Origin of the sequence: Streptomyces sp. 3214.6, from assembly GCF_900129855.1 — a bacterium.
GTDB classification, from domain to species: Bacteria; Actinomycetota; Actinomycetes; order Streptomycetales; family Streptomycetaceae; genus Streptomyces; species Streptomyces soliscabiei.
On the sequence record NZ_LT670819.1, the window covers coordinates 1,544,589 to 1,600,503 of the forward strand.

General features: G+C 71.3%; 51 protein-coding genes and 3 pseudogenes (2 of these 54 only partly in view). 27 read left to right on the forward strand and 27 right to left on the reverse strand.

Annotated features, from left to right (window positions below):
- Positions 1 to 1,903, reverse strand: partial view of a Xaa-Pro dipeptidyl-peptidase gene (locus B5557_RS06910; protein WP_079658287.1) — the 5' portion only. It extends 47 nt beyond the left edge of the window; 1,903 of the gene's 1,950 nt are visible here — the first part of the coding sequence; it begins with the start codon at positions 1,901 to 1,903; its stop codon lies off the left edge, out of view.
- 222 nt (positions 1,904 to 2,125) lie between these two features.
- Between B5557_RS06910 and B5557_RS06915 the strand changes: the two genes are divergently transcribed.
- Positions 2,126 to 3,619: a M1 family metallopeptidase gene (locus tag B5557_RS06915; protein WP_079658288.1), complete on the forward strand. Its 1,494-nt coding sequence runs from the start codon at positions 2,126 to 2,128 to the stop codon at positions 3,617 to 3,619.
- Positions 3,620 to 3,645: 26 nt separating this feature from the next.
- On the opposite strand, the gene B5557_RS06920 is transcribed toward B5557_RS06915, so the two are convergent.
- Both B5557_RS06920 and B5557_RS44890 read right to left on the reverse strand, forming a co-directional pair.
- Positions 3,646 to 4,566, reverse strand: a complete 921-nt coding sequence (locus tag B5557_RS06920; protein ID WP_079664635.1) for an adenosine kinase — start codon at positions 4,564 to 4,566, stop codon at positions 3,646 to 3,648.
- Positions 4,567 to 4,571: 5 nt separating this feature from the next.
- Positions 4,572 to 4,690 (reverse strand): annotated as a pseudogene (locus B5557_RS44890) (Appr-1-p processing protein); the annotation flags it as partial.
- 216 nt (positions 4,691 to 4,906) lie between these two features.
- Between B5557_RS44890 and B5557_RS06925 the strand changes: the two are divergent.
- Positions 4,907 to 5,623: a MerR family transcriptional regulator gene (locus B5557_RS06925; protein WP_079664636.1), complete on the forward strand. Its 717-nt coding sequence runs from the start codon at positions 4,907 to 4,909 to the stop codon at positions 5,621 to 5,623.
- Positions 5,624 to 5,662: 39 nt separating this feature from the next.
- On the opposite strand, the gene B5557_RS06930 is transcribed toward B5557_RS06925, so the two are convergent.
- From B5557_RS06930 to B5557_RS06940, 3 genes are read right to left on the reverse strand one after another with little or no spacing between them, the layout of a single operon-like run.
- Positions 5,663 to 7,840, reverse strand: coding sequence for a 3-hydroxyacyl-CoA dehydrogenase NAD-binding domain-containing protein (locus B5557_RS06930; protein ID WP_079658289.1), 2,178 nt, complete (start codon positions 7,838 to 7,840; stop codon positions 5,663 to 5,665).
- A 40-nt stretch (positions 7,841 to 7,880) separates the two neighbouring features.
- Positions 7,881 to 9,095, reverse strand: a complete 1,215-nt coding sequence (locus tag B5557_RS06935; protein WP_079658290.1) for an acetyl-CoA C-acetyltransferase — start codon at positions 9,093 to 9,095, stop codon at positions 7,881 to 7,883.
- A gap of 39 nt (positions 9,096 to 9,134) precedes the next feature.
- Positions 9,135 to 10,367 carry a CaiB/BaiF CoA transferase family protein gene (locus tag B5557_RS06940; RefSeq protein WP_079658291.1) on the reverse strand — a complete coding sequence of 411 codons (1,233 nt, stop codon included), beginning with the start codon at positions 10,365 to 10,367 and terminating at the stop codon, positions 9,135 to 9,137.
- Between the two features lie 183 nt (positions 10,368 to 10,550).
- On the opposite strand from B5557_RS06940, the gene B5557_RS06945 reads away from it, so the two are divergent.
- A complete protein-coding gene (locus B5557_RS06945) occupies positions 10,551 to 11,723 on the forward strand; it encodes a saccharopine dehydrogenase family protein (RefSeq protein ID WP_079658292.1) in 1,173 nt (390 codons plus the stop codon).
- Between the two features lie 7 nt (positions 11,724 to 11,730).
- Here B5557_RS06945 and mmpA read toward each other — a convergent pair whose 3' ends face one another.
- From mmpA to B5557_RS06960, 4 genes are all read right to left on the reverse strand, one after another.
- Positions 11,731 to 11,877, reverse strand: coding sequence for a morphogenic membrane protein MmpA (mmpA, locus tag B5557_RS44175; RefSeq protein ID WP_099935490.1), 147 nt, complete (start codon positions 11,875 to 11,877; stop codon positions 11,731 to 11,733).
- Between the two features lie 131 nt (positions 11,878 to 12,008).
- Positions 12,009 to 12,704, reverse strand: a complete 696-nt coding sequence (locus B5557_RS06950; RefSeq protein ID WP_079658293.1) for an endonuclease V — start codon at positions 12,702 to 12,704, stop codon at positions 12,009 to 12,011.
- Between the two features lie 64 nt (positions 12,705 to 12,768).
- Complete coding sequence (locus tag B5557_RS06955) at positions 12,769 to 13,098, reverse strand: plasmid stabilization protein (RefSeq protein WP_079658294.1); 330 nt, start codon at positions 13,096 to 13,098, stop codon at positions 12,769 to 12,771.
- A gap of 51 nt (positions 13,099 to 13,149) precedes the next feature.
- The gene (locus B5557_RS06960; RefSeq protein WP_079658295.1) at positions 13,150 to 14,259 is read right to left on the reverse strand and encodes a WD40/YVTN/BNR-like repeat-containing protein; all 1,110 of its coding nucleotides are present in this window, start codon (positions 14,257 to 14,259) and stop codon (positions 13,150 to 13,152) included.
- Positions 14,260 to 14,483: 224 nt separating this feature from the next.
- Here B5557_RS06960 and B5557_RS06965 point away from each other — a divergent pair, with 224 nt between their 5' ends.
- The 4 genes from B5557_RS06965 to B5557_RS06980 all read left to right on the forward strand — a co-directional run bounded on the left by B5557_RS06965 (position 14,484) and on the right by B5557_RS06980 (position 19,322).
- The gene (locus B5557_RS06965) at positions 14,484 to 14,900 is read left to right on the forward strand and encodes an SsgA family sporulation/cell division regulator (RefSeq protein ID WP_079658296.1); all 417 of its coding nucleotides are present in this window, start codon (positions 14,484 to 14,486) and stop codon (positions 14,898 to 14,900) included.
- 283 nt (positions 14,901 to 15,183) lie between these two features.
- Entirely contained in the window at positions 15,184 to 16,806 is a 1,623-nt protein-coding gene (locus tag B5557_RS06970; RefSeq protein WP_079658297.1) for an ABC-F family ATP-binding cassette domain-containing protein, read from the forward strand.
- A 548-nt stretch (positions 16,807 to 17,354) separates the two neighbouring features.
- Positions 17,355 to 18,131, forward strand: coding sequence for a dimethylargininase (gene ddaH, locus B5557_RS06975; protein ID WP_079658298.1), 777 nt, complete (start codon positions 17,355 to 17,357; stop codon positions 18,129 to 18,131).
- Positions 18,132 to 18,347: 216 nt separating this feature from the next.
- Positions 18,348 to 19,322, forward strand: a complete 975-nt coding sequence (locus tag B5557_RS06980) for an acyl-ACP desaturase (RefSeq protein WP_079658299.1) — start codon at positions 18,348 to 18,350, stop codon at positions 19,320 to 19,322.
- Positions 19,323 to 19,456: 134 nt separating this feature from the next.
- Here B5557_RS06980 and B5557_RS06985 read toward each other — a convergent pair whose 3' ends face one another.
- Both B5557_RS06985 and B5557_RS06990 read right to left on the reverse strand, forming a co-directional pair.
- A complete protein-coding gene (locus B5557_RS06985; RefSeq protein ID WP_079658300.1) occupies positions 19,457 to 19,981 on the reverse strand; it encodes a hypothetical protein in 525 nt (174 codons plus the stop codon).
- A gap of 318 nt (positions 19,982 to 20,299) precedes the next feature.
- The gene (locus B5557_RS06990) at positions 20,300 to 20,545 is read right to left on the reverse strand and encodes a WhiB family transcriptional regulator (RefSeq protein ID WP_173877647.1); all 246 of its coding nucleotides are present in this window, start codon (positions 20,543 to 20,545) and stop codon (positions 20,300 to 20,302) included.
- Positions 20,546 to 20,750: 205 nt separating this feature from the next.
- On the opposite strand from B5557_RS06990, the gene B5557_RS06995 reads away from it, so the two are divergent.
- Entirely contained in the window at positions 20,751 to 21,542 is a 792-nt protein-coding gene (locus B5557_RS06995) for a VOC family protein (protein ID WP_079664637.1), read from the forward strand.
- A 43-nt stretch (positions 21,543 to 21,585) separates the two neighbouring features.
- Here the strand turns inward: B5557_RS06995 and B5557_RS07000 are convergent, their stop codons facing one another.
- Together B5557_RS07000 and B5557_RS07005 are read right to left on the reverse strand one after the other, a co-directional pair.
- A complete protein-coding gene (locus tag B5557_RS07000) occupies positions 21,586 to 22,611 on the reverse strand; it encodes a LacI family DNA-binding transcriptional regulator (RefSeq protein WP_079658302.1) in 1,026 nt (341 codons plus the stop codon).
- Between the two features lie 80 nt (positions 22,612 to 22,691).
- Positions 22,692 to 23,717 carry a multicopper oxidase domain-containing protein gene (locus B5557_RS07005; protein ID WP_079658303.1) on the reverse strand — a complete coding sequence of 342 codons (1,026 nt, stop codon included), beginning with the start codon at positions 23,715 to 23,717 and terminating at the stop codon, positions 22,692 to 22,694.
- Between the two features lie 198 nt (positions 23,718 to 23,915).
- On the opposite strand from B5557_RS07005, the gene B5557_RS07010 reads away from it, so the two are divergent.
- Together B5557_RS07010 and B5557_RS07015 are read left to right on the forward strand one after the other, a co-directional pair.
- A complete protein-coding gene (locus tag B5557_RS07010) occupies positions 23,916 to 26,393 on the forward strand; it encodes a ThuA domain-containing protein (RefSeq protein WP_079658304.1) in 2,478 nt (825 codons plus the stop codon).
- Between the two features lie 71 nt (positions 26,394 to 26,464).
- Complete coding sequence (locus B5557_RS07015; protein WP_079664638.1) at positions 26,465 to 28,621, forward strand: OmpL47-type beta-barrel domain-containing protein; 2,157 nt, start codon at positions 26,465 to 26,467, stop codon at positions 28,619 to 28,621.
- Here B5557_RS07015 and ligD read toward each other — a convergent pair.
- Positions 28,608 to 29,666 carry a non-homologous end-joining DNA ligase gene (ligD, locus tag B5557_RS07020; RefSeq protein ID WP_079658305.1) on the reverse strand — a complete coding sequence of 353 codons (1,059 nt, stop codon included), beginning with the start codon at positions 29,664 to 29,666 and terminating at the stop codon, positions 28,608 to 28,610. The two genes, B5557_RS07015 and ligD, sit on opposite strands and share 14 nt — an antisense overlap.
- Before the next feature lie 121 nt (positions 29,667 to 29,787).
- Between ligD and B5557_RS07025 the strand changes: the two genes are divergently transcribed.
- Positions 29,788 to 30,864 carry an ATP-dependent DNA ligase gene (locus tag B5557_RS07025; RefSeq protein WP_079658306.1) on the forward strand — a complete coding sequence of 359 codons (1,077 nt, stop codon included), beginning with the start codon at positions 29,788 to 29,790 and terminating at the stop codon, positions 30,862 to 30,864.
- A gap of 10 nt (positions 30,865 to 30,874) precedes the next feature.
- Here B5557_RS07025 and B5557_RS07030 read toward each other — a convergent pair whose 3' ends face one another.
- Positions 30,875 to 32,065 carry a zinc-dependent alcohol dehydrogenase gene (locus tag B5557_RS07030; protein ID WP_079658307.1) on the reverse strand — a complete coding sequence of 397 codons (1,191 nt, stop codon included), beginning with the start codon at positions 32,063 to 32,065 and terminating at the stop codon, positions 30,875 to 30,877.
- Positions 32,066 to 32,242: 177 nt separating this feature from the next.
- On the opposite strand from B5557_RS07030, the gene B5557_RS07035 reads away from it, so the two are divergent.
- On the forward strand, positions 32,243 to 33,259 hold the full coding sequence (locus tag B5557_RS07035) for a DUF3048 domain-containing protein (RefSeq protein ID WP_079658308.1): 1,017 nt from the start codon (positions 32,243 to 32,245) through the stop codon (positions 33,257 to 33,259).
- A 3-nt stretch (positions 33,260 to 33,262) separates the two neighbouring features.
- Here the strand turns inward: B5557_RS07035 and B5557_RS07040 are convergent, their stop codons facing one another.
- Entirely contained in the window at positions 33,263 to 33,727 is a 465-nt protein-coding gene (locus B5557_RS07040; RefSeq protein WP_079658309.1) for a MarR family winged helix-turn-helix transcriptional regulator, read from the reverse strand.
- Positions 33,728 to 33,903: 176 nt separating this feature from the next.
- Here B5557_RS07040 and B5557_RS45665 point away from each other — a divergent pair, with 176 nt between their 5' ends.
- Genes B5557_RS45665 through pcaDC form a run of 5 tightly spaced genes read left to right on the forward strand, consistent with a single transcriptional unit; the run spans position 33,904 to position 37,896 of the window.
- Positions 33,904 to 34,038: a hypothetical protein gene (locus tag B5557_RS45665; protein ID WP_269460207.1), complete on the forward strand. Its 135-nt coding sequence runs from the start codon at positions 33,904 to 33,906 to the stop codon at positions 34,036 to 34,038.
- Positions 34,035 to 34,808, forward strand: coding sequence for a protocatechuate 3,4-dioxygenase subunit beta (pcaH, locus tag B5557_RS07045; protein ID WP_079658310.1), 774 nt, complete (start codon positions 34,035 to 34,037; stop codon positions 34,806 to 34,808). The genes B5557_RS45665 and pcaH overlap by 4 nt, the downstream gene beginning before the upstream one ends.
- Before the next feature lie 6 nt (positions 34,809 to 34,814).
- Complete coding sequence (gene pcaG / locus B5557_RS07050; RefSeq protein ID WP_079658311.1) at positions 34,815 to 35,420, forward strand: protocatechuate 3,4-dioxygenase subunit alpha; 606 nt, start codon at positions 34,815 to 34,817, stop codon at positions 35,418 to 35,420.
- Positions 35,417 to 36,775 (forward strand): 3-carboxy-cis,cis-muconate cycloisomerase, encoded by a 1,359-nt coding sequence (pcaB, locus tag B5557_RS07055; protein WP_099935493.1) that lies wholly within the window; start codon positions 35,417 to 35,419, stop codon positions 36,773 to 36,775. The genes pcaG and pcaB overlap by 4 nt, the downstream gene beginning before the upstream one ends.
- The gene (gene pcaDC / locus B5557_RS07060) at positions 36,772 to 37,896 is read left to right on the forward strand and encodes a bifunctional 3-oxoadipate enol-lactonase/4-carboxymuconolactone decarboxylase PcaDC (RefSeq protein WP_079658312.1); all 1,125 of its coding nucleotides are present in this window, start codon (positions 36,772 to 36,774) and stop codon (positions 37,894 to 37,896) included. The genes pcaB and pcaDC overlap by 4 nt, the downstream gene beginning before the upstream one ends.
- A gap of 37 nt (positions 37,897 to 37,933) precedes the next feature.
- Here the strand turns inward: pcaDC and B5557_RS07065 are convergent.
- A pseudogene (locus B5557_RS07065) lies at positions 37,934 to 40,648 on the reverse strand (ATP-binding protein).
- 299 nt (positions 40,649 to 40,947) lie between these two features.
- Between B5557_RS07065 and B5557_RS07070 the strand changes: the two are divergent.
- Positions 40,948 to 41,982 (forward strand): DUF2510 domain-containing protein, encoded by a 1,035-nt coding sequence (locus B5557_RS07070; RefSeq protein WP_079658313.1) that lies wholly within the window; start codon positions 40,948 to 40,950, stop codon positions 41,980 to 41,982.
- 181 nt (positions 41,983 to 42,163) lie between these two features.
- Here B5557_RS07070 and B5557_RS07075 read toward each other — a convergent pair whose 3' ends face one another.
- Complete coding sequence (locus B5557_RS07075) at positions 42,164 to 42,790, reverse strand: TetR/AcrR family transcriptional regulator (protein WP_079658314.1); 627 nt, start codon at positions 42,788 to 42,790, stop codon at positions 42,164 to 42,166.
- 217 nt (positions 42,791 to 43,007) lie between these two features.
- Here B5557_RS07075 and B5557_RS07080 point away from each other — a divergent pair, with 217 nt between their 5' ends.
- Both B5557_RS07080 and B5557_RS07085 read left to right on the forward strand, forming a co-directional pair.
- Positions 43,008 to 43,814 (forward strand): phosphatase PAP2 family protein, encoded by an 807-nt coding sequence (locus B5557_RS07080; RefSeq protein ID WP_079658315.1) that lies wholly within the window; start codon positions 43,008 to 43,010, stop codon positions 43,812 to 43,814.
- Positions 43,811 to 44,785 (forward strand): DMT family transporter, encoded by a 975-nt coding sequence (locus B5557_RS07085; protein ID WP_079658316.1) that lies wholly within the window; start codon positions 43,811 to 43,813, stop codon positions 44,783 to 44,785. Before B5557_RS07080 ends, B5557_RS07085 begins: the two co-directional genes overlap by 4 nt.
- 6 nt (positions 44,786 to 44,791) lie before the next feature.
- Here B5557_RS07085 and B5557_RS07090 read toward each other — a convergent pair whose 3' ends face one another.
- Both B5557_RS07090 and B5557_RS07095 read right to left on the reverse strand, forming a co-directional pair.
- Positions 44,792 to 45,487 (reverse strand): LURP-one-related/scramblase family protein, encoded by a 696-nt coding sequence (locus B5557_RS07090; RefSeq protein WP_079658317.1) that lies wholly within the window; start codon positions 45,485 to 45,487, stop codon positions 44,792 to 44,794.
- Between the two features lie 78 nt (positions 45,488 to 45,565).
- Positions 45,566 to 47,620 (reverse strand): phosphocholine-specific phospholipase C, encoded by a 2,055-nt coding sequence (locus B5557_RS07095; RefSeq protein WP_079658318.1) that lies wholly within the window; start codon positions 47,618 to 47,620, stop codon positions 45,566 to 45,568.
- Positions 47,621 to 47,957: 337 nt separating this feature from the next.
- Between B5557_RS07095 and B5557_RS07100 the strand changes: the two genes are divergently transcribed.
- From B5557_RS07100 to B5557_RS07115, 5 genes are all read left to right on the forward strand, one after another.
- On the forward strand, positions 47,958 to 48,365 hold the full coding sequence (locus B5557_RS07100) for a PPOX class F420-dependent oxidoreductase (RefSeq protein WP_079658319.1): 408 nt from the start codon (positions 47,958 to 47,960) through the stop codon (positions 48,363 to 48,365).
- A 464-nt stretch (positions 48,366 to 48,829) separates the two neighbouring features.
- Positions 48,830 to 49,030: a hypothetical protein gene (locus tag B5557_RS44450; protein ID WP_180291482.1), complete on the forward strand. Its 201-nt coding sequence runs from the start codon at positions 48,830 to 48,832 to the stop codon at positions 49,028 to 49,030.
- Positions 49,031 to 49,091: 61 nt separating this feature from the next.
- Positions 49,092 to 49,250, forward strand: coding sequence for a hypothetical protein (locus tag B5557_RS44455; RefSeq protein ID WP_180291483.1), 159 nt, complete (start codon positions 49,092 to 49,094; stop codon positions 49,248 to 49,250).
- Positions 49,251 to 49,298: 48 nt separating this feature from the next.
- Complete coding sequence (locus tag B5557_RS07110; protein WP_079658320.1) at positions 49,299 to 50,183, forward strand: SDR family oxidoreductase; 885 nt, start codon at positions 49,299 to 49,301, stop codon at positions 50,181 to 50,183.
- 256 nt (positions 50,184 to 50,439) lie between these two features.
- The gene (locus B5557_RS07115) at positions 50,440 to 51,081 is read left to right on the forward strand and encodes a hypothetical protein (RefSeq protein ID WP_197697291.1); all 642 of its coding nucleotides are present in this window, start codon (positions 50,440 to 50,442) and stop codon (positions 51,079 to 51,081) included.
- A 12-nt stretch (positions 51,082 to 51,093) separates the two neighbouring features.
- On the opposite strand, the gene B5557_RS07120 is transcribed toward B5557_RS07115, so the two are convergent.
- The 4 genes from B5557_RS07120 to B5557_RS07135 all read right to left on the reverse strand — a co-directional run bounded on the left by B5557_RS07120 (position 51,094) and on the right by B5557_RS07135 (position 53,875).
- Positions 51,094 to 51,936 carry an alpha/beta hydrolase gene (locus B5557_RS07120; protein WP_231976536.1) on the reverse strand — a complete coding sequence of 281 codons (843 nt, stop codon included), beginning with the start codon at positions 51,934 to 51,936 and terminating at the stop codon, positions 51,094 to 51,096.
- A 130-nt stretch (positions 51,937 to 52,066) separates the two neighbouring features.
- Entirely contained in the window at positions 52,067 to 53,086 is a 1,020-nt protein-coding gene (locus tag B5557_RS07125; RefSeq protein ID WP_079658321.1) for a zinc-dependent alcohol dehydrogenase, read from the reverse strand.
- Between the two features lie 74 nt (positions 53,087 to 53,160).
- Complete coding sequence (locus B5557_RS07130; protein WP_079658322.1) at positions 53,161 to 53,484, reverse strand: putative quinol monooxygenase; 324 nt, start codon at positions 53,482 to 53,484, stop codon at positions 53,161 to 53,163.
- Positions 53,485 to 53,608: 124 nt separating this feature from the next.
- Positions 53,609 to 53,875 (reverse strand): beta-lactamase family protein, encoded by a 267-nt coding sequence (locus tag B5557_RS07135; protein WP_231976285.1) that lies wholly within the window; start codon positions 53,873 to 53,875, stop codon positions 53,609 to 53,611.
- A 51-nt stretch (positions 53,876 to 53,926) separates the two neighbouring features.
- On the opposite strand from B5557_RS07135, the gene B5557_RS07140 reads away from it, so the two are divergent.
- Complete coding sequence (locus B5557_RS07140; protein WP_079658323.1) at positions 53,927 to 54,508, forward strand: TetR/AcrR family transcriptional regulator; 582 nt, start codon at positions 53,927 to 53,929, stop codon at positions 54,506 to 54,508.
- Positions 54,509 to 54,529: 21 nt separating this feature from the next.
- On the opposite strand, the gene B5557_RS07145 is transcribed toward B5557_RS07140, so the two are convergent.
- Together B5557_RS07145 and B5557_RS07150 are read right to left on the reverse strand one after the other, a co-directional pair.
- Complete coding sequence (locus B5557_RS07145; protein ID WP_079658324.1) at positions 54,530 to 55,006, reverse strand: tautomerase family protein; 477 nt, start codon at positions 55,004 to 55,006, stop codon at positions 54,530 to 54,532.
- Between the two features lie 250 nt (positions 55,007 to 55,256).
- Positions 55,257 to 55,463: pseudogene (locus B5557_RS07150) on the reverse strand (XdhC family protein); the annotation flags it as partial.
- Between the two features lie 203 nt (positions 55,464 to 55,666).
- On the opposite strand from B5557_RS07150, the gene B5557_RS07160 reads away from it, so the two are divergent.
- Positions 55,667 to 55,915 carry the beginning of a TetR/AcrR family transcriptional regulator gene (locus tag B5557_RS07160; RefSeq protein ID WP_079658326.1) on the forward strand. The gene runs 327 nt beyond the window's last position, so 249 of the gene's 576 nt are visible here — the first part of the coding sequence; its start codon is at positions 55,667 to 55,669; its stop codon lies off the right edge, out of view.

The window sequence follows — 55,915 nt, forward strand, 5'->3', positions numbered from 1 at the left end:
CACCGGCGTCGGGCGTGACCGCTGTGGCCGCCGCCGCGGACGTGGCTCGGGCGAAGGCGTCGGCACCTCCTACGAACGGGACCCGCGCCGAGGTGCGGGACAGGTCCAGGGTGAGGGTCGGAGTGTCGGCGGGCGGGTCGATGAGGTCCTTGTCGGTGCCCGCGACGATCAGCGCCAGTCGGTGACCGGCCGGGACGACATGGTCGGTGGCGGCCAGGTCGAGGGTGATCGTGTAGGCCTTGCCCGGGGTGAGCGGGACGCCCTTGCCGGGGTTCGCGGAGGTGCCGAGGTCGGCCCAGCCGCGGCTGACGACCGTGTAGTCGACGTCGGCCGTGTTCGCCCTGGTCTGCTTGAAGCAGGCGCTGTCGCCCGCTGTGCTCGCACCCCAGCAGGTGCGGTCGGTGAGGGTGGTGATGCCCTCGCCGCTCGCCGCGTAGTCACGGATCGTGTCGGGGCCGAGGTCGACGAGGACGGCCGTGAGGTGGGCGGTCGCGGTCGTCGGCGTGGCGGTGACGGTGACCTTCGAGGAGCCGGACAACCGCAGGTCGCGGGTGAGGGGACCGGTGCTGAAGCCGGCCTTGTCGGGGGTCGGGGTGTCGATCCGTGCGGCCCAGTCGGTCTCGCTCAGCCGCGGGTCGTCGGTGAAGGCCGCGATGCCGGTGCCCTTGCGCAGCCCGAGCGTGCCGACGCCGGGCCGGGCCGCGGTGGCCGGGTGCAGGGTCGCGGTCCGGGTGCCGCGCGGCGGCCAGACGGCGGAGGTGACCCACTGGTCGGGGTGGCGCTCGATGTCGGCCATGGGCTCGCGGTCGACGCCGTTGTCGTAGCCGAGGAGTTCGTGGTCGAACCAGCGGTGAAGGGTGTCCACCCAGGCGGAGCGGCGGAAGTCGAACGGGTCGACATGGCCGGTCTGGGAGAGCCAGATCTTGCGCTCGACGCCGTTCTTCGCGAGGGCGTCCCACCACTGGCCGAAGTGCTTGGTGCGGACGTTGAGGTCCTGCATGCCATGGACGAGGAAGACGCTCGCCTTCACCTTGCGCGCGTCCTTGACGTAGTCGCGTTCGGTCCACAGCGATGTCCAGTCGCCGGTGCGCGGAGCCCCGTCGACGATCTTCTGCTGGACCGCGGCGCACTTGGCCCGGGCGTCGGGGCTGTCGACGTAGTTCGAGAGCCAGTCGGGGCCCGAGTCGTAGAGCGGGGCGCCCTGGGCGAAGTAGTAGTCGTACCAGGAGGATATGGCGCTGATCGGGACGATGGTCTTGAGGCCTCGCACGCCGGTGGCGGCGACGCCGTTGGCTATGGTGCCGTCCCAGCTCTTGCCGATCATGCCGGTTCTGCCGTTGGTCCAGCCCGCCTGGGCGGTCGTGGCGCCGGTGCGGGTGGTGTAGGCCTTGGCCCGCCCGTTCAGCCAGTCGACGACGGCCTTCGCGGACTGGATGTCGGAGCGCCCGCCGACGTCCACGCAGCCGTCGGAGCGGTTGGTGCCGGCGAGGTCGACGCCGACGAAGGCGTAGCCGCGCGGCACGAAGTAGTTGTCGTAGAACAGCGGCATCTGGACGACGTTGCCGGCCGTGTCGTACGTCTTGAGCTGGCTCTCGTTGCCGCGGCCGCAGCAGGAGTAGTAGGGGCTGGCGTCCATGATGACGGGCACCTTGCGCCCCTGCGCGGCGAGTTCGCGGGGGCGGACGATGTCGACGGCGACGCGGTCCGTCCTTCCGTCGCCGTCGCCGTCGAGTCCGGTGTCGACCCAGACGGCCTCGCGGATGGCGTGCTCGTAGGAGTAGACGGGCCTGCTCTCGCGCGGGGCGCCCTGGGCGGTGGCCGGGGTCAGGAAGGCGGCCACCAGAAGGGTGATGGCGGCAGTGGCGAGCGGTCTCCAGACCGTGAAGCGCATGCGTGTCGACATGCGCCGGACGGTACCCCGGTCAACTCCTGTGCAGAAGAGGGCAGATGGGGAGACGGGCGGGCTCCGACGGTGGGTCGCCGATGGCCGAAACACGCGGGTGAAGGCGGGCGCTGATGACGGCCGAATGGCGATCGTGTGACAGGGGTGGCGGTGGACACCTTCTGGGCACAGGGACTGAATAGGCTTCGAACAGCCTTTATACCCCCACGACTTGGAGCTTTCGTGCACCGCAGACTCATCGCGCCGGGCGCACTCGCTGCCGCGTCCGTACTGCTGGCGATCCCGGCATCAGCCGCGGGCTACTCCCCCGGCGCGTCGGGCATCGGCGACCCGTACTACCCGGCCTACGGCAACGGCGGATACGACGTCTCGCACTACGACCTGCGGCTGACGTACCAGCCGGCGACGGACGAGCTGCAGGGCACGGCGACGATTCTCGCAAAGACCACGCAGGACCTGTCGAGCTTCGACCTGGACTTCCTGCTGGACGTCCAGGAGGTCCGGGTCAACGGCGCCGCGGCCGCCTTCACCACCTCCGGCGAGCACGAGTTGGTGGTCACGCCGAAGCAGCCACTGGCCAAGGGCACGTCGGCCACGGTCGTCGTCCGCTACCGCGGGGTGCCGTCGACGAAGAGCGCGTACGGCTTCTCCACCTGGCACCGCACGCCCGACGGCGCGGTCGCCGCGGACGAGCCCGAGTCGGCGTGGTGGTGGTTCCCGAGCAACGACCATCCGCTCGACAAGGCGACCTACGACGTGTCGGTGGCCGTGCCGGACGGCACCCAGGCCATCTCCAACGGCACGCTCCAGTCGACGACTTCACGCCTCGGCTGGACCCGCTACAACTGGCGCCAGAACAAGCCGCAGGCGACCTATCTGGCCACGCTGGCGCTGGGGAGGTTCGACGTCACGACGAGCACGTCCGAGGGCGGCGTGCCGGTGATCAACGCCTACAGCAAGGACCTCGGGGACAACGACGGGGCGGCACGGGCGAGCGTGGAGCGCACCGGTGAGATCGTCGACTGGCTGAGCGGCTACTTCGGGCCGTACCCGTTCAGCACGGCCGGCGGGTACGTCCCCAACACCACCACCTCGTTCGCGCTGGAGACGCAGAGCCGCGTCTACTACAGCCCCAAGCAGTTCGCGAACGGCTCCAACACGTCCGTGGTGGTGCACGAGTTGGCGCACCAGTGGTACGGGGACTCGGTGTCCCTCAAGGGCTGGAAGGACATCTGGCTCAACGAGGGCTTCGCCCGGTACGCGCAGTGGATGTGGTCCGAGCACGAGGGCGAGGGCACGGCGCAGGAACTCGCGGACTACGTGTACGCCTCGCACCCGGCCGACGACGCGTTCTGGACGGTGAAGCCGGGCGACCCGGGCGCGGCGAACCAGTTCGACATCGCCGTGTACGACCGGGGCGCGCTGGCCGTGCAGGCGCTGCGCAACGAGGTCGGCGACGACGCGTTCTTCGCGATCCTGAAGGGCTGGCCGCAAAAGTACGCGTACGGCAACGCGACGATCGCCGACTTCCAGGCGTACGCCGAGCAGGTCTCCGGCAAGCGGCTGGGCGCGCTGCTGGACACCTGGCTCCTCCAGCCGACGAAGCCGGCGGCGCCCGCGGCGCGGACCGCGTCGATCGCGAAGTCGCCGGCCACGCCCGTGCGGCCGAAGTCCTGGAAGAAGATCGCGGCGACGAACTCCGTGCACGAGAACTGAGCGCGCGGGGCGCCCACCGGCCCGCGCTACCGGGGGACCGCCGCCAGGAGCTCGTCACGCGAGACGGCGGCACTTCCGGTGGCCGGGACGGTGCACGCGTACGCGCCGGCCGTCACACCGAACCGGGCGCATCTCAGGGGCGGTTCGCCGCTGAGGCGGCCGTAGAGGAACGCGGACGCGAAGGCGTCTCCCGCGCCGTTGGAGTCGACCACCGGCGCGGGAGGGGCGACGGCCGGTATATGGGTCAGCTCGCCCTCGGACAGCAGGTACGCGCCCTCGGCGCCGGCGGTGACGACGACCGCCTCGGCGCGGCCCCGTGCGGCGATCCGTCGCATCGTGGCCGCGGGGTCGGTGAGGGCGGCGGCCGAGAGGAAGACCACGTCCGCGGCGAAGGCGAAGGCCTCGTGGTACGGGTTCTCGCCGTCCCAGTTGTGCAGGTCGGTGGAGATGCGGGCGCCCGCCGCGCGCAGGAGCGGCAGGGCGTCGGCGCAGCCGGAGGTGATCGCCACATGCACGTGCCGGCTCGCCGTGGCCAGCGCCCGCAGAGTGTCCTGCGGGAAGCGGTCCTCCGGTCGCCCGCGGCTGGTGTCGTACAGCGACAGCCGTCGCCCGTCCGGGCTCACCAGGTTGACCGCGCGCTTGGTGCCGGCCGGCTGCGGGACGGCGGTCAGGGCGATGCCGTGCTTGTCGTGCAGGGCGCGGACCAGGTCGCCCTCCGGATCGTCGCCCAGGAAGTCGAGGTGGTGGGTGCGCAGGCCGAGCGCGGCGAGGCCCAGCGCGACGAAGTCGCCGGTCTGTCCGGCGCGGGTGCGGATCCCGCTGTCGATCATGTAGCTGTCGGCGTACGGGAGCGGCAGCTCCGGTACGTGGACGATGGTGTCCACCCCCGCCCCACCCAGGACCAGGACGTCGATGTCCCTGTCCTCGCCCTCCCTGTCGGCGCCCATCCGCACTACCCCTCCCCGTGGTCGTACTCCGTCACCGCGACGCCCCGCCGCACCAGCCGCCCGGAGACGAGCGGTTCAACCCGCACCACTTACCTCCGGCCAGGCCGCAGCCTAGCCGGGGCATCCCGCTCCGCTGGGTGGGACGGGTCCTTCTCGCCGTAGAGCTCCGGACATACCGGAGCCTGCCCAGGACCGAGCCCCCGGTGCCACTGACAGTGGGCCGGGCCTGCTCCTTCGTGGTTCGGGTGAGCTGGGACGGCTCCTGGTCCGGTGCCTGGGACAGCCCTGCTGCGGACCGCGCGGGTTTCACAGCACCGGTGGCACAGTGATACTGCTGCACATGACGATCGAGACCGAGGAGCCGGACCTCACGGTCGACGAACTGGCCGCCCGGGCGGGGATCACGGTGCGGACGGTGCGCTTCTACAGTGCCAAGGGGCTCCTGCCCCCGCCCGTCATCGGTCCGCGTCGGGTGGGCCACTACGGTCCCGGCCATCTCGCGCGGCTCGCGCTGATCGAGGAGCTGCAACAGCAGGGCCTGACGCTGGCGGCGATCGAGCGCTACCTTGACCGGCTGCCGCCCGGTCTCGACGCCCACGACCTCGCCGTGCACCGGGCCGTGGTCGCCTCCTGGGCGCCGGACGCCGTGGAGAGGTTGAGCCGGGAGGAGCTCGCGCGGAAGGCGGGGCGGGCGCTCGGCGAGGAGGACGTGGAGCGGCTCGTCGCGATGGGCGTGGTACGGGGTGACCAGGACGCGTACGGGGTTGACCTCGGGCTGCTGAGGCTGGGCGTCCGCCTGCTCGACGTACCGCTGTCGCAGGAGGCGATCCTCGCGGCCCGCACCGTCCTCCTCGACCATGCGCGCGCCGCGGCCCACGAGCTGTCGCGGCTGCTGCGTGAGGAGGTGCCGGAGCGTGACGCGCAGGCGGTGCGGTCGCTGTCGGCGCACATGCAGCCCCTGGTGGTCCAGGCTCTGCTGACGGCCTTCCAGCGGTCGCTCACGTCGGAGCTGCGGGAGTGGCTCGGGGAGCCGCCCACGGACGGCTCCCCTCGATGAGCCCTGACGGGCCCTGACGAGCCCTGCCGAGCCCGTCGCTCAGCGCGCGTCGGTGAAGGTCTCCCCTCGTTCCGCCTTCGCCACCAGCAGCGCGGGCGGCGCGAAGCGGTCGCCGTAGCGTTCGGCGAGCTCATGCGCGCGTGCCACGAACCCGGGCAGCCCGCCCTGGTAGCCGTTGATGTACTGCAGCACTCCGCCGGTCCAGCCGGGGAAGCCGATGCCGAAGAGGGAGCCGATGTTGGCGTCCGCGACGGACGTCAGCACGCCCTCTTCGAGGAGCTTGACCGTGTCGAGGGCCTCGGAGAAGAGCATGCGCTCCTGCATGTCCTCGAACGGGATCTCGCCGCCCGCGCGCGTGAAGTGCTCGCGCAGCCCCGGCCAGAGGGCGCCGCGCCTGCCGTCCTCCCCGTACTCGTAGAAGCCCGCTCCCCCGCCACGGCCGGTGCGGCCGAACTCGTCGACCATGCGGTCGATGACGGTCTCGGCGGGGTGCCCGGGCCACGTGCCGCCCGCCTCCACAAGGGCCCGCTTCGACTCGGCCCGGATCTTCTGCGGCAGGGTGAGCGTCAGGTCGTCCACCAGGGCGAGCACCTTGCCCGGGTAGCCCGCCTGGGCCGCCGCCTGTTCGACGGAGGCGGGCTCGATGCCCTCGCCGACCATGGCGACGCCCTCGTTGATGAAGTGGCCGATCACCCGTGAGGTGAAGAAGCCGCGCGAGTCGTTGACGACGATCGGCGTCTTCCTGATCTGCCGGACCAGGTCGAAGGCGCGCGCGAGCGCCTCGTCGCCGGTGCGCTCGCCCTTGATGATCTCGACGAGGGGCATCTTGTCGACGGGCGAGAAGAAGTGCAGGCCGATGAAGTCGCTCTGCCGCTCGACGCCTTCGGCGAGGACGGTGATGGGGAGGGTGGAGGTGTTGGAGCACAGCAGGGCGTCGGGGGCGACGATCTGCTCGATCTCCTGGAACACCTTGTGCTTCAACGCGGTGTCCTCGAACACGGCTTCGATGACCGCGTCGCAGCCGGCCAGGTCGGCCGGGTCCGCGGTGGGAGTGATGCGGGCGAGCAGCGCGTCCGCCTCCTCCCGCGTGCTGCGGCCCCGGGAGACGGCCTTGGCGCACAGCTTCTCGGAGTAGCCCTTGCCGCGGGCGGCGGCCTCGGCGGAGACGTCCTTCAGGACGACGCCGATGCCCGCGCGGGCGCACGAGTAGGCGATGCCGGCGCCCATCATCCCGGCGCCCAGGACGGCCACCCTGCGGACCGGGCGGGGCTCGATGCCCTGGGGGCGGCTGACGCCGGAGTTGACGGCCTGGAGGTCGAAGAAGAACGCCTGGATCATGTTCTTCGACGTCTGTCCGGCGGCCAGTTCGACGAAGTAGCGGGCCTCGATGACCTGCGCGGTCTCGAAGTCGACCTGGGCGCCCTCGACGGCCGCGGCGAGGATGTTGCGCGGGGCCGGGTAGGGGGCGCCGTTGGTCTCCTTGCGCAGGGAGGCCGGGAAGGCGGGCAGGTTGGCGGCGAACCGAGGGTTGGCGGGAGTGCCGCCGGGGATGCGATAGCCGGGCCTGTCCCAGGGCTGCTGCGACTCGGGGTTGGCGTCGATGAAGGCGCGGGCCTTGGCGAGGAGCTCGTCGGGGGTGGTGGCGACCTCGTGGATCAGGCCATGCTCCAGGGCGCGCCGCGGGCTGTACTGGGTGCCCTTGAGGAGGACCTTGAGGAGGGCGTCGGCGATGCCCAGGAGGCGGACGGTGCGCACGACGCCGCCGCCTCCGGGGAGCAGGCCGAGGGTCACCTCGGGGCAGCCGATCTTCGAGCCGGGGGTGTCGAGCGCGACCCGGTGGTGGCAGGCGAGCGCGAGCTCGTACCCGCCGCCGAGGGCCGCGCCGTTGAGGGCGGCGACGACCGGCTTGCCGAGGGTCTCGATGCGGCGGAGGTTGCGCTTGATCTCCAGTCCGCCGTCGAAGAGCTCCTGGGCGGTCTCGGGCGTCACGCGGATCAGATCGCGCAGGTCGCCGCCGGCGAAGAAGGTTTTCTTGGCGGAGGTGAAGATGATGCCGCGGATGGAGTCCTGCTCGGCCTCCAGTCGGTCGGTGACGACCGCGAGCGACTCGCGGAACGCCTGGTTCATGGTGTTCGCGGACTGGTCGGGGTCGTCGAGGACGAGGGTGACGAGGCCGGTGCGGTCCTGTTCCCAGCGGATGACGGTGCTCTGTGTCATGACGGGGTCTCCGTAGAAGTCTCTGGCTGCGCTGGGGTGGTCAGACGCGCTCGACGACGGTGGCGATGCCCATGCCGCCGCCCACGCACAGGGTGGCGAGGCCGTAGCGCTTGTCCTGGCGCTCCAGTTCGTCGACGAGCGAGCCGAGGATCATCGCGCCGGTGGCGCCGAGCGGGTGGCCGAGCGCGATGGCGCCGCCGTTGACGTTGATCTTGTCCAGGGTCAGGCCCATGTCCCGCGCGAAACGCAGGACGACCGCCGCGAACGCCTCGTTGATCTCGACGAGGTCGATGTCGTCGATGGTCAGGCCGGCCTTCGCGAGGGCCTTGCGGGTGGCGGGGGCGGGCCCGGTGAGCATGATGGTCGGCTCGGAGCCGGAGACGGCTGCGGAGACGATCCGCGCGCGCGGGGTGAGCCCGTACCGCTCGCCGACCTCCTTCGAGCCGATCGCGACCAGGGAGGCGCCGTCGACGATGCCGGAGGAGTTGCCCGCGTGGTGGACGTGGTCGATCTTCTCCACCCAGTGGTACCTCTGCAGGGCCACGGCGTCGAAGCCGCCCAGCTCGCCGATGTCCGCGAAGGACGGCTTCAGCCGGGCGAGGGAGTCGGCGGTGGTGCCGGGGCGCGGGTGCTCGTCGTGGTCGAGGACGACGAGGCCCGCGCGGTCCTTCACCGGGACGACGGACCGGTCGAAGCGGCCCTCCTTCCAGGCCGTCGCCGCCCGCTCCTGGGAGAGCGCCGCGTACTCGTCGACGTCGCGCCGGGAGAAGCCCTCGATCGTGGCGATCAGGTCGGCACCGATGCCCTGCGGCACGAAGTTGACGGCCAGGTTGGTCATCGGGTCGTTGAACCAGGCGCCGCCGTCCGATGCCATCGGCACCCGGGACATCGACTCCACGCCGCCCGCGAGGACCAGGTCCTCCCAGCCGGAACGGACCTTCATGGCGGCCAGGTTGACGGCTTCCAGACCTGAGGCACAGAAGCGGTTCTCCTGCACGCCCGCCACCGTGTCCGGCAGGCCGGCCGCGAGCGCGGCGATGCGGGCGATGTCGGAGCCCTGGTCGCCGACGGGCCCCACGACACCGAGCACGATGTCGTCGATCGCGGCCGGGTCGAGGCCGGGGAAACGGCCGCGGAGTTCGTGGATGAGACCGACGACGAGGTCGATGGGCTTCGTTCCGTGCAGGGCGCCGTCCGCCTTGCCGCGTCCGCGCGGGGTGCGGATCGCGTCGTACACGTACGCTTCGGTGCTCACTGGCAGGCCTTTCGGGAGGGTGGGCCGAGCGGGGCGGGGTCAGTCGCCCTGGTGCGGGAAGTCCTTCGCGGGGGTCTTCGCGAGGGTCTCTTCAGCGCTCACGGGGGTTACAGGGGTCACAGAGGTCACGGAGGTCTTCTCAAGGTCCGTCACGAGCCCCGGTATGTCCCAGTCACGGGCGACCGCGTGGGTGTCGGCGCCCGGTTGCGCGGGTCCGGTCCGGACGGCGGTGGGCGTCGCGGAGAAGCGGGGTGCGGGGGCCGGCTGGGTGATGCCGCCGTGGTCGGTGAAGGTGCCGCGGGCCGCGAGGTGCGGGTGGTGTGGGGCCTCGCGCAGCGACAGCACGGGCGCCACGCACGCGTCGGAGCCCTCGAAGAGAGCCGTCCACTCCTCCCGGGTGCGGGTCCTGAAGCGGGCGGCGACGGCCTCGCGCAGCTCTCCCCAGCGGGTCCAGTCCTTGCGGGCCTCGCGGAAGTCCCCGAGGCCCAGGAGGTCCACGAACTCGTCGTAGAACTGCGGTTCCAGGGCGCCGACGGCCATGTACCCACCGTCGGCGGTCTCGTAGGTGCCGTAGTACGGGCAGCCGCCGTCGAGGAGGTTGGCGGCACGCCGGTCCTGCCAGCCACCGGCGGCGAGCATGCCGTGGATCATCGCGGACAGGTGGGCGGAGCCGTCGACGATGGCCGCGTCGACGACCTGGCCGGTGCCGTGCACGTGCGCGTGGTGCAGCGCGGCGAGGATGCCCACGACGAGGTAGAGGGAGCCGCCGGCGAAGTCGCCGAGCAGGTTGGCGGGGGGCGGCGGCGGCCGGTCGGGGGCGCCGATCATGCCGAGGGCGCCGGTGAGGGCCAGATAGGTGACGTCGTGGCCCGCGCGGTGGGCCAGGGGGCCTTCCTGGCCCCAGCCGGTCATCCGGCCGTAGACCAGCCGGGGGTTGCGGGCGTGGCAGTCCTCGGGTCCGACGCCCAGCCGCTCGGCCACGCCGGGCCGGTTGCCCTCGATGAGCACGTCGGCGCGGGCGGCGAGGTCGAGCACGCGCACGGGGCCGTCGGGCGCCTTGAGGTCGACGACGACCGAGCGCTTGTTGCGGTTGGTGACGTCATGGGCGGGGTCGATGGCGAGAGACATCCCACCGGGGCGGTCCACGCGGACGACGTCGGCGCCGAGGTCGGCCAGGAGCATGCCCGCGAAAGGGCCGGGGCCGATCGAGGCGAGTTCCACCACGCGCACCCCGGCCAGCGGGCCGTGGCCGTCCGTCCGTCCCGTCGTCATCCAGCCCCCTTGCTGTGACACAACTGATGTAACACCAGCGATGCTAAGAACACGTTCCAGTGGACACAAGAGGAGAGCGAGCAAGCGCTTAGCCGGTTTGGGGACACCTGCCGTCGACCTCCGTACCCCTCACGCTAGCCTCGGCCACCGACAGCGGCGCGGGCTGCACGGCAAAGGGGTGTCATGAGCAGGCTGAAAAGGTCGGACCGTCCGTACGACATCGTGCTCTTCGGGGCCACGGGCTTCGCGGGAACGCTCACCGCGGAGTACCTCGCCGCCCATGCGCCGGCGGGACTGCGCTGGGCGATCGCCGGCCGCGACGCGGAGAAGCTGGAGCGGCTGCGCGAACGGCTCGGCGTGGACGTCGGGGTGGTGCGCGCCGACGTCACGGACCCGACGTCGCTGCGCGCCCTCGCGGAGCACGCGCGCGTGGTGGCCACGACCGTCGGCCCCTATGTGACGCACGGCGAGGAACTCGTCGCCGCCTGCGCGGACACCGGCGCCGACTATCTCGACCTCAGCGGGGAGCCGGAGTTCGTCGACCTGATGTATGTCCGGCACGACGCACGCGCGCGGGAGACGGGCGCGCGCCTGATCCACGCGTGCGGCTTCGACTCCGTCCCGCACGACCTGGGCGTGTACTTCACCGTCCGGCAGCTCCCGGAGGGCGTGCCGCTGACCGTGGACGGCTTCGTGACGGCCGACGCCACCTTCTCGGGCGGCACCTTCGCCTCCGCGCTGGGCCAGTTCGCGCGCGGCCGGCAGATGGTGGCCGCCGCGCGGGAGCGGGGGCGGCACGAACCGCGGCTGCTGGGCCGCCGGGCCGCCGCACCGGTGGGCGTGCCCCGGTTCGCCCCGGAGGCCGGCGCCTGGGCGCTGCCGCTGCCGACCGTCGACCCGCAGATCGTGCTCCGATCGGCGCGGGCGCTGCCGCGCTACGGGCCCGACTTCCGCTACCGGCACTACGCGGCCGTACGACGGCTGCCGGTCGCCGTGGGAGCGGTGGCGGCGGTCGGGACGCTCGTCGCGGCGGCCCAACTGCCGCCCGCCCGACGCTGGCTGTCGGACCGGCTGAAGCCCGGGGAGGGGCCGAGCGCGCAGAAGCGGGCCAAGAGCTGGTTCTCCGTGCGGTTCGTCGGCGAGGGCGGCGGCCGACGGGTGTGCACCGAGGTCGCGGGCGGCGACCCCGGCTACGACGAGACGGCGAAGATGCTCGCCGAGGCGGCGCTGTCCCTGGCCTGCGACGACCTCCCGCCGACGGCGGGGCAGGTCACGACGGCGGTGGCGATGGGCGACGCACTGACCGAGCGGCTGACCCGGGCGGGCATCAGGTTCCGGGTGGCGGCGCGGCGCTGAACGCGCCCTACAGGGGCCACTGCACCAGCGTGTAGATCATCCCGACGATCCAGCCCAGCCCGGCCAGGACGGCGAGGATCAGCGCGGCGTTCACGGCACGCTCGACAGGACGGCCTGGGTCGGCGAGGGGCTTGGGAGCACGGTGCGTCGTCATGCGGGCCAGCCTGCCGAGCGCGGGGCGGGGCGCACATCCGTACAGGTACTCAGACGACGTACTGAGACAACGTACTCAGACGACGTACTCAGACGACGTACTCAGGAGACGTACTCAGAAGATGAGGTGGGTCAGGCGCGGGTCGTCGCCTCCTGGAGCGCCCGCCGGCAGAGGGAGTCCGCCCGGCGGGTCGTCTCCGGGAGGCGGAACTCCGGGGTGAGGGCGAGCGTGTGCGCGCACGCGACGTCCAGGGTGACGCGGTGGCCGATGGACACGAAGACCGGCTTCACGCCCGCCCGGGTGCGCAGCGCCCGCCCCACTTCGTCGTCGCCCGCCAGCAGCGGGGACGCCGCACCGCGAGGGGCTCCCGGGTCGTCGTAGGTGAAGGTGAACGGGTTCTTGGCGACGCCGATCGTGGGCAGGCCGGTGAGGACCCCGAGGTGGCTGGCGAGGCCGAAGCGGCGCGGGTGGGCCAGGCCGTAGCCGTCGCAGACGACCAGCCCCGGCGGGCGGGGCAGGGCGTCGAGGGCGGCGAGCACGGTGGGGATCTCGCGGAAGGCGAGCAGTCCGGGCACGTACGGGAAGGAGATCCGCCCCACGGCCGTGGCCTCGGCGACGACTTCGAGGCCGGCCGCGTCGAGGACGACGGCCGCCGCCGCGACGACGTCCCGCTCGTCGTCGTAGGCCACGTCGACCCCCGTGACGTACCCCGTCCCGGGCGGCGGACCCGGCTCGTCGAGCACCACCCGCGCGCGCAGTTCGTCCTGGACGGCGCGGGCCTCTTCCTCGGTCGCGGGCCAGCCCGCGGGAATGTCTACGGTCGTCATGGTGAGGACGAGAGTACGGCTCCCGGGGTCCGGCCCGCGATCATGTTCCGAAGCGGCTGCCGACTCAGCTCTTGCCGCCGAGCGCACGCTGCAGCTGACTCTTGTTCATGTCCGAGCGGCCCTTGACTCCGCGCCGCTTGGCCTCCTCGTAGAGCTGGTCGTAGGTGGGCCCCTGGGAGCCCTTGCCGGACCGCTGGCCGCCGCGCCTGCCGGACGACATGTCCTGCGTGGAGGTGCGGCTCGCGGTCTTCGACTCGCCGGACCGGGCGCGCTCCTTGTTGACCGTCCGGGCGGCGATCTCCTCCGCACGGCCGGTGCTCTCGCCCCGGTCCTGCGCGCTCTTCTTGATGTGCTCGTACTGGCGCTCCCGCTTGGGGCTGGAACCGCGTGGCATGGGCGCTCACTCCTTTCGTGTTCGCGCCCACCGGGTACCCCGAAAAGCCGCTCAGCCCTCCAGGCGGGCCACGCGCCCCTGTTCGCCGGCGGCCCAGCAGCCGAGGTCGGGGGTGCAGTCCACGGTGTCGTACGAGCCCGTGTCGAGGGTGCGCCAGGTGCGGCCGGCGTCGGTGGTCAGGTCGGTGCCGGTGGGGCCGACCGCGAGGGCGGCGGTGCGGCTGTGCGGGAGCCAGGCGACGCCCGAGCGGTAGGCGGGCGGGGGTGTGGCGGCGGGCCGCCAGGTGCGCCCGGCGTCGCCGGTCGTGGCGGCGGCGAGCGGGGAGGGCTGGTCCGCGCGGTAGTCGCCGCCGACGGCGAGGCCGTGGGTGCGGTCGCGGAAGGCGAGGGCGAAGACCCCTCGCGCGGGATCCCCCGCGGGGATTGGGGTGTCGGTGGCCGTCCAGGTCCTCCCCCGGTCGGACGAGTGCAGCACCCGCGCGCGTGCGGCCCCGCCGGTCGCCAGCCAGACGTCGTGGGTCCCCGAGGCGACCAGGCACTGGCCACTGGCGGCGAAGCCCGCCTCGCCGTCCTGGGCGGCCGGCATGCCCTCGTTCGGCAGCACCTTCCAGGAGCGGCCGCCGTCGCCGGTCGACAGGATGCGGAACTTTCCGTCGACCGGGTCGCTCATGGCGAGGCCGTGTCGGCGGTCGAAGAAGGTCATGCAGTCGTAGAAGGCGCGGGCGTCGGTGTTGCGGAAGGACTCCGTCCAGGTCGTCCCGCCGTCCTCGGTGCGGTAGACGCGTGAGGCCTCGCCCTCGCCGATGGCGAGCACCACGGCGCGGCGCGCGTCGAACGCCTCGATGTCCCGGAACTGCAGGTCGGCCGCGCCGGGCGGTGAGACGTCGCGCCAGCTCTCGCCGCCGTCGGTGGTGCGCAGGACGGTGCCCTGGGTGCCGGCGACCCACGCGGTGCGGCGGTCGACCGCCGCGAGGCCACGGAACCGTACGGCGGTGGTGCCGGTGTCCTTGAGGTCCCAGCGCGGGGCCGGCGGGCCCGGTGTGTGCGCCTGGGCGGGCAGGGCGGTCAGGACGGCGAGCGCCGCCCCGCAGACCGCCGCGGCCGCGCGGCCGCCCCTGCGTGCTGTCCGTACCGTGCGTCGCGTGTTCCCCAAGCGCCTCATGGCGGGCGAAGCTAGCCCACGGCTTTCGGTGCCGTCCAGATGCCCGCGATCACCTCAACCGCCTTGTGCGGCACGGGAGGAGAGGTGAGTCACTCCCGTGCATGAAATGCGGTGACCGAGGTCACTCGAAATCGGTGTGCACGGATCGGCCGGTTCCGGCGTCTCTTCCAGTGTCCGGACGCACCGCCCGGAAGTTCGTCCCGCCATCACGAGGGAGCAAGGCGATGTCCACCGTCATCGAGCAGCCCGTAGAGGCCCGTCTGGTCGCCGCTGCGCCCCGGATGCCGAGCATCCCCGCCACGCTGCGCTACGACCGGCACGACCCCTTCGCCGTGCGCATGACCTTCCCCGCCCCGGCCACCCTGGAGGGCGTCGAGGTCTGCTGGACGTTCGCCCGCGACCTGCTCGCCGCCGGCCTGCACGAGGCCGAGGGCCACGGCGATGTCCGGGTCCGCCCCTACGGGTACGACCGTACGGTCCTGGAGTTCCACGCGCCCGAGGGCACCGCCGTCGTGCACGTCCACTCGGCGGAGATCCGCCGCTTCCTGCAGGCCACGAGCGAACTGGTGCCCACCGGCACGGAGTACCGGCAGCTCGACCTCGACCACGACCTGGCGGAGCTGATGCGGGACGCCTGCTGAGGCGGTTTTAATCCTTTGACAGTCCTCCCGGGCCCTCCTACGGTGTTCAACGGTTCTGTTGCCGCCGATTGGAGAAGGACGTTGCTCGTCTGAGGTCTTGAGACACCGCGCCACACGTCTTGCGTGTGGATGCCGCGTGCGACCTCGGCCTGTGAGCCGTCCCTGCGGAACGGGAACTTCTCCCTACTTCCTACTTCCGCGCTCCCCGCTGCTGCGGTGGTCGCCGCCTTCCGGTGTCTCGACACGCGTTGCCCTGACCGCATACGCAACCGCGAGGACCGCTTTGACTCATTCCATCACCTGTTCCTCCCTCGCCTTCTCCTGGGCGGACGGCACCCCCGTCTTCGAGGGACTCGACGTCGCCTTCGGCCCCGGCCGGACCGGACTGGTCGGCGTCAACGGCTCCGGCAAGTCGACCCTGCTGAAGCTGATCGTCGGAGAACTCGCCCCCGCCGACGGCACCGTGCGTCTCACCGGCGAGGTCGGCCACCTCCCGCAGAACGTCGCCCTGGACACGGCGCTCAAGGTCGACGAAGCGCTCGGCATCGCCGCACAGCGGGCCGCCCTGCACGCCATCGAGGCCGGCGACGTGTCCGAGGCCCACTTCGAGACCGTCGGCGACGACTGGGACGTCGAGGAGCGTGCCCTGGCCACCCTCGGCGAGCTCGGGCTCGGCCATGTCGACCTGGACCGCACCATCGGCGAGGTGTCGGGCGGCGAGTCCGTCCTGCTGCGGCTGGCCGCCCTGCTGCTGCGCCGCCCCGACGTCCTGCTGCTGGACGAGCCGACCAACAACCTCGACCTGTACGCGCGGCGCCGCCTGTACGCGGCCGTCGCGTCCTGGCCGGGCGTACTGGTCGTGGTCAGCCACGACCGGGAGTTGCTGGACCTCGTCGACCAGATCGCCGACCTGCGATCCGGGGAGGTCACCTGGTACGGCGGCAACTTCTCCGCCTACGAGGAGGCCCTGGCCACCGAGCAGGAGGCCGCCGAGCGGATGGTGCGCGTCGCGGAGGCCGACCTGAAGAAACAGAAACGCGAACTGGTCGACGCCCAGGTGAAGTTGGCCCGCCGCAAGCGGTACGGACAGAAGATGTTCGACCAGAAACGCGAACCGAAGATCGTCATGGGGGCGCGCAAGCGCGCGGCGCAGGAGTCCGCGGGCAAGCACCGGATCATGCACGAGGAGAGGCTCGCCGAGGCCAGGGAGCGGCTCGACGACGCGGTGGACGCCGTCCGGGACGACGACGAGATCCGCGTCGACCTGCCGTACACGGCCGTCCCGCCCGGCCGGGACGTCCTCACGCTCATGGACCTGCGGCTCGCGTACGGCGCGCGTGTGGCGGGCGGGTTCGACCTGCGCGGCCCCGAGCGGGTGGCGCTGGTCGGGCGCAACGGCGCGGGCAAGACGACGCTGCTGCGCACGATCGCCGGGGAACTGGCGCCCCAGGCGGGCGAGGCGCACGCGCACGTGCCGCTGCGTTTTCTGCCGCAGCGCCTGGACGTCCTCGACGGCGAGCTCACGGTCGCCGAGAACGTGGCCCGGTTCGCGCCGGGCGCCACCAACAACCGGGTCCGCGCCCGGCTGGCCCGCTTCCTGTTCCGGGGCGCCCGCGCCGACCAGAAGGCGGCCACGCTGTCCGGCGGTGAGCGTTTCCGGGCGACCCTGGCGGCCCTGATGCTGGCCGAGCCGGCGCCACAGCTGCTGATGCTGGACGAGCCGACCAACAACCTCGACATGGCCAGCGTCCGCCAGCTCACCACGGCCCTGGAGTCGTACGAGGGCGCCCTGATCGTGGCCTCCCACGATCTGCCGTTCCTGGAGTCCATCGGCATCACCCGCTGGCTGCTCCTGGACGGAGAACTACGAGAAACAACAGCACAAGAACTGGCAAACCCAACGTAGGCCCCGGATCTCTGCACAGAGGGGAGCAGAACAGGTCTGCGCCCGGCCCGCGGCCCAGAACTGGGGGGGAGGGCACGAAACAGGCTCGGCCCGGGCCTGGGGCCGGGGTCCGGCCCGGGTCTGCGGCCGGGGTCCGGCCCGCCGCTCGCCCCAGGCCTAGGCCCGAGGCGCGGCCCGGCACTCGGCCCAGGACCGGGGCAGGGCCCGGCATTCGGCCCAGGCCTGGTGACACGGCACGGCCAGACCCTCGGAAGCTCCCTGCTCGGCTCTCAGAGCGGGGCGCAGCCCAGGACTTGGACCGGGCGCGGAGCAGGACGCAGCCTCCCTCCCAGGCCGGGGCGGGGCGGGGCGCGGCCCCGGGGCTCGGGATGAGGGTCGGCGGGGGGCCGGGTGGGGTTGTTTTGGGGGTGGGGTGGGTTTCGGGGCGGGCATATTGTTACTGCGGGGTTTTGTCCTCGTGGTCCGGCGCTGCATGATGGCTGACCGGCGTCGTCCCTAAGACGCCGGTAGGGCCTGCCCTACGCCGCCGCCGATTCGGAGACCTGGACGTGCCCAGCAAGAAGGCCCTCATCCGCCGCCCCAGCCCGCGCCTCGCCGAAGGCCTGGTGACGCATGTCGAGCGGGAGAAGGTCGACGTGGAGCTCGCCCTGGAGCAGTGGGAGGCGTACGCCGAGGCGCTGCGGACGCACGGCTGGGAGACCGTCGAGGTCGACCCGGCCGACGACTGCCCGGACTCCGTGTTCGTCGAGGACACGGTGGTGATGTACAAGAACGTCGCCCTGATCGCGCGCCCGGGCGCCGAGTCCCGGCGCGAGGAGACCATCGGGGTCGAGGAGGCCGTGGCGCGCCTCGGCTGCTCGGTGAACTGGATCTGGGAGCCGGGCACCCTGGACGGCGGTGACGTCCTCAAGGTCGGCGACACGATCTACGTCGGCCGGGGCGGAAGGACCAACGCGGCCGGCGTCCAGCAGGTGCGGGCCGCCTTCGAACCGCTCGGGGCGCGGGTCGTGGCTGTACCGGTGAGCAAGGTGCTGCACCTGAAGTCGGCGGTCACGGCGCTGCCCGACGGCACGGTGATCGGGCACATCCCCAAGGTGGACCGGCCTTCGCTGTTCCCGCGTTTCCTGTCGGTGCCCGAGGAGGCCGGCTCGCACGTGGTACTTCTCGGCGGCCCGCACGTGCTGATGGCGGCCAGCGCGCCGAAGACGGCGGACCTGCTCGCCGATCTGGGTCACGAGCCCGTCGTGGTCGACATCAGCGAGTACGAGAAACTCGAGGGCTGTGTGACGTGCCTCTCGGTGCGGCTGCGCGACCTGTACGCCTGAACGGGTGAACGGATCATCTTTTCAGCCCTGGGACCTGCGGATCCCGGGGCTGTCCGGCCTACCCCGAATCACCCGGCGAAACACGGCTGATCAGCGATCTTTACAGCATCCTTAGCCTACGGCTTCGTAACCTACGGGTTCGTAGCCTACGATCCCGTAAGTTCCGGCCTCGCTCGCCGGATTGTTCCACTCCGCTTCACGTCCCCTGGAGTACCCGTGACGATCACCTCCCCTCACCTCGGCAGCCCCGCCGTCTGGACCGACGCCAAGCTGCTGTACGCGCTGGAGGAAGTGGTCGAGACCGAGCTCAACCGGCACCTGAAGGTCACCAAGGACTGGATGCCGCACGAGTACGTGCCGTGGTCCGACGGCCGCAACTTCCCCGGCTTCTTCGAGGACGGCGAAGCCTGGGACAAGGAGCAGTCGAAGGTCACGGAGATCGGCCGGATCGCGCTGGTCGTGAACCTCCTGACCGAGGACAACCTGCCCAGCTACCACCACGAGATCGCCTCGCTCTTCGGCCGGGACGGCGCCTGGGGCACCTGGGTGCACCGCTGGACGGCCGAGGAGGGCCGCCACGGCATCGTGATGCGCGACTACCTGCTCGCCTCGCGCGCCGTGGACCCGGACAAGCTGGAGCAGTTCCGCATGGCCCACATGAGCGAGGGCTTCGAGTCGGACAACCGGCACTCGATGCTGCACTCGGTGGCCTACGTCGCCTTCCAGGAGCTCGCGACCCGCGTCTCGCACCGCAACACCGGCCACCAGTCCGGCGACCCGGTCTGCGACCGCATGCTGGCGCGCATCGCGACCGACGAGAACCTGCACATGGTCTTCTACCGGAACCTGCTGAAGGCCGCCTTCGAGCTCGCCCCCGACCTCACCATGCAGGCGGTGCGGGATGTCATCGTGAACTTCCGCATGCCCGGCCACGGTATGCCCGGCTTCGAGCGGTTCGCCGCGCAGATGGCCATCGGCGAGGTCTACAACATGCGCATCCACCACGACGACGTCATCCAGCCCGTGCTGCGCTTCCTGAAGGTCATGGACATCGACGGCCTCGGCCCCGAGGGGCAGCGGGCGCAGGAGGAGATCGGCATGTACATGGGCGGTCTGGACGCGGAGGCTCTGAAGTTCGACGAGAAGCTGGCCGCACGCAAGGCCCGCATGGCGGCCCGCGCCGCGGGCTGACCGCCCTCGCGTCCCACCGGTCCCACGAACGGCTCGCGCAGGAAACCGATTCCCGGCGCGGGCCGTTCGGGCTGTCCGGACGCAGAGGCATCGTCGCGGCCTGGTGGCGACCGGCCAACGTGTTGGGGAAGCGGTCAGGCCGCGCGGCAGAGCACCGCCCGTCTGTCGGCCGCCGTGGCCCGGGCCACGGCGGCCGGGACGGGACGGGCGGCGCGGACGGTGGCCGCGACCTGCGAGCGGTGCCGCGTGAAGACGACGAGGCGCAGCATCGCGAACCGCGCGACACCGGCGAGTGCGGAGGCGGACAGGTAGACGACCTGTTCGAGCACCGCGCCGGGCGCCGCCACCAATTGCTGCAGGACAAGCATCGCCACGCAGGTCACCGCATACGCGGCCGCCGCGGACCCGGCCGACTGCGCATGCTGGCGCCAGGTCGCGCGACCGCCCGCGCCGAAGGTGAAGCGGGCGTGCAGCTCGGTGGCGAGCAGCGTGGATCCCGCCGTGACCAGGGCGTTGGCCAGCACCCAGGGAAGCCATGAAGCGAGGGCCGCCACGGCGAAGCTGGAGGCGAGCCCCACTCCGCCGCCGCAGAGCACGAAGCGGGCGAAGGCGGTGGAGGCTGCGGGCGTCGCCGACTGCCGATTCCGCGCTGTCCGCATGATCCACCCCCCTTGATCGCTCACTTCGCCGACCGTGCGCGCCTCGTCCTGCGAGGCCCCCGCCCCATCGTTTCCCATGATGGAAAAGCTACGTTGCATTCACACAACCGGCAACGCATTAATTGCGCACGATTGACATACATGCAGCCCAGAGAAGGGAAATCGTTGCAATGGATACGCATCTAACGCAACGGACCAAGCTTGGGTCGTTGCAATGGATTGAAGATGAACGCTACCGCGCAGAACGACGGCCCCCGGATCCTAACCGCACCCCCGCGACGCGGTCTCTCGGATTTCGGGGTCAGCGCGACGTACGGGTCAGTGTGCCGTGCGCCTGATCTGCAGGCGTTCCTTCTCGGACAGTCCGCCCCAGACGCCGAAGCGTTCGTCGTTGGCCAGGGCGTAGTCGAGGCAGGCGGTCCGCATCTCGCACATGCCGCAGATGCGCTTCGCCTCCCGCACGGAACTGCCGGGCTCGGGGAAGAAGAAGTCCGCCCCGGTCTGCGCGCACAGCGCTTCCCGCTGCCAGGCGAGGTCGGGTGTGGGAATCGTGTCGGTGTACATGGCGAGAATCGTGCCCCGCGGCGACAAACGTTCCATCAACGCCGCATATACGCGCCGCGGCACGACCCCGGCCGCCCCGATGATGTCCCGGCGACGACCACGACGCACGGCGGCGCGCGGAACGCTCGCACCACGCGCGCGATTGTCAGTGGGCGGTGCCAGACTCGGCAGTGCAGAGAACGGGACCCCTTCGAGGAGGGCAATGATGCTCACCACCCGTTTCGTCAACGGCGCTCCCAACTGGATCGACGTCGGCACGTCCGACATCGACGGCGCCACCTCCTTCTACGGCGCGCTCTTCGGCTGGCGATTCCAGTCGGCAGGGCCCGACGCCGGCGGCTACGGCTTCTTCCAGCTGGACGGCAAGACCGTGGCGGGCGGCGTGCAGACAACGCCCGAGCAGGGCCCGCCGTCGTGGACGGTGTACTTCCAGACACCGGACGCGGAGTCCACGGCCAAGGCCGCCGAACAGGCCCACGGCAGGGTGTTCTTCCCGCCGATGGACGTGATGGGCCAGGGCACGATGGCGGTCCTCGCCGACCAGGCCGGCGTGCCGTTCGGCCTCTGGCAGCCGGCGCTGACCAAGGGCGTGGACGTGGCGAACGAGCCCGGCTCCCTGTGCTGGGTCGAGCTGTACACGCCGGACATCGCCGCGGCGGCCGCCTTCTACAACACGACACTGGGTCTGGAGACCTCGGCCGTCCCCTTCCCGGGCGGCACGTACACCTGCGTCAACCCCGCCGGCGCCGGGGAGGAGGCGATGTTCGGCGGCATCGTCCCGCTGTCCGACGATCCGACGGAGGCCGAGTCGGCGCCGTACTGGCTGCCGTACTTCGAGGTCACCGATGTGGACGCGGTCGTCGCCAAGGCGCAGGAACGGGGCGCCAGGACGCGGATGCCCGCCACGGACGTCCAGGGCGTGGGCCGTATCGCCAAACTCGCCGACCCGTACGGCGCACGCTTCGCGGTGATCAAGAGCGTGCCGCAGGAGACGTGAGGCGGCGGGGCGTCCTCGCCGTGCTCGTGAGGGACTGGCCGGGCTACGCCGAAGTGCGGCGCACCACCGTGGTCGGCAGGATCACGCCGCCCGGTTCGTCGTCGGCGGTGTGCCGGTCGAGGCGGCGCAGCAGAAGGCGGGCCATGATCCGGCCCATCTCCTCGATGTCCTGACGGACCGTCGTCAGTGGCGGGTCGGTCTGTTCGGCGACGGGCAGCATGTCGTCGAAGCCGACCACCGCGACGTCCTCCGGCACGCGCCGTCCGCTCTCTCGCAGGACGCGCAGGGCGCCCGCGGCGGTGAGGTCGTTGGCTGCGAACACGGCGTCGACGTCGGGGCAGCGGTCGAGGAGTTCGCGCATGGCCCGCTCGCCGCCGCCGGGGGTGAAGTCGCCCTCGACGACGAGCCGCGGATCGGTGTCGCCCATGACCTCCCGGTATCCGTCGAGCCGGTCCGCCGCGGACGTCTGGTCGAGGGGCCCGGTGAGGTGTGCGATACGGGTGCGGCCGAGGGCGGCCAGCAGGCGTACGGCCTCGCGGGCGCCGCCGCGGTTGTCGCTGTCGACGTACACGACGTCCCGTGTGCCGTCGCTCCAGCCGGGTCGGCCACCGAACACGGTCGGGACGCCGGCGCCCTGGATCAGGCCGGGGAGCGGGTCGGCGAGGTGCAGGGAGAAGACCAGCGCCCCGTCGACATGATGGCCGGCGAGGTAGCGGGCGACCCGCGCGTGGTCGTCGCGGCCTTCGGTGAGCAGCAGCACGAGCTGGTTGTCGTGGGCCGTCAACTCCTTGCTGATGCCGCGGAGTTGAAGCGCGAAGAAGGGGTCTGCGAAGACCCGGGTCTCCGGTTCGGCGATGACGACGGCAACGGCGTCGTGCCGTTTCGTCACCAGGCTGCGCGCGGCCTGGTTGGGGACGTACCCGAGTTCCTCCACAGCCCGCCGGACCCGCTCGACGAGCGGCTCCCGGACGCCGTCCCCCCCGTTGACGACTCGTGACACGGTCGCCCGGGAGACCCCGGCCCGCGCGGCCACGGCCTCCAGAGTGGGACGCGACGCTGTCTCGGTCACTTCGGAGCTCCTCCTGGCCGGCTGCCGATCAGGATAGCTCCGGAACCCGAGCACGGTGAGAGCGCTCTCGCCGCCGGTCCTCAGTGCTGGTGCGTCTCGGGAGTCCTGTCCGTGTCGCCCGACTCCCCCGCCGCGCGCGGCTCATGCGGCTCGTGGGGCTCGTGCGGCTCGTACCCGGGGATCGTGCCGTCGGGCTTCTTCACCAGGAACAGTCCGACCATGCCCATGTCGGAGTGGCTCTGCACATGGCAGTGGTACATCCACGCCCCGGCGCCCACCCCCTCCCCCGCGAGTACCTGGAAGCCGAAGGAGTCGGCCGGGCCCACGATCTTGTTGTCGATGACCTGGCTGGGGTCGTCGGGCCCGGTGAGCATGCCGGTGCGGTTGTCGGCCCATCGGTGACCGTGCATATGGAAGGTGTGGTAGTACTCGCCGTGCGTGATCATCACGAACTCGACCCGGTCGCCCACCGTCGCCTCGAAGTCGGGGCCCTGGTGGCCCGAGTGGGCGGGCCTGTTGTTGATCGTCATGTCGTTGAAGACGATCGTGTGGGTCACGTCGGGCAGGACGTCACCCTTGCGCCGGACGATCACCGGCCCGTACAGGCCCTTGCGGATGCCGCCCGTGCCGTGTTCCGTTCCGACGACGTGGTCGTGGTAGTGCCAGTAGCCCGCGCTGCCCGCCCGCCAGGTGCCGTCGGCGCGGCGGCCGGGGGCGTGGGTGCGCCAGGTGTAGGTGCGGGTGCCGCCGGGTTCGACGTCACTCCCGTTCAACTTCGTTCCGTCGCTGGACACTTCGTAGTCCAGCCCGTGGACGTGCAGACTCGCCGCCACATCCAGGGTGTTCTCGAACTCGATGTGGACGGTGTCGCCCTCGTTGAGTTCGATGAGCGGCCCCGGGATGGTCGCCCTGCCCTTCTCGAAGCCGTAGCCGAACTGCCCGTCGGGCAGCTTCTCGGCGTACAGCTTGAGATGTCTGACCGCTCCCCCCGGCGGTGCGAGCGTCGCCGGCTGATCGGCGCTCACCGCCTCCGGGCCCAGGGACAACGATGTCGCGACGGCGGCGCCGCCCAGCAGCACCCGGCGGTTGAACCCTCGTCTGTCCATGCCGAACTCCCCACCCTGGTACGGAATTTGCGACGATGAAGAAGGCATGCCTGTGATGAACCTGTGAGACGGTACCGGTCGTTCCGCTGTTTCTCCACACCCAGGACAAAGTTCGTGCCATTGCGGTCATAGGTATTGGCGAGTCATGCAAAGGGGTCTAGCTTCCTTGGCGCTGTCGCTGTGACCGAGGAGGTGCCCATGCACTTACGAGGGTTGAGTACCAAAAGACGAATCCGAGTGACGACCGTGGCGTGCGGGACGCTCGTCGCCGGCCTGCTGTCCGCGCCCGCCGCGGACGCGCGCCCGGCCCCGGATCCACCCCTGACAACGATGTCCGTGAAGTCGCCGCCGGGCGGCGCGAACGTACGTGTGCTGATCTTCCACGGGTCGGCCGCGGCCGGGGACGAGTCCCCGGTCGTGAACGCCGGGATCGAGGCCATCGAGCGGATCGGTCTGTCCGGACCGGCGGGCCAGCGGTTCGCGGTCGAGGCCACCGACGACGCCTCGGTGTTCACCGACGGTACGGAACTGGGCCGTTACAACGCGGTCGTGTTCCTGACCGGCGGCGGTGACGTCCTCGACCCGGAGCAGGAGGCGGGTCTGGAGGCCTATATGGAGGCCGGCGGCGGGTTCGTCGGCCTCCACGACGCGGCCCGCGCCGAGCCGTACTCGAACTGGTTCACCGGTCTGATCGGCGCCCGCCCGGCCGCGTCGAGTCCGACGGCCGTGCAGCGTGCGACCGTTGAGGTCGGTGACCGACGGCATCCGGCCACCAAGGAGCTGCCCCTGGAGTGGAAACGCCCGGACCTGTGGCCGAACTGGGTGAAGAACCCGTCCGGCGACGTGCACACCGTGGCCCGGGTGCGCGAGTCGACGTACCAGCCGGGCGCGAGCGCCAACGGCGCGGACCACGCCGTCAGTTGGTGCCGGGACTACGACGGCGGCCGCTCCTTCTACACGGGCATGGGCGGCACCGTGTCGTCGTACGACGAGGTCGACTTCCGTGCGCATCTGCGCGGCGCGCTGCTGTGGACGACCCGGCTGGTGCAGGCGGACTGCAAGGCGACCATCTCCGGGAACTACAAGGCGGAGCGGCTGACCCAGCCCAACCAGCCCGGGCGCAATGACCAGATCGGCGAACCGCACGGCCTGGTCACCGCGCCCGACGGCCGGGTCCTCTACATCGGGCGGGGCGGCGCCGACTCCTCCCAGCCCGTGATCACCGACTGGAACAATCCGAACGTCGGCAAGGGCAAGGGGCAGATCCACGTCTACGACCCGGCGACCAAGAAGGTCACCCTGGCCGGGGAGTTGACGGTTTTCGGCAACAAGGGCGGCGGCGACGAGCTCATCAAGGTCGAGGAAGGGCTCCTCGGCATCGAGCTCGACCCGCGGTTCGAGCAGAACGGCTGGGTGTACCTGCACTACACGCCCCATTCGGGCGTCAACCGTGAGACCCGGATGGCCGAGCGGCGCGTCTCCCGTTTCACGCTCGACCCCGCCACGAACCGGCTCGACCTGAACAGCGAGAAGGTGCTGCTCAAGTGGCCGGTGCAGGTGCACAGTTGCTGTCACGCCGGGGGCGGGATGTCCTGGGACTCGAAGGGCAACCTGTACATCGCCACCGGTGACAACAACTCCAGTGGTTTCAGCGACGGTTACTCCGGAAACAACCCGCAACCGAACTTCAGGGGTGTTTCCTTCGCCGACGCGCGCCGCACCGCCGGAAACACCAACAACCTCAACGGCAAGATCCTGCGCATTCACCCGGAGGCCGACGGCACGTACACGCTTCCGGCGGGGAACCTCTTCACGGGCCGGGAGACCGCCGAGGGCGGCGGCAAGACGCGCGGCGAGATCTATGTGATGGGCGTCCGCAACCCCGCGCGGATCTTCGTCGACCGCACGACCGACATCCTGTACGCGGGCTGGGTCGGTCCGGACGCGAGCGACCCGTCGACGACGTGGGGGCCGGCGAAGTACGACACGTTCGCCGTCATCACCCAGGCGGGCAACCGGGGTTGGCCGTACTGCATGGGCAACAAGCAGCCCTACCGGGACCGCAACCTGCCCGATCCCTCGCAGCCGCTGGGCTGGTACGACTGCGACCACCCGAAGAACGAGTCGCCGAACAACGACGGCCTGGTCAACCTGCCGCCGGTCACCGGGAACAACATCTGGTACTCGCCCCAGGGCGGCGCACCCGACTACCCGCGCGACGCGAGCGGCGTCCCCTCGTACCGCAAGGACCAGGCGACCTACCGGCTGCCATGGCTCAAGGGCGGCGGGCAGGCCGCGATGAACGGCCCCGTCTACCGTTACGACGTCACGAGCGCGAGTGCGGCCAAATGGCCCGCGTACTGGGACGGCAAGTGGTTCGTCGGCGACTTCTACGACGCCGACCAGCCGCGCAACGCGGTGGTCATGGACCCGAAGACGCAAGGGTCGGGCGGTCTGCCGGTGCACTCGGAGTCACTGAAGAAGATCGTGCCCGTCGGCAACGACGGCATCAAGAACCTCATGGACTGGAAGTTCGGTCCGGACGGCGCCCTGTATGTCCTCGACTACGGCCGCGGCTTCTTCACCTCGGACGCCAAGTCGGCGCTGTGGCGGGTCACTTACACCGGAGGCGGTCCGACGCCGGCCGTCCACGAGCTGGCGAGGGGGGCGCAGTGACACGGCGAGCACGGCGAACACGGCGAACACGGCAACGTAGAATCTGGCCGGTCCTGTTGGCGGCCGTACTGATGATGCTCGGACTGCAGGCGGCGCCGACGACGGCGGCGGCGGCGGCACAGTCCGAACCGGCGGCTGCCGCCCAGGTGCTCACCTGGACCGCGGGCGACGGCATCACCGCGTACGTGTCGGCGCCGACCACGGCGGTGGCGGGTCAGGCGACCATCGTCTTCGAGAACAGCGCGGCCACCGGCAACACCACCGGCATGCCCCACACGTTGACGTTCGTCACCAGCGATCCCGAGTTCAACAACGACGTCACGCTGAACATCCTGGCCAACCCGAACGACGACATGGGCGGCCGCCACACCGCCGAGGTCACCCTGACCCCGGGCCGCTACTTCTACCACTGCACGATCCCCGGCCACGGCCAGATGCAGGGCATCCTCGTGGTCACCGAGGGCGGCGGCGAGGACACGACCGCGCCCGAGACGGCGGCACAGGTCACCGGCACACAGAACGCGCAGGGCGAGTACGTCGGCTCTGCGAGTGTCGCGATCGGCGCGACGGACGACGGCGGGTCCGGGGTCGACAGCATTCAGTACGCCGTCGACGATCTGGCCGGCTGGATCCCGTACACCGCCCCGGTCGTCGTCGACCAGGTCGGCGCCCACCGGGTCCGCTACCGGGCGTTCGACAAGGCGGGCAACGTCTCGGCCGAGAAGAGCGTCGCGTTCACGGTCGTCGCCCGGCCCTCCGACGACACGGCGCCACCGGACACCTCCGCGACGGTGACCGGTGAGCAGAACGCCGACGGGACGTACGTCGACATGGCGACCGTCACCGTGTCCGCCTCCGACACCGGTTCCGGGGTCAACACCATCGAGTACGCGGTGAACTCCGGTGCCTGGCAGCGCTATACGGCGCCCGTGATGGTGCACCAGACGGGCGCCCACACGGTGCGCTACCGGGCCACCGACAAGGCGGGCAACGTGTCCGCCGAGAGGGACGTCCGGTTCACGGTGGTCGCGGCGACCCCGCAGGACACCACGCCCCCGGTGACCGGCGTGACCGTCGACGGCACGAAGAACTCCGACGGGGCGTATGTCGGCAACGCCAAGGTGACCGTGAGCGCGACGGACGCGGGCGGCTCGGGTGTCGACCGGATCGAGTATTCGCTCGACAGCGGACCGTACCTCGCCTACGGCACACCGGTGACCGTCGACCGGGCCGGTCCGCACACCCTCGCCTACCGGGCCATCGACAAAGCCGGCAACACCTCCACCGCGCGCACGGTGACCTTCACGGTGGTGTCCAGTCACGTCCCGGCCCCCAACTGCCCCGAGTACGACGAGCGGTTGACGGTCATCGTCGGCACGGTCGACTCCGGGGTGCCGAACCGGCTGACCGACAGCCGGTGCCGCATCAACGAGTTGATCGAGGACGAGAAGGAGTGGACGTCCCACGCGCTGTTCCTCAAGCACGTGAAGACGGTCCTGGACAAACTGTTCGCCGACGGGGTCGTCGACGGCCGCGAGTACGACGCGATCCAACAGGCGGCCCGCGAGTCCGGGATCGGCACGCCCGGCCAAACCGAGGGCTACCGCACCATCCTCGACGGAACCGCGGAGTCTTTCTCGCGATGGCAGCAGGTGGGCGGCGGTTCGTTCGCGCTGAACGCCGACGGGTCGATCACCTCCGGCACGACGCGGGACGGACTCGGCATGCTGTGGTTCCCGCAGCGCAAGTACGGCGACTTCTCGCTGAAGCTGCAGTGGCGCGACGACGCGCCCGGCACGGGCAACGCCAACTCCGGTGTGTTCGTGCGCTTCCCGTGGGTCCATGACCACCCCGAGGAGCCGCGGCCGGAGTGGGTCGCCATCAAGTACGGCCACGAGGTGCAGGTGTTCGACCGGCCCGACGGCGACATGTACAAGACGGGCTCGGTGTACGGCTTCGACCGGGTGGGACTCGCCGGGGCCGGCGTCACGCAGAAGGGCACCTGGAACGACTACGAGATCCGGGTGGTCGACCAGCACTACTCGGTATTCCGCAACGGCGTGCTCATCAACGAGTTCGACAACATCGGCGGCCAGGAGTTCTCCCCGCCCCGCTCGGACGACCCGGGCACGGACGGGCGGCGGTTCGCGTCCGGCTACATCGGGCTCCAGGTGCACAGCACGACGGACGTCGTCTCCTACCGGGACGTCCGGATCAAGGAGTTGTAGCGTCCGGAGGAGGCGCCTCGGCCTCGGCCGGGGACGCCTCCTTCTTCGCCCGGCTCGGCTGCACCCGCTTCGGCTCCCCCGGCATCTTCGGGTACTCCGGCGGATACGGCAGATCGCCCAGCCCGTGGTCGTGTTCGTCACGGCGGGCGAGTTCGAGCAGGGCCTCCAGCGAGAAGCGGTGATCGTCCATGTCCGTGTGCACGTCGCCGAGTTCGGCGAAGCGCGCGGGCATGGTCGCGATGTCGAAGTCCCGCGGGTGCGCGATCCCGACCTCGTCCCAGCTCAGGGGCGCCGACACAGGGGCGTGCGGGAGGGGTCGCACGGAATAGGCGGAGGCGATCGTGCGGTCCCTGGCCGTCTGGTTGTAGTCCACGAAGATGCGTTCGCCGCGCTCCTCCTTCCACCACTTGATGGTCACGTGGTCCGGCATCCGCCGTTCCAGCTCCCGGCCCACGGCGATGGCGGCGCGCCGGACCTGGGTGAAGGTCCATCTCGGCTCGATCGGCACGAAGACATGCAGGCCGCGGCCGCCGGAGGTCTTGGGAAAACCGCGCAGGCCGCCGAACTCGTCGAGAACGGCGCGCAGTTCGTGGGCGGCGCGGACGGCGTCGTCGAAGTCGGTGCCGGGCTGCGGGTCGAGGTCGATGCGCAGCTCGTCGGGGTGGTCGACGTCGGTGCGGCGGACGGGCCAGGGGTGGAAGGTGAGGGTGCCGTACTGGGCCGCCCACAGGACGGCCGCCTCCTCCGTCGGGCACATCTCGTCGGCGCTGCGCCCGCTCGGGAAGGTGATGTGGGCGGTCGGGATCCAGTCGGGCATGTTCTTCGGCGCCCGCTTCTGGAAGAAGGACTCGCCGGTCACACCCTCCGGGTAGCGCTCCAGGGTGGTGGGGCGGTTGCGCAGGGCGCCCAGGATGCCGGGGGCGACCGCCTGGTAGTAGCGGGCGAGGTCCAGCTTGGTGAAGCCGCGCTCCGGGAAGAACACCTTGTCCGGACTGGACAGCCGTACTGTCCGCCCGGCCACTTCCAGCTCCACCGCATCGCCCATGCGAGCCACGGTAGACATACCTCCGAGACCTCGCATCAGCTCGGATCGGCTTGCCTCGGCCATCGGGCGGCATCGGGTCGCACACCGGGCGCCGCACGCGAGAGGCGCGCAGAATCGGAGCATGGATCTGCCGGTGATGCCACCCGTGAAGCCGATGCTCGCCAAGTCGGTGACGGCGATTCCGCCGGGCATGCAGTACGAGGCGAAGTGGGACGGCTTCCGGGCGATCGCGTTCCGCGACGGGGACGAGGTCGAGCTGGGCAGCCGTACCGGGAAACCGCTTACCAGGTATTTCCCCGAGCTGGTGGAGGCGCTGCGGGAGCGGGTGCCGGAGCGCTGTGTGCTGGACGGGGAGATCGTGATCGCGCGGGAGGGCCGACTCGACTTCGACGCGCTCACGGAGCGCATCCACCCGGCGGACTCCCGGGTGCGCACGCTGGCCGAGCGGACCCCGGCGTCCTTCGTCGCGTTCGACCTTCTGGCGCTGGCCGACAAGGCGCTGCTCGACGTGCCCCTGAGCGACCGGCGGGACCTGCTGACCAGGGCGCTGGCCGGGGTCACCCCACCCGTGCACGTGGCGCCGGCGACGACCGACGTCGAGGTGGCCCGGCAGTGGTTCGAGGAGTACGAGGGCGCGGGCCTGGACGGCGTGATCGCGAAACCGCTCACCCTGCGTTACCTCCAGGACGAGCGTGCCATGTTCAAGGTCAAGCACGAGCGCACCGCGGACGTCGTGGTCGCCGGATACCGCTTCCACAAGAGCGGGCCGATCGTGGGCTCGCTGCTGTTGGGCCTGTACGACGACCGGGGCGCGCTGCAGCACGTGGGCGTGTCCGCCGCGTTCCCGATGAAACGCCGGGCGGAGCTGGTCGAGGAGCTGGAGCCGCTGCGCATGGAGGACGCGGCGGGCCATCCGTGGGCGGCCTGGTCGCAGGAGGCCGCGCACGAGACGGCCCGGCTGCCGGGGGCGCCGAGCCGCTGGTCGGGCAAGAAGGACCTGTCCTGGGTGCCGCTGCGGCCCGAACGGGTGGCCGAGGTGGCGTACGACCACATGGAGAACGGGGCACGGTTCCGGCACACGGCCCGCTTCCGTCGCTGGCGTCCGGACCGCACCCCGCAGAGTTGCACGTACGCGCAGTTGGAGGAACCGGTGCGCTACGACCTGTCGGAAATCCTGGGGCCGCCGCCGAAGAGCTGAGCCGAGCGGCTCACGGCGTCATCAGGACCTTCACCGCGCCGTCCTGCTTGCGCTGGAACATCTCGTACGCGTGCGGGGCGTCCTCGAGCGGCAGGCGGTGGGTGGCGAAGTCGTCGACGCCGAGGGGGTCCTCGTCGGTGAGGTACGGCAGGATGTCGTCGCTCCAGCGGCGCACATTGGCCTGGCCCATGCGGATCTGGAGCTGCTTGTCGAACAGGGTGAGCATCGGCAGCGGGTCGGCCGTGCCGCCGTAGACGCCGACCAGGGAGAGGGTCCCGCCGCGACGCACCAGCTCGATGGCGGTGTGCAGGGCGGCCAGGCGGTCGACGCTGAAGCGTTCCGCAAGCGGTCCGCTCAGTTTCCGCGGCAGCAGGGCGGAGGCGTTCTGGATCATGCGAGCGGCCGCGCTGCCGTGCGCCTCGGTGCCGACGGCGTCGATCACGGCGTCGGGGCCGCGGCCGTCGGTCTCGTCGCGGATCGCGGTGACCAGTTCCTTCTCGCTGTCGAAGCTCCTCAGGTCGTACGTCTCGATGCCCCGCGCGCGGGCCCGGCGCAGCCGGTCGCCCACCAGGTCGATGCCGAAGACCCGGCCCGCGCCGCGCACCTGGGCAACCCGGCAGGCCATGTCGCCGATGGGGCCGAGGCCGAACACGGCGACGCTGCCGCCCTGCGGGACGTCCGCGTAGGCGACCGCCTGCCAGGCGGTGGGCAGGACGTCGGAGAGGTAGACGTAACGGTCGTCGGGCGGCCCCTCCGGCACCTTGATGGGCCCGAACTGGGCCTGTGGCACGCGCAGATACTCGGCCTGGGCGCCGGGCACCGCGCCGTAGAGGCGGGTATAGCCGAACAGGGCGGCGCCCATGCCCTCGCCGGTGACCTGGGTGGTCTCGCACTGGGTGGGCAGCGCGTTCAGACACATCCAGCAGTTGCCGCAGGCGATCTGGAACGGCACCACCACCCGGTCGCCGGCCTTGAGGTCGGGCACCCCGGCGCCGACCGCCTCGACGATGCCCAAGGGCTCGTGGCCGAGGATGTCGCCCGGGGTCATGAACGGGGTGAGCACCTCGTACAGGTGCAGATCGGAGCCGCACAGGCCGCTGGACGTGATGCGGATGACGGCGTCCGTCGGCTCCTGGATCGTCGGGTCGGGCACGGTGTCCACCCGTACGTCGCGCTTGCCCTGCCAGGTCACTGCCCTCATCGTGCCGCGCTCCCTCCGCCGACCGGTCCGTCCCGGCGGGTCCGGGGGCCCCGGGTCCTGGCTGCGGCCCGGGTACCCGCGCGCCCGGTCCCGAACCGCCGTGGCGGCCGGTCACGGTCACGGATGGCCACTGTCGAACGGATGAGCGCACAATCAAGTCACGGAACTGGGGTGCCCATGACGGACACAAGTCGTTCGAGACGCACGGGGCGGCGCGCGGGGCGCGTCCGGCCGTCGGCTGCCGTCGCGCTGTCGGCAGCGGCGCTGGCCGCCGCCCTGACGGTCTCGCTCGCCGCGGGCTGCACCTCCTCCCACGAGACCTCCCGGCCCGACGACGGCCGGAGCGCGTCGCAGAGCCCCGGTCCGACCGGCCCCGGCACCGGCTCGGTGCTCGCCGTGAAGATCGACAACGCGCCGGAAGCCCGACCGCAGACCGGCCTCGACGCGGCGGACGTCGTGTACGCCGAGCAGGTCGAGGGCGGGCTGAGCCGGCTGATGGCCGTGTACGCGACGAGGCTGCCGGCCGCCGTCGGCCCGGTGCGCAGCGCCCGCGAGTCCGATCTGGAGCTGCTGCGCCAGTTCGACCGGCCGGTGCTGGCGTTCTCCGGGGCGCAGGGCAAGCTGCTGCCGCTGATCGACCGGGCGCCGCTGGACGCCGTCACACCCGAGAAGGCGTCCGGCGCCTACTACCGCGGCACGGACCGGGCCGCTCCGCACAACCTGTACCTGCGGCCGAGCCGGCTGCTGCCCGCCGCGCCGGGCGCCGCCGCGCTGACCACGGGCTTCCGTCACGGCGCCGCGCCCGCCGGCGGCAGGGCGGAGCGCTCACAGACCGTGCGCTACCCGGCGGCTGGCTTCACCTTCACCTGGTCCGCGAGCCGGGCACGCTGGCTGGTCTCGATGGACGGCACACCGAGTGTGACGGCCACCGGGCAGCCGGTGGCGCCGGCCACGGTGGTGGTGCAGTACGTGACGGTGCGCGCGTCGCGTTTCCACGACTTCCTCGGCAACAACACGCCGTACACCGAGACGGTGGGGGCGGGCAAGGCCGAGGTGCTGCGCGACGGACGCGTCTTCGACGTGAACTGGAAGCGGGCGACGGCCACGGACGGCACGGACTTCACCGCCGACGACGGAAAGCCCGTCGCTTTCGCCGAGGGCCAGGTGTGGGTCGTGTTCGTGAAGGCGCCGTAGCCGTCAGTTCTGGGCGGTCACGGGCTCCGCCGGGTTGCGCAGCCCTTCCGCCGCGTCCGAGACCCTGCGGATGACGTCGAAGAACTGGGCCTGTTCCTCGGCGGAGAGCGGCGCGAGGAAGACCTGGTTCATCCGGGCCGTGCGCACGGCCAGCTTGCGGTGGGTGCGCAGGCCGTCATCGGTGAGGCGGAGCAGGAAACGGCGGCCGTCCCGCGGGTCGCGCACCTTGTCCAGCAGCCCACGGCGGCCGAGCCTGCTGATGACCTCGGCGATGGTCGACCGGTCGAGACCGACCCGCTCCCCCACGGTGCGCTGGTCCAGTCCCGGCTCGGCGACGAGCGCGTTCAGGACCGCGAACTGCGGCGATGTGGTGTCCTCGGAGACCATCGTGTTCCACAGGAGGTAGTGCGCCTGCTGCAGCCGCCGGGCCAGATGCCCGGGGTGGGTCGTGAGGTCCAACGCGGCCATGTGCACTCCCACTGTCCGAATTAGTCGGTGCACTGAACAATACCCGGCGTCCAGTGCGGCTCGCGAGCGCTCGGCGCCCAACGATACCTTGACTGTTCCGCGTGCCGATGGCAGCGTGATGCATCTCGGTGAAATACTCAGTGCGCTGATTAATTCGTAGAGAAGAGGCCGCACGGATGGACAAGGTGGTCGCCACGGCCCCGAAGGCGGTGGCCGACGTCGGCAACGCCCACACCTCCGCCCTCTGCATCGGCGTGGGCCAGGGCCTCGCCCTCGTCCTCGAACGACAGGAAACCCAGGAAACGCCATGACTCTCACTCAAGCCGACATCGACCAGGAGATCGCGGCCGAGCACGCCGCGTACGAGAAGCGACGCGCCGACGGTGCGCCCGTCGAGCACCAGCCGCGCCGCGACTACGCGCCGTACCGTTCCTCCGTCCTGCGCCACCCCAAGCAGCCGCCCGTCGCGATCGACGTCAGCAAGGACCCGGAGCTGGTGGAGCTGGCCTCCCCCGCCTTCGGCGAGCGGGACATCACCGAGATCGACAACGACCTCACCCGGCAGCACAACGGCGAGCCGATCGGTGAACGGATCACGGTTTCCGGCCGGTTGCTGGACCGCGACGGACGTCCGGTCCGCGGCCAGCTGGTCGAGATCTGGCAGGCCAACTCGGCCGGCCGCTATGCGCACCAGCGCGAGCAGCACGACGCCCCGCTGGACCCGAACTTCACGGGAGTCGGCCGCACACTGACCGACGACAGCGGTTTCTACCGTTTCACCACCGTCCAGCCGGGCCCCTACCCCTGGCGTCAGCACGTCAACGCCTGGCGGCCGGCCCACATCCACTTCTCGCTGTTCGGCACGGCGTTCACCCAGCGGCTCGTGACGCAGATGTACTTCCCGAGCGACCCGCTGTTCCCGTACGACCCGATCATCCAGTCGGTGACGGACGACGCCGCCCGGCAGCGGCTGATCGCGACGTACGACCACAACCTGTCGGTGCCCGAGTTCTCGATGGGCTACCACTGGGACATCGTGCTCGACGGGCCGCACGCCACCTGGATCGAAGAAGGGCGCTGACCAGCGATGACGAAGATCGACACGAGCCGTCCGGAGACCGTGCTGCCCACGCCGTCGCACACGGTGGGCCCCTTCTACGGTCATGCGCTGCCGTTCCCCGGCGGCGGAGACATCGCCCCGGTCGGCCACCCGGACACCATCGCGCTGCAGGGATATGTGTACGACGGCGAGGGCAACCCGTTGCCGGACGCGTTTGTGGAGCTGTGGGGCGCGGACCCCGAGGGCAACCTCCCCCAGGTCGACGGCTCGATGCGGCGGGATGCGTCGAGCGGCGGTTTCCTGGGCCGCAACGGCGTCGAGTTCACCGGCTGGGGACGCGTCCAGACGGAGGCGGGCGGCCACTGGTCGGCGCGGACGCTGCGGCCGGGCGCGCGCGGGCGCAGCGCCCCGTACCTGAGTGTGTGCGTGTTCGCGCGCGGGCTGCTGGTGCACCTGTTCACCCGGATCTACCTGCCCGGCGACGACGCGGCGCTCGCCGCCGATCCGCTGCTGAAGCAGCTGGACCCGGCGCGCCGCGCCACACTGATCGCCCAGGACGGCCCGCTGGGCACCTACCGTTTCGACATCCGCCTTCAGGGCGAGGGCGAAACGGTCTTCCTGGAGTTCCAGTGACCCCTGCGCACACCGACGGTCTGTCCGAGGCCGGTCTGTCCGAGGCCGGTCTGCTCTCCCCGGGGTGGACCGGCTCCGCCGCCGCCTCCGCGACCGGTGACAACGCGTTTCTGCGGGCGTTGCTCGACGCGGAGGCCGCGCTGACCCGCGCCCAGGAGACGCTGGGGCTGGCCCCGGAAGGGGCCGGCGCGGCGGTCACCTCGGCGGCCGGCACCGGCGACTTCGATGTGCGGTCCCTCGCCGAGCGGGCCCGAGGCGGCGGGAACCCGGTGATCCCGCTGGTCGCCGATCTGACGAAGGCGGTCGGCACGCGGTACGGCCCGTACGTCCACCGGGGCGCGACCAGCCAGGACATCATGGACACGGCGATGATGCTGGTGGCGGTGCGCACGCTCGGCCTCGTCCTGACCGACCTCGACCGCAGCCGGCGCGCGCTGGCCAGGCTCGCCGCCGAGCACCGGGACACGCCGATGCCGGGCCGGACGCTCACCCAGCACGCCGTACCGACGACGTTCGGTCTGAAGGCGGCCGGCTGGCGGTCGCTGGTGCTCGACGCACGCGACCGCGTGACCGCCGTACGGGACACGCTGCCCGCCCAACTCGGCGGCGCGGCAGGCACCTTGGCGGCCTTCACGGCGTACGGCGCGCAGGACGCGACCGCCCTGCCCGCGGTGTACGCCCGTGAACTCGGGCTGCGGGCACCGCAGTTGCCGTGGCACACCCTGCGGACGCCGATCGCCGACCTCGCCGCCTGTCTGGCCTTCACGGCGGGCGCCCTGGGGAAGGTCGCGACGGACGTCCTCTGCCTCGCCCGCACCGAGATCGCCGAGGTGGCGGAGGGCAGCGGGGGCGGTTCCTCGGCCATGCCGCACAAGGCCAACCCGGTACGGTCCACGCTGATCGCGGCCGCCGCCCGGCGCGCCCCGCAGCTCGCGGCCACGTTGCAGGGGTCTTTGGCGGCGGAGGACGAGCGGCCCGCCGGGGCCTGGCACGCCGAGTGGGAGCCCCTGCGGGATCTGCTGCGGCTGGCCGGCGGGGCCGCCCGGGACGCGGCCGAGCTGACGGAGGGCCTGCGGGTGAACGCGGACGCGATGCGCGCGAACCTCGACCTCACCCACGGGCTGATCGTCTCCGAGCGGCTGTCCGCCGAGCTGTCGGCCGTGCTCGGCCGGGCCCGCGCCAAGGAACTCCTCACGGAACTCGCCCGCCGTGCCTACGCCGAGGATCGTCCCCTGGTCGAACTCCTCGCCGAGGAACCCGACTTGAAGGACGTCGCGCTCGACGACCTCACCGACCCCGCCCGCTATACCGGCTCCGCCGGAGCCCTCACCGACCGCGCCCTGGAGCGACGTTGACACAGAAACTGCTCAACCACCGTGCCGAGGGCCCGACTTCCGCGCCCCCGCTGCTGCTCGGCCCCTCGCTGGGCACCTCGTACGCCCTGTGGGACAAGGTGGCGCCGGAGCTGTCCGTCACGCATCGGGTGGTCCGCTGGGACCTGCCGGGGCACGGAGGTTCGGCGGCCGACCTGATCGGTCCCGGGGCCACCGTCGGCGATCTCGCCGAACTGGTGCTGGCGCTCGCCGACTCCCTCGGCCTGGAGCGGTTCGCGTACGCGGGCGTCTCCCTGGGCGGCGCGGTGGGTCTGCACCTGGCGCTGCACCACCCCGAACGCCTCTCGTCGCTGGCGATGATCTGCTCCTCGGCCCACTTCAACGGGTCGAAGCCGTGGGAGGAGCGAGCCGCGCTGGTGCGCAGGGAGGGTCTGGCGGGGCTCGCCGAGAACGCGAACGCCCGTTGGTTCACACCGGGGTTCACCGTGCCGGAGCTGATCGCCGACCACCGTGACGCGGACCCGGAGGCCTACGCCGCGTGCTGTGACGCGCTGAGCACGTTCGACCTGCGCGAGCGGCTGCCGGAGATCGCCGTACGGACGCTGCTGATCGCCGGACGCCATGATCCGGCGACGCCGCCCGCGCATCTGCGGGAGATCGCGGACGCGGTGCCGGGTGCGGCGCTGGTCGAGCTGCCGGGGGCCTCGCATCTCGCGCCCGCCCAGTGTCCCGAGGCCGTGCTGACCGCGCTGCGGGCACATCTCGACGGCGGGGCGAAGCGGGGCATGCAGGTGCGGCGAGAGGTGCTCGGGGACGCGCATGTGGACCGGGCGCAGGCCGGGCAGGACGCGTTCACCGCGCGCTACCAGGACTTCATCTCGCGCTATGCCTGGGGTGAGATCTGGACCGACCCGACGCTCAGCCGCCGCGAGCGCAGCATGATCACACTGACCGCGCTGGTGGCGCACGGCCACTACGACGAGTTGGCCATGCACGTGCGAGCGGCCCGGCGCAACGGGCTCACGCCGGACGAGATCGGCGCGGTCCTGCTGCAGACGGCCGTCTACTGCGGGGTCCCGGCGGCGAACTCGGCCTTCGCGACGGCCCAGCGGGTGCTCGCGGAGGAGCACGGGACCGGCTGAGACGCATCCGGCCGCAGCGCCGTGGAGCGTCCGGGAGCTACCTCCGGGTCTGTCCGGGGACGAGGCCCACCTGCGGCGCGCCCAGCCTCTTCAGGGCCAGCTGTGCCTTCTCCGCCAGGCCGTCGGCGCCGCAGGAACGGGCCAGGGTCAGGCCCCGGCCGAGTTCGGACGCGGAGCGCGACAGGATGCCGTACTCGATGCGGGCGGCGGCGTGTTCGTACTGGCAGGGCGAGGACTCCAGATAGGTGACCGCCTGCTGGGCGAGGCGGACCGCGCGCTGGCCGGTCTCCAGGGCGGCGGCTCAGCGCAGGGCCTCGCCGATCGCGGTGTCGGTGCCGAAGCGTTCGGCCTGCCGGCGGGCCTCGATGACGAGCCGGTTCGCGCGGTCCGGGTCCTCGCCGGCCAGGGCCCGGGCGAGGTCGACGGCCCAGGGGCTCATCACCGGGTTGAGGTGGCCGCGGGCGGTGGCGGCCTTCTCGGCGGCCTCCAGCTCGTTGATGCCGTCCTTGACCCGGCCGACGGCCAGCAGCAGCCGGCCGCGCACGGTCCGCGGGTCGGGCAGCACGATCGTCGACGGGTACGGCGGGGCGAAGCCGTACTGTTCGGCGGTCTCCCAGGCCTCGGCGACATGGCCGCGGACCAGCAGCGTGTCGACGAGGTTGCAGGTCGCCGACCAGTACAGGGGCAGGCCGCGGCCGACGCGTTCGGCGAGGCGCAGCGATTCCCTGAGGGACTCCTCGGCCTCTTTCAGCCGGCCCCGGCGGCGCAGTCCCACACCGAGGTAGGCGTGCGCCAGGGCGAGGTGGCCGCCGCTCCAGCCGACGGAGACGTAGGCGCGCAGGGCCTCGTTGAGGAGGGCGTCGGCGCGGTCGAGCCGGTCGGTGTAGGCGTAGGAGCCGGCCAGCATCATCAGCAGTTCGATGCCCCACTCCTGGTCGGTCCAGCCGAGACCGGGGGCGAGGCGGCCGTTGACGAGGGCGCGGTCGCAGAACTCGACGACCTCCATGGCGTTCTCGCCGTGGATCGCCGCGTCGAAGCCGCGCAGGATGAGCAGGGCGCGCTCGGCGTTGTCCCGGCCGGTACAGGCCGCGACGAGCGAGGCGAGTTTCTCCGAGCCGCGCGGTGAGGCCGCCTCGCCGGCGTGCACGCCCTCCCACATGAGCTGCACGGCCTGCAGTCGCAGCCGGGCGGGTCCGGGGGCGTGCCGGGCGGCCTCCGCCTCGACCGTGCGGACACCCTCCTCCAGCTGGTCGTTGTGCACGAGCGCCTGGGAGAGGCGGCAGACGGCGTCGACGCGCTCGGCGCCGTCGAGGCCGGGCATGCCGAGTGCCGTGCGCAGGTGTTCGATGGTCCTGGCGGGTGCGGTGAGGAAGGTCGCGGAGCCCAGTTCGTAGAGCACGTGCGCGTGGACGTCGGGGGCGGGCGGTTCCCGCAGAGCCCGTTCCAGACAGCGGCGGGCGGCGTCCGGGGCGCCGACGGCGAGGTGCTCGCGGGCGGCCTCGCGCAGCTGCTCGACGAGTTCCTCGTCGCCCTCCGCGTGGACCTGGAGGAGGTGCCGGGAGGCGGCCGCTAAGCCGTTGCCCGCGTCGGCGACGACCTGGGCGGCGATGCCGTGCATCGCGGTGCGCAGGCCGGTGGGGATGGAGTCGTAGACGGCGGAGGCGATCAGCGGGTGGACGAACTCCAGGTCGCCGTCGTCGGCGGGGACGGCGCCCGGGGCGGGTTCGGTGAGGATGCGGGCGTTGCGCAGCAGTTCGGCGCAGCGCACCGCGTCGTCCCGGCCGAGGCCGGCGAGCCGGGCCGCCTGGGCGACGGAGATGTCGGCGCCGAGGATCGCGGCGGCCATGGCGAACTTGGTGGCGTCGACGCCCAGTTTCTCCAGGCGGTCGACGAGGCCGCCGCCGCGGGCCGCGCGGTTCAGGGGGCGCAGTTCGGCGGCCGAGGACTCGCTCGGCTCCAGTTCGCTGTCGCGGACCTTGGCGAGGAGTTCGACGGTCTCGTAGGGGTTGCCGTCGGTGACGGCCCACACCTCGCGGCAGAACGCGGCGTCGGCGTGCGCGCCGAGGGTGGCGCGGGTGAGGCCGGCGACCGCGGCCGGCGTCAGGGCGCTGAGGCTGGTGACGGCGCGGCCGGCGGCCTCGCCGATGGCATCGAGGTGGCGGGCGGCGTCGCCCTTGACCTCGTCGGGCCGACGGGCCACGACGACCAGGACGGAGAGCTCGTCGAGGCGTTCGACGAGCGCGGCGAGCCAGCGCAGGGTCTCCTGGTCGGCCCAGTGCGCGTCGTCGACGAGGACCACCAGCGGGTAGTCCCGCCTGGCGAGCCGGGTCACGGCGGCGACGAGGCCGTCGCACACGCCCTGCGGGTCGGCGTGGCCGTCGCCGGGTTCCGCTATGCCGAGGGCGGGGCCCGCGATGTCGTACCAGTCGCCGAGGTACTCGCGGACCTCCTCCGGGTGCAGGGACAGCAGCGTGGGCTGCAGCAGCTGCCGTACCACGTTGAAGGGGACGGACTTCAGGGTCTCGCCGCCGCGGGCCGACCACACCATGCAGCCGTGGTCCTCGGCGATGCGACGTGTCTCGGCCAGCAGAGCGGTCTTGCCGAATCCCGCCTCGCCCCGGAGCACCAGCAGGTGACCCGACGAGGACTGGCGGGCGCAGAGTGTCTCCACCGCCTGCGCGATCGCGGCGACTTCCCTCTCGCGCTCCCAGAGGGAAGTCGAGGCGGCCGCCGCCGGCCTGACCTCCGTCATCCCGCTACCTCCCCAAGTCGCCCGAACGACGTACAGACCTCGAGCGTAACCGTCCGGGGGCCCGCGCGGAGGGCGGTCGGCGCAGGTCCCGCCTCGACGAGTGACAAGGGGCGGCCCTCGACGCCCCGGCGGGCCTGCGGGAGTGGCCTCCTTGCGTCAACGGCGGGTGACGCGCGCCGAATTGACGTCGAATTCACGCCAAGCGGGCGGTCGGCACACCGGCGCGGCGACCGGAGCCGATTTCCGCCGAGTACCCGCCCTCTCATCCGGCTTTCACCGACGCCTCATACGGTGGGGGCATGACGCAGGTGACTCCTCCCGGCTGGTATCCCGATCCGGGGCAGACAAGTGACGGTCCCGCCACCGAACGCTGGTGGGACGGCAAAACATGGACGGACCAGACCCGCGCCGTGGGCTCGGCCGCCGTATGGGGTCCGCCGGCGCAGACCTCGACCGACGGAACATATTCGGCACAACCGGGGCATCCCGGCTATCCGACCTATCCAGGCTATTCGGGTTATCCCGGGCAGCCCGGCGCCCCCGCGGGCGCGGGACAGCGGCGCGGGCTGCGGACGGGCATAGCCGTCGCGGCGGCCGTCGCGGTCCTCGCGAGCATCGGGGTCGGCGTGTACGCGCTGGCCAAGGACGACAGCTCGGGCGGTGGCGGCGGCACGGCCCAGGGGCCGGGCGGACAGGGCGGTCCCGGCGGCAACGGCGGGCCGTTCGGCGGGCCCGGTGGTTCGGGGGGATCCGGCGGCTCGGGCGGGGCCTCACCCTCCCCCGGCGAGTCCGAGGCGCCGAAGATCAAGAGCGGTGCGGTGACCGACGCGCTCAACGGGATCAGCATCCCCATCCCGAAGGGCTGGACCGGCCAGGAGCTCAGCGTGGGAGCGCAGATCACCTCCGACTCCTCCTACAAGTGCCCCGGCGACACCTCGAAGACCTGCACCAAGGGGGGCGTGTACTCGGCGCCCGTCGAGGCGCTGGAGACCAAGGGCGGCACCGCGGAGCAGGTGGCCAAGGCGGACATCGCGGCCAACGCCGAGGAGTCCTACGGCGGGAAGACGTACGGCTCGATCACCTCGCACCAGGTGCTCGCCTCCGAGGCGGTGACGGTGGCCGGGCAGAAGGGCTACCTGGTGCGCTGGAAGGCGGTCACGAGCAAGGGCGCGGACGGCGTCGTCGAGTCGCTGGCGTTCCCGGCGCCCGCGGACACCAAGCGGCTGGTGGTGCTCCGCTTCGGCGTGGACGCGGACCAGAGCCTGACGGTCATCGACACGATCACCCAGGGCATCAAGGTGGCCAAGGGCGGCGGCAGCGGCCACGACGTCTGAGCCGGAGCCGCGTGACCCACGGGGCCCGCGGGTTTCCTGGAGAAAACGATCGGCCGGGTGGGGCGCCCCTCCGCTCAAAGGGGAACCCCACCCGGCCGGGGGGTGCGCGCCGCCCCCGTCCCCACGGTGCGGCGCGAGCAGGCCGTCGTTCCGTCATCCCGGGAACGGCGGCCTGGGTCTTCTACGGTGACGCCACGGCGAGCCCGAGGGCGGGCAGTACGGCGGCCTCCACGAAGCGGACCAGGTAGTCCGGGTCGGCGTACTGTCCCTCGATCACCGGTCGGGCGCGGACCACGCCGAACAACTGCGCCGGGATGTACTCCAGCGCGGGGTGACCGGCCGGGATCTCCCCGCGCTCGACGCCGCGCCGCAGGATGTCCCGCAGCGCCTCGATCTCCGGGTCGATGAGCGCCTCGCGCAACGCGCGCGCGAGGTCCTCGTCACCGTTCACGGCGTGGCCGAGGGCCTGCAGCAGCTTGCTGTCGTTCGTCGACCAGCCGCCCGCGGCCCGCGCGGCCGCGCGCAGGTCGTCGGCGAGCGAACCGGTGTCGATGCCGGCGAGCCGCGCCGTCCGGCGGGAGCGCAGGGCCGCCACGACGAACTGGGGCTTGGTCTTCCACTGCCGGTAGAGCGTGGACTTGCTGCAGCGCGTGCTGGCCGCCACGCCTTCCATGGTGACCGCTTCATATCCGCATTCGCGGATCTGCTCGAGGACGGCGTCGAAGAACTCCTTCTCACGCTCGGGCGTGATCTTGGAGCGGCGCGTTGCGGCGACCGGCTCCGGTCCCTCCACGGCCTGCGACGTCATCTTCTCTCCCTCTCCGTTTCATGCCCGGTTCCAGTGTGGCGTATGTCAATCGAAACGCCAGTGTACCGGTACCCGTGCGTATCGGTACACTGGCGTATCGGAACGGCTTAGTATCGATCGATCAAACGCGCCACCAACGCATCACCGTCACGGCACCACCGTCACGGCACCACCGTCACAGCTCAACGCACCACCGTCACAGCGAAGGGGCCGGGGGATGAATGCCCGCACCGAGCCTGAACAAGCGGAACCGGCCGCGCCGGCCCGGCCGCCGATAGTCCGCGAGCTCCTGCTTGTCGCAGGGCTCTTCCTGGTCTACAAGTTCAGTCGGCAGTTGGCCACGGGCCACACCGGCGAGGCCTTCCGCAACGCCCACGACGTGTGGCACGTGGAACGGTGGCTGCATCTGCCCGGCGAGGGCTCGGTGCAGTCCCTGCTGCTGCACGGCGACGCACTGACCGAGGTCGCGAACACCTACTACGCGACCGTGCACTTCCCGGCCACCCTGGCGTTCCTGGTCTGGCTGTACCTGCGCCGCCCGGCGCACTACGTGTGGGCCCGCCGGGTGCTCTCCGCCCTCACCGCTGCCGCCCTGGTGCTGCACCTCTCCTTCCCCCTCGCCCCGCCCCGGATGCTGGCGGCGACGGGCCTGGTGGACACCGCCCGCGTGTACGGCCCGTCGGTGTACGGCCCGCCGCAGACGGACCACCTCTCCAACCAGTTCGCGGCGATGCCGTCGCTGCACTTCGGCTGGGCCCTGATGGTCGCCATCGGCCTGATCGTCGCCACCCGGTCGCGGTGGCGGTGGTTGTGGCTGCTGCATCCGCTGCTGACGCTGCTGGTGATCGTGGGCACGGCGAACCACTACTGGCTCGACGCGATCGTGGCGGGCGCCCTGCTCGGTGTCGCGCTCACGCTGATCCACGCCCCCCGGCGCACGGCCACCACGACCACCACGGCCGGACGCGGTACGGGCACCCTCGTCCCGGCCGAGCAGCCCGTCCTGGTGGGAGCGGGCCGATGAACGCCACCCTCGTCGCCGTCGTCCTGTCCCTCTTCTCGGCCGTCGCCTATGCGGCCGCCGCCGTCGCGCAGGAGCGGCTGGCCTCCCGGAACCCGGGCACCGGCCTGCTGCGGATGCTCGGCAACGGCGCCTGGTGGTGGTCGGTGGGGCTGAACGCCTCCGCCGCGCTGCTGCACGTGGTCGCCCTGAAGTACGGACCGCTCACCGTGGTGCAGCCGCTGGGGGCGCTCACGCTGGTCGCGGCGGTGCCGATGGGCGCGCGGGTCGCGGGGCGCAAGGTCACCTTCGCCGAGTGGCGGGGCACCGCCCTCACCCTGGCCGGTCTGGCCGCGATCCTGGTCACGGCCTCCGGGCCGGCCCCCGAGGACGTCCTGACTCTGCCGGAGGCGGTCGCGGTCTCCGGGGTGACGGCGGCGCTGATCGGGCTGCTGGCCCGGCGCGGCGCCAAGCCCGGACTGCGGCACGCGACGGCGTCAGGTTTCGCCTCCGGGGTCGCCTCGGCGCTCACCCAGACGGTGACCGTGGCCGCGACGGACCGGTCGGGGCCGCTGCTCAGCGTGCAGGTGATCGTGGTGGCGCTGCTGGTCGCGGCCTTCGCGACGGGCGGGCTACTGCTGTCGCAGACCGCCTACCGGGGCGGTCTCGGCGCCCCGCTGGCGATGGTGACGCTGGCCAACCCGGTGGCCGCCGCGGCGATAGGCCTCCTGCTCCTCGGCGAACGCCTCCAGGGCGGGCCCGCGGGCGTTCTTCTCGCCCTCGCGGGAGCGGCGCTGGCGGGGCGTGGCGTGGTGCTGCTGTCGAGGGCCGCGCCGGAAGCCGGCGCGATCCATGGACTCGACGCACCCCACGAGGTGCCCACGGAGGAGCACCCGGTGGCGGCGGTGCTGGCCCTGCACCCGCAGACGGCGTCGGCCGAACCGGCGATGCTGCCCCGGCCGAGGTCCGAGCCGGGGCATCTCACGCCGTTGTGACGGGCGTCAGCCGATACCCCGGGCGTCCTGCTTCAGCGCCGTGTCCACGGTCAGAGCGGTGGCGACGACCAGGCTGAGCAACGGCTCGGGCAGTTGGTAGTGGATCTGCAGGACGTAGTTGTCCGCGGTGGTGAACACCGTCTTGGCCAGGCCTTCCCAGGTCTTGGTGATCCGGGCGACCTCGTTCTCCTCGTGGTCGACGATGGCGAAGTTCCACGCCCGCCAGTTCTCCGCCTTGATGGCGCCGATCTGCCGGCCGTCGGCGTTGATCGCGAAGTTGATCTTCCCGAAGACGTTCTGCTGGACGATCTCCCCGACCTGCTGCCCGTCGGGGCGGGTGACGATCACGCGGGACTTGAAGATCTTCGCCGGACGGGTCAGCCGCAGCACCGGCTGACCGTGGGCGTCGCGGATCTCCAGCTTGTGCGTGAGGTACTGGTCCCAGTCGCTGAGGAAGCGCACGACCTTGCGCAGGAAGCCCTGGCCGACCTCGACCACGGAACCGAGCTGGTTGCCCTGCTGGTCCATGACCTTGTACTCGTTGGTCAGCTCGATGAGCTTGGCCTTCTGGTTCACCACCAGCACCGGCTCGCTGAACAACGTGCCGCCGCCGGGGCCGCTGGGGGCGACCCCGGCCTGCTGCTCCACCTGGCGCTGGACCCGCGGGTCAGGGCCGGTGGGTTGGTTCGAATGTATGTTCACCGGGGCACACTATCCCGAGCCCACCGGGACCTGACCAGCCCTCACGATGCCGCGTTGACCGGGTATTTACCTCCGCCGCTACTCCGTGATGATCGCCGGGTCGCTCACGCCAGGGCGGCCGTTCTCTACGTGGCCGGCGAACCGCCTGAGGAACGCGCGGTCCGCGGTGGACGTGACGGTGAGGTCGTACCACCGTCGGCTCGCGCGCAGGTCCACGGTGCGCTTGACCACGGCTCCGGGCCGCAGCTTGACGGTCGTGGTCCGGCCGCCGTACCCGTCGGCCAGCTTCAGCTCCACCGTGTCGTAGCCGCGGTGGGTGAAGGTCAGTTCGATGCCGTCGCTGAGGTGCCGTGCGACCACCTCGGTCCCGGCCGCCTTGCCGGCCTGCTTGAACACGCGCAGGAATCCGTTCGGGCCATGCACGGTCAGGTCGTGCGAGCCGCCGGAATACGCCGAGTTCCAGGTGTCGGAGATGGTCGTGCCCGCCCCGGTGGTGTAACTCCACGGCCCGTCGGTGCGGTTGCCGGAGATGACCAGGAAGGCGGCGCCGGCCTTGGCCCCGGAGGCGAAGGTGAGGGTGAGCTTCCCGGCGGTCGGATCGACCGAAGCGTCCACTGCGGGGGTGTACTTGAGCGGGCGGGTGGGGCGGTGGCCGCGCTCCTGCTTCGGCAGGACGGGGTTGGTGGGCGGGGTGGGCACGTAGTCGGGGTGGCGGTTCTTGTCCGGGGGCCGGTAGCCGTCGGTGTCGGGCAGGGCGAGTGGCCGGGTGTCCTTGCGGGAGAAGTCGAAGGCGGAGGTCAGGTCGCCGCAGACCGCCCGGCGCCACGGCGAGATGTTCGGCTCGTGGACGCCGAAGCGGCGCTCCATGAACCGGATGACGGAGGTGTGATCAAGCGTCTCGGAGCAGACGTAGCCGCCCTTGCTCCAGGGGGAGACGACGAGCATCGGCACCCGCTGGCCGAGTCCGTAGGGGCCGGCGGTGTGTCCGCTCTCGCCCTTGAAGAGGTCCGGGCCGACGTCGACCGTCGATCTGCCCTGCGCGGCCGAGACCGGCGGGAACGGCGGGAGCAGGTGGTCGAAGAAGCCGTCGTTCTCGTCGTAGGTGACGAACAGCGCCGTCTTCGCCCACACCTTCGGGTCCGAGGTGAGCGCGTCGAGGACCTGGGCGATGTACCAGGCGCCGTAGTTGGCGGGCCAGTTGGGGTGCTCGGTGAAGGCCTCGGGTGCGACGATCCAGGAGATCTGCGGCAGCTTGCCGCCCTTGACGTCGGCCTTCAGCTGGTCGAAGAAGCCCTCGCCCTTGCGGGCGTCGGTGCCGGTGCGGGCCTTGTCGTACAGTGGGTCGCCGGGCTGGGCGTTCTGGTACTGGGTGAAGTAGAGCAGCGAGTTGTCGCCGTAGTTGCCGCGGTAGGCGTCCTGGATCCAGCCCCAGCCGCCTTCCTTGTCCAGGCCGTCGCCGACATCCTGGTAGATCTTCCAGGAGACCCCTGCCTGCTCCAGACGTTCGGGGTACGTCGTCCAGCTGTAGCCGACCTCGTCGTTGCCGAGGACCGGGCCGCCGCCCTTGCCGTCGTTGCCGGTGTAGCCGGTCCACAGGTAGTAGCGGTTGGGGTCGGTGGAGCCGATGAAGGAGCAGTGGTAGGCGTCGCAGATGGTGAAGCTGTCGGCGAGCGCGTAGTGGAACGGGATGTCCTTGCGGGTGAGGTACGCCATCGTCGTGGCGCCCTTCGAGGGCACCCACTTGTCGTACTTGCCCCCGTTGAAGGCGGCATGGCCGTCGTTCCAGCCGTGCGGGAGGTCCTGGATGAAGGCGAGGCCCAGGTCGTCGGCGTCCGGGTGGAACGGCAGGACGTCCTTGCCGCCGGCGTCCGGCTGGTGCCAGACGGACTTTCCGCCGGCGAGGGTCACCGGGCGGGGGTCGCCGAAGCCGCGGACACCCCTCAGCTTGCCGTAGTAGTGGTCGAAGGACCGGTTCTCCTGCATCAGGACGACGATGTGCTCGACGTCCTCGATCGACCCCGTGCGGTGGTTCGCGGGCAGCGCGGCGGCTCGCTCGACGGAGCTGGAGAGCGCGGTGAACGCCGTTGTGGCGCCCGCGAGTTGGAGGAAGCGGCGCCGGTTTACTTCGGACATGGGTGAGGCACCTCTCGTGCAGCTGGGGTTCTGCCGGCCGGTTCGGTGACGGAGTGCGCGCGCAAGGAGTTTTCCAAGGGCACCGAACGTCAGGGAAGGGTCGGATGACGCCGATGTGAAAGTCGCCGGTACATGGGGTGTGCGACAGGCCAAGAGATCACCAAGTGCCTCCAACGGCCGTACGGAGAACGGTAGTCACCGCCCGCCGTCGACGTGCTGCCCGACGGGAATTCTCGTGGCCGCGCCAGGGTTGCAGCACACGCGCTTCTCGGATCCACCGCACCCTCGTGGCTCCGCTTCGACCTCACATACGACATCGGACAAAGGACTTCGAACCGTGGCAGCCGAGCTCTCCGACGAACTGAAGAAGTACCTCGACGACTCCCGGGTCTTCGCGACCGTGGCGACGGTGGCGGCCGACGGGCGGCCGCACCTGACCGTCGTCTGGATCAAGCGCGACGGCGACGACCTGCTGTTCTCCACCACCGTGGACCGGGCCCAGGGCAAGAACATCGCTCGTGACCCGCGCGTCACCGTGATGATCAACCCGCCCGAGAACCCGTACACCTACGCCGAGATCCGCGGCACCGCGACGCTCACCCCCGACCCCGCCAACGACCTGGCGAACGAGCTCTCCCTCAAGTACACGGGCCAGGAGTACGCCACCTTCAACCCGGCCTCGAAGAACGACGGGGCACGCGTCATCGTCCGCGTCACTCCGAGCAGGACAACCGGACGGCTCTGACCAGCCCTTTACGGCACCCGCGGGCGCGACGCGGCCGGTGGCGGCCGCCCGCCCGTGGAGGAGAGAAGGAGGCCCGTTACTACTTCGGCAGGACCGGACCCAGCCACAATCGGTCCTCCGGTGCTGGGGTGGAGCGGCAATCCGCTTCTACGTTGAGGACGGGGCCAGGACAGCCGGAGACACTGGAGAAGGCCGTGATGACGGCGAAGACCGCGAAGGGATGACGATCCCGCGCGAGCAGCGGCACGGTGAACCCGATCATCATCATGAGAGCGGCCGGGAGACCCGGATCGGCCCCGGCGGCGCTGTCCAGAAGACCCGGGACACCGAGAGCCGCGCACGCCAGTGGCGCCGCCCACTGCCTGGCCCTGGGCCGTCCACATCGACGACATCCGCTACCGCACCGAACCCAACCCCCTGTACCGCACGCTGGGCGGCTGGTCGGCGACCGCGACCACTGGGTGATGACGTCCAACGTCGACGCCCTCTTCGCCCGCAACGGCTTCGAGGCGGACCGGGTCTTCACCCCGCAGGGCGACTACGGCCGCCTCCAGTGCACGGTTCCGTGCACGCGGGACACCTGGTCCAGCAGGCCCTTCCTCGACACGATCCTCGCCGCGTGCGACCGTGACACGGGCCGGGTGAGGGACCCGGTGGCTCGATGACGCGCCCACGGACAGCACCTTGCTCGTGCTGGACATCGGGGCCGGATGCAATACTCCCGGCGTGATCCGCCGGCCCATGGAGAACCTGGTGCGCCAGACCCCTCGGGCCCGCCTCGTCCGGATCAACCCCGGCCATCCCGACGTCCCCTCGGACCTCGGGGCACGAGCTCTGTCCGTTCCTCAGGGAGCGGACCGGCTCCTCGACGGGCTCGATCCCTGACGTCCGGCGGCAGCGCGCCTCCGTCACCACAGGAAGAGAAGTCACGACATGTCCCAGGCATCCGAGGTATCCCAGGCATCCGAGGTATCCGCAGCCACGATCGCCGTCACCGGCTCCACCGGCCGACTGGGCGGGCGCGTCGCGCGGCGACTGGCCGAGCGGGGCGTCCCGCAGCAGCTCCTGACCCGCAACCCGGCACGCGCTCCAAGACTTCCCGGCGCGGTGGCGGTGCGAGGCGACTACGCCGACCAGGACGCCGTACGGGAGGCCCTCGCCGGTACCCGCACCGTCTTCATGGTCTCCGCCTCCGAGAGCGCCGACCGGCTCGCGCAGCACAAGACGTTCGTGGACGCCGCCGCGGAGGCAGGCGTCCGGCACCTGGTGTACGTCTCCTTCTACGGCGCGGCGCCCGACGCCACCTTCACCCTGGCGCGCGACCACTTCCACACCGAGCAGCACATCCGCGCGAGCGGCCTGGCGTACACCTTCCTCCGGGACAACCTCTACGCGGAGTTCGTACCCGACCTCGTCGGCGAGGACGGCGTCATCCGCGGCCCGGCCGGGCACGGGCGCGCCGCGTTCGTCGGCCAGGACGACATCGCCGACGCCGCCGACGCGGTGCTGTCCCGGCCCGACGACCATGCGGGCCTCGCCTACGACCTGACCGGGCCCGAGTCGCTCACCCTGGACGAAGCGGCCGCAGTCCTGTCCGAGCAGCTCGGACGCACCGTCACCTACCGACAGGAGACGGTCGAGGAGGCCTATGCGTCCCGCGCCTCCTACGGCGCCCCGCTGTGGCAGCTGGACGCGTGGGTGTCCACCTACACGGCCATCGCGTCCGGCGAACTCGACGGCGTCAGCGACGCGGTGCCCCGCCTCACCGGCCGCCCCGCCACGCCCCTCGCCGACGTGGTCCGCGCGACCGGGCGCTGACCCGCACAGCCGTCGGCACCGCACGGCGCGCTCGCCGCCGACGGGCCCGAGGCCCTGGGCGGGCTCGTCGCCGGCACTGGGACGTCATCTCGCCCGTCCCGGACGAACTGCCCCACGGCAACGGCCTGTTCTGACATGAGCGATCTCACCTACGCAGGCAAGACGTGATCCATCCGCCGATGGCCCGGGCCCCGCGCGACGGTGTGCGGAGGCCGGGCCATCAGCACACCTCGTTCACCCGCCCCACCCGGAGCCTTTGATCATTCCGATCAGCGTCGAGTCCGATGCCGTCGCCGGGACGCGGACACAGCTCTCCGCGCTGCCCCTGGCCGCCTACCGGTCGGCCGTCGCCCTCGACGAGCCCGTCCGCCCCACGGCGGCCCCGGCCACAGCGGCTCGGCTGGACGCCCATGTACGCTCGGCACTACACCTGCTCAGCGCCGATCCGACCGTGTCCCGGCTGGGGCTGCGGGCCGACTCACTGAGACACCTCGCCGACGCCGGCACCGCCCGCCGGATGCTGCGCGCCCTGCTGACCGTACGTGATCCCGGTCCGTTACCGGAGGGAGCTGAGCGGGAATTGGACGCGCTCCTCGGCGCGGAACGGCGCCTGCGGCCCGCCGTCTCGGCACGTGAACTGCCCACGGTCGCAGAGGAGTTCCACGGCACGGCCTTCCGGGCCCCGGCCGAGGCCGTCCTATGGCGGGGAGGCGTCACCACCCTTGCCGCCGACGCCGTGGTCAACGCCGCCAACAGCCGCCTGCTCGGCTGCTTCCGCCCTCTGGGGGCCGTCCGCACGCGCAGGACGCGCAGGCCCTCGCCACAGGCGAGATGGGCCAGGGCGAGCAGGGCCAGGAAGCACAAGTGTGAGCTGGACAGCCGGCGCCAGGTTGGATGATGCGTGTATCGATCAGTCCTCGTTGGGCCGCCACAGCCAGCGCAGAGCGTCCGGCAGCAGGACGCCGCCGTGGTTGGGGCTGTGTCCGCCGTCTCCCAGGACAAGGCGGAAGTCGTAGCCCGCTTCGGCAAGAGCGGCTGCCACGCGCAGGTTTTCGGCGAGCCAGTTCCCCTGGGGCTCATTCCAGTGCAGGTCGCGGTGGCCGCTTTGCATGAAGACGCGCAGCGGCTTGCGGGGGACACGGGAGATGAGGTCCGGGTAGGGATTGCCGTCCGGCATCTGCGCGAAGCTGGACAGGTATCCGATGACGCGGCGGAACTTGTCCGGACGCAGCCACGCGGCGGTAAAGGCACAGTTGCCGCCGCTGCTCCCGCCGCAGATTCCCCACTGTTCGGGCGACTGGGCGATGGTGTACCGCTCCGCCACCTGCGGGATGATCTCAGTGAGGAGGAAGGTGACGTACCTGTCGTCGAAGGCGTCGTACTCGTTGTTACGGTTCTTCGGGTTCTCCGCATCGGGGAAGACGCCAGGATCGACGAACACGCCGATGGTGACGGGGATGTCGCCGCGGTGAATGAGGTTGTCCAGGACGATCGTGCCGCGTACCTCCCCTGCGGGGTCCAGGTACCACCATCCGTCCTGGAACACCATCAAGGATGCCGGTTCCGCCGGGTCGTACTGTGCAGGCACGTGTACCCAGAACTTCCGGAAGGTTCCCGGGTAGACCTCGCTGCCCTTCCACTCGAGCTCGACCGTCTCGCCGGCGGGCACGCCCGGCTGGAGAGCGGAATCGGGCCCGTGGAGGTAGCGCACGTCGAACTGGTCGATCGGAAGTGGCTGGTAAGGCATCTCCATGGTCACGGGGAGCAACCGTAGGGCGATCGCCACCCTTCGCCGCAACGGATTTACGTCCAGACGCTCCGACTGGCAGTGGGGCCCGCATCGTCGCGACGCGTCGCCAACGACGGGCCGACAGACCCGGTCTTCAGTTCTCCAGGACGAAGATCGGCTTGTGGCCGGGCCCGTCGGAGGTCAGCACGGTGGGGATCTCCTCCCAGGTGTGGAGGGAGCTGGTGACCAGTTCGGGGTGCAGCTTGCCGGCGGCCACCGCTTCAAGAGTCGGTGTCATGTTCGGCCGCGCATGCCCCTTGCCGTTGTGGAAGTGGACCCCGCGCTGGTAGAGCGCGAGCAGCGGGAGCTGGACGTCGTCGAAGTAGATGCCGACGCTGTTGACATGGCCCTCGGGCATGACCGACAGCAGCGCCTTGCGCAGCCGCTCGGGGTTGCAGCCGGCGTCCACCGCGAGGTGGAAGTCCTTCTCGCGCTTGCCGTGGATGTCGTGGACCTCGGCGCCGAGCTGCTCGGCGACCTTCATCCTGACCGGGTCGTCGTCGTAGTACACGGTGCGGGCGCCGGCGCAGTGCACCGCGACGTCGACGCAGTACAGGCCGATCGAACCGGTCCCGCCGAAGACCGCGACCTTCGGGGCGGTGATCTGGGCCACGGTCGGCATCACCGTCTCCCAGCCGAGCGCGAGGTTGTCGCCGATCGACGCCAGGTGCACGGGGTCGACCCCGGCGGGCAGCTTGGCGAGGTTGAAGTCCGCGTAGGGGACGCGGATGAGCTCGTCGAAGGTCCCGCCCCAGGCCCCGTTCACCGGAAGGCCGTACTGGGCGTCGCCGTGGAGGAGACAGCTGGCGGTGTGTCCGAGCTCGCACTGTGCGCAGGTGCCGCACGCGATGTGCCAGGCGACGCCGACGACGTCGCCGACCGCGACGTCCGTGCAGTCGGGGCCGACCTCGACCACCGTGCCCACGCACTCGTGGCCGAGCGGGAAGGGACCGAAGCCGGAGAACGGGGTCTTGTCGGCGATGACGTGGTGGTCGAGGTCGCACGTCGTGGCCGCGAGCGGGCGTACGAGCGCGTCCTTGCCGTCGACGATCGTGGGGGCGTCGACCTCGTCGAAGCGCAGTTGTCCGGGCGCGACGAACATCAGGCTCTTCATGGGAAAGCTCCTCCAGGATGATGTGCGGACCCTGGCCGACGGGTGTGGCTGCCGGCCAGGGCCAGAGTGGTCGGTCAGACGGTGCCGAGGTCCGGTGCGCCGGCGGCGAGGGCCTCCAGGAAGAGCGCGTCCGGGGGGCCGGCCAGTGCCTGCGCCAGGACGACGCCGATCTCCCGCATCGCGGCACCCTTCATGTGCGCGCCCAGCGCCTCCTGCGAGGCCCATTTCTCGATCATGACGAACTCCCCGGTGGTGCCCGCCTTGCGATGCAGCGCGTACAGCAGGCACCCGGGTTCGGCGTGCACCGCGGGTATGGCCGCCTTGAACGTCTTCTCGACCAGCTCTTCCTGGCCCGGCTTGGCGACGATCGTCGCCACCAGGACTACCGGCTCGGCCATGGGTGACCCCTTTCACGTTATGACAGTCGTTATAACCATGACAGATGCGGTGGTGCGCGGAGTCACCGGCTGCGCGATGTCGGACACCTCCGGCGGGGGGCTGGCGAAAGTCATGGGTGCACCTTCATTCCAGGGCCGCGAAGGCTGACTTGACGTACCGGGTCGTGCAGTCGTCGCCGAGCAGCCCGGCGCCCATGCGGTTCATGACGTACGCCATCGCAGCCCGGCGTTCCGTGTCGATCACGACCACCGATCCGCCCCAGCCCGTCCAGAAGCAGATCCGGCCTTCCGGCAGATACGGCACCGCGGGCGACGGCAGTCCGAAACCGAGCCCGAAGCGCAGCCCCGACTCGTCCGCGCCGCCCAGTGGTCCGGTGAGAGGTGGGGTCACGCTATGCTATGACGATCGTTATAAACAATGGGACCGGAAGGAATCGTTTCCATGAAGCCCAGCCCTACGGTGCGCGAGCGGATCGTGGCAGGTGCGGCCGACATGATCAGCCGGCGCGGCCTCAATGCGACCAGCATCCGCGAGACCGCCAAGTACACCGGGGCACCGCTGGGTTCGACGTACCACTACTTCCCCGACGGCAAGCAGCAGTTGGCCACGGAGGCCGTCCGGTACACGGGCGAGTGGACCGCCCAGGGTCTGCGCAGGGCACTGGAGGACGGTCCGGTCGCCGGACTGCGGGACTTCCTCGCCGTGTGGCGCAGGATCGTCGTGGACAGCGACTTCCGGGCCGGCTGCCCCGTCCTCGCCGTCTCCATCGAGGAACCCGCGACCGATGAGGCAACCACCGCCATCGCGGCCGCCGCCGACGTCTTCACCACCTGGGAGGACCTGCTCGCCGAATCGCTGCGCGAGCACGGCGTCGAGCCCGGCCAGGCGGCGCAGCTTGCCACGCTCGTCGTCGCCGCCGTCGAGGGCACCGTGGCCATGTGCCGTGCCAAGCGCAGCACCCAGCCCCTCGATGACACCGCCGAGCAGTTGCAGGCGCTCATCGTGGCCACGATCAAGGACTGAGCCACCTCCCGGCGTTCCGCTTCAGACACCCAGCGCGGCGCGCACCGCCTTGACCCGATCCTCGGTGAACACCCCGCTCTCCAGCAGCGGCAGGATCGACAGCACACCCCCGGACGAACCCCAACTGCCCTCGTCGATCACCCGGAAGTTGACCCACCAGGTCGGCTCCGGCTTCTCCAGCCCGCAGGCCGCCGCCAGCGCGGCCAGGACGCGGTCGATGACCTCGGTCCGCACCTCCTGCTGCCAGGCGGCGTCCATGACCGCGATGTCGATCACCATCACGTCGAGCTCCGGGCCGGCGTCCGCCAGCAGTCGGCCGCCGATGGCCATCATGTCCCGCTCACGTTCGACGAAGTGCACCTGGAACCCGACCCGGGCGGCCGGGGCATGCTGCCCCACCTCGGGCACCAGTACCGCGTCGGTCAGCGTCTCGGCCAGCTCACGGCGCTGCTCCAGACTCAGGCGACCCGTCGGCGCGTTCACGGTGACGATGGTCATGACATCCTCCTATGACAGTCGTTATAGGCAGTAGACTACACACTCCTATAACGACTGTCATATCCGGCACAGCCTGGGCCAACGTCGGGTAGCGGCACCGCACTTCGGGGTGGGCGCCGAGGTCGCTGTTGGTGACGGTCGCGCCGACGCGCAACCCACCCTCCACGACTCCGGCGGAGCCGCGGGCGGGGGTGTGGGGAAGGTCAGAGGCCGAAGACCGTGACCGTGGTGGCCCGCAGGGCCTCGGTGTCTCCGCCGCGATGGACAGGGCGGTCTCCTCGGGCGTACGGGCGCCGAGGTCGAGGCCGATCTGTGGCCCGAGCCTGGCCGGCTCCCGCTCCCCCAGGCCGGCTTCGCGCAGCCTGCGCTCGCGGTCGGCGTGGGTGCGCCGCGATCCCATGGCACCGACGTAGGCGACCGGCATGCGCAGCGCCTCCCGCAGCAGGGGCACGTCGAACTACGCCCCCGTCAGAACGGTGTTCCGGTCCGCCCTGGCCGGCGCCGCCCGCGACGAACCCGCAGCCCTCACCCAAGTGATCCGCGGGCCGGCCGAACTCCTGGGCTATTGTCCGCTGACGCGGAACGTAGTGGACTACAGTCCGCTTAGTAAGTGACTCATCGGGCTCAGGGTGTGGACCCAGGAGGCGAGGGAGCGGGGCTTTGAGGAACGACGGGCCTCAGCGGTCGGACGCACAGCGCAACCGGGAGCGCATTCTGGAGGTGGCACTGGTCGAGCTGTCGCGTTCTGCCGACGCGCCGCTGAGTCTGATCGCCAAGAAGGCGGGGGTGGGGCAGGGCACGTTCTACCGCAACTTCCCCAATCGCGAGGCGCTCGTCCTGGAGGTGCACCGGCATGAGGTGCAGTCGCTCACCGAGGGCGCGACCGAGCTGCTCACGACCAAGGCGCCC

Bases quoted from the DNA above. Each gene is read 5' to 3' on its own strand.
- B5557_RS06950 (WP_079658293.1), bottom strand. From the start codon at position 12,704: ATGACGACCGTAGACATTCCCGCGGGCTGGCCCGCGACCGAGGAAGAG.
- B5557_RS45665 (WP_269460207.1), top strand. From the start codon at position 33,904: ATGGACAAGGTGGTCGCCACGGCCCCGAAGGCGGTGGCCGACGTCGGC.
- B5557_RS07040 (WP_079658309.1), bottom strand. From the start codon at position 33,727: ATGGCCGCGTTGGACCTCACGACCCACCCCGGGCATCTGGCCCGGCGG.
- B5557_RS06930 (WP_079658289.1), bottom strand. From the start codon at position 7,840: ATGACACAGAGCACCGTCATCCGCTGGGAACAGGACCGCACCGGCCTC.
- B5557_RS06945 (WP_079658292.1), top strand. From the start codon at position 10,551: ATGAGCAGGCTGAAAAGGTCGGACCGTCCGTACGACATCGTGCTCTTC.
- B5557_RS07015 (WP_079664638.1), top strand. From the start codon at position 26,465: ATGATGCTCGGACTGCAGGCGGCGCCGACGACGGCGGCGGCGGCGGCA.
- B5557_RS06920 (WP_079664635.1), bottom strand. From the start codon at position 4,566: ATGGGCGCCGACAGGGAGGGCGAGGACAGGGACATCGACGTCCTGGTC.
- B5557_RS07005 (WP_079658303.1), bottom strand. From the start codon at position 23,717: ATGGACAGACGAGGGTTCAACCGCCGGGTGCTGCTGGGCGGCGCCGCC.
- B5557_RS07095 (WP_079658318.1), bottom strand. From the start codon at position 47,620: ATGTCCGAAGTAAACCGGCGCCGCTTCCTCCAACTCGCGGGCGCCACA.
- B5557_RS06960 (WP_079658295.1), bottom strand. From the start codon at position 14,259: ATGAGGCGCTTGGGGAACACGCGACGCACGGTACGGACAGCACGCAGG.
- B5557_RS07085 (WP_079658316.1), top strand. From the start codon at position 43,811: ATGAACGCCACCCTCGTCGCCGTCGTCCTGTCCCTCTTCTCGGCCGTC.
- B5557_RS07080 (WP_079658315.1), top strand. From the start codon at position 43,008: ATGAATGCCCGCACCGAGCCTGAACAAGCGGAACCGGCCGCGCCGGCC.
- B5557_RS07030 (WP_079658307.1), bottom strand. From the start codon at position 32,065: ATGAGGGCAGTGACCTGGCAGGGCAAGCGCGACGTACGGGTGGACACC.
- B5557_RS06925 (WP_079664636.1), top strand. From the start codon at position 4,907: ATGACGATCGAGACCGAGGAGCCGGACCTCACGGTCGACGAACTGGCC.
- B5557_RS07075 (WP_079658314.1), bottom strand. From the start codon at position 42,790: ATGACGTCGCAGGCCGTGGAGGGACCGGAGCCGGTCGCCGCAACGCGC.
- B5557_RS06990 (WP_173877647.1), bottom strand. From the start codon at position 20,545: ATGTACACCGACACGATTCCCACACCCGACCTCGCCTGGCAGCGGGAA.
- B5557_RS06965 (WP_079658296.1), top strand. From the start codon at position 14,484: ATGTCCACCGTCATCGAGCAGCCCGTAGAGGCCCGTCTGGTCGCCGCT.
- B5557_RS07025 (WP_079658306.1), top strand. From the start codon at position 29,788: ATGGATCTGCCGGTGATGCCACCCGTGAAGCCGATGCTCGCCAAGTCG.
- B5557_RS07145 (WP_079658324.1), bottom strand. From the start codon at position 55,006: ATGACCATCGTCACCGTGAACGCGCCGACGGGTCGCCTGAGTCTGGAG.
- pcaG (WP_079658311.1), top strand. From the start codon at position 34,815: ATGACGAAGATCGACACGAGCCGTCCGGAGACCGTGCTGCCCACGCCG.
- B5557_RS06985 (WP_079658300.1), bottom strand. From the start codon at position 19,981: ATGCGGACAGCGCGGAATCGGCAGTCGGCGACGCCCGCAGCCTCCACC.
- B5557_RS07140 (WP_079658323.1), top strand. From the start codon at position 53,927: ATGAAGCCCAGCCCTACGGTGCGCGAGCGGATCGTGGCAGGTGCGGCC.
- B5557_RS06995 (WP_079664637.1), top strand. From the start codon at position 20,751: ATGCTCACCACCCGTTTCGTCAACGGCGCTCCCAACTGGATCGACGTC.
- B5557_RS07120 (WP_231976536.1), bottom strand. From the start codon at position 51,936: ATGGAGATGCCTTACCAGCCACTTCCGATCGACCAGTTCGACGTGCGC.
- B5557_RS07125 (WP_079658321.1), bottom strand. From the start codon at position 53,086: ATGAAGAGCCTGATGTTCGTCGCGCCCGGACAACTGCGCTTCGACGAG.
- B5557_RS07130 (WP_079658322.1), bottom strand. From the start codon at position 53,484: ATGGCCGAGCCGGTAGTCCTGGTGGCGACGATCGTCGCCAAGCCGGGC.
- B5557_RS06940 (WP_079658291.1), bottom strand. From the start codon at position 10,367: ATGACGACGGGACGGACGGACGGCCACGGCCCGCTGGCCGGGGTGCGC.
- B5557_RS07010 (WP_079658304.1), top strand. From the start codon at position 23,916: ATGCACTTACGAGGGTTGAGTACCAAAAGACGAATCCGAGTGACGACC.
- pcaH (WP_079658310.1), top strand. From the start codon at position 34,035: ATGACTCTCACTCAAGCCGACATCGACCAGGAGATCGCGGCCGAGCAC.
- B5557_RS07110 (WP_079658320.1), top strand. From the start codon at position 49,299: ATGTCCCAGGCATCCGAGGTATCCCAGGCATCCGAGGTATCCGCAGCC.
- ligD (WP_079658305.1), bottom strand. From the start codon at position 29,666: ATGGGCGATGCGGTGGAGCTGGAAGTGGCCGGGCGGACAGTACGGCTG.
- B5557_RS07035 (WP_079658308.1), top strand. From the start codon at position 32,243: ATGACGGACACAAGTCGTTCGAGACGCACGGGGCGGCGCGCGGGGCGC.
- mmpA (WP_099935490.1), bottom strand. From the start codon at position 11,877: ATGACGACGCACCGTGCTCCCAAGCCCCTCGCCGACCCAGGCCGTCCT.
- B5557_RS44450 (WP_180291482.1), top strand. From the start codon at position 48,830: ATGACGTCCAACGTCGACGCCCTCTTCGCCCGCAACGGCTTCGAGGCG.
- B5557_RS07070 (WP_079658313.1), top strand. From the start codon at position 40,948: ATGACGCAGGTGACTCCTCCCGGCTGGTATCCCGATCCGGGGCAGACA.
- B5557_RS06955 (WP_079658294.1), bottom strand. From the start codon at position 13,098: ATGCCACGCGGTTCCAGCCCCAAGCGGGAGCGCCAGTACGAGCACATC.